The sequence below is a fragment of the Isoptericola hypogeus genome (assembly GCF_039531145.1).
Taxonomy (GTDB): domain Bacteria; phylum Actinomycetota; class Actinomycetes; order Actinomycetales; family Cellulomonadaceae; genus Isoptericola; species Isoptericola hypogeus.
Genome location: NZ_BAAAPM010000002.1, coordinates 30,254 through 87,924 on the forward strand (window position 1 = coordinate 30,254; position 57,671 = coordinate 87,924).

45 protein-coding genes (1 of these 45 cut by a window edge) are annotated in these 57,671 nt (G+C 75.1%); 23 read left to right on the top strand and 22 right to left on the bottom strand.

All coding sequences use genetic code 11. From position 1 onward, the window contains the following. Positions 1-260: 260 nt before the first annotated feature. The 5 genes from ABD254_RS00655 (at position 261) to ABD254_RS00675 (ending at position 4,244) form a co-directional block, all read left to right on the top strand. The gene (locus tag ABD254_RS00655; RefSeq protein WP_344244621.1) at positions 261-668 is read left to right on the top strand and encodes a TOBE domain-containing protein; all 408 of its coding nucleotides are present in this window, start codon (positions 261-263) and stop codon (positions 666-668) included. After that, positions 665-1,450 carry a molybdate ABC transporter substrate-binding protein gene (gene modA, locus ABD254_RS00660; protein ID WP_344244623.1) on the top strand — a complete coding sequence of 262 codons (786 nt, stop codon included), beginning with the start codon at positions 665-667 and terminating at the stop codon, positions 1,448-1,450. The genes ABD254_RS00655 and modA overlap by 4 nt, the downstream gene beginning before the upstream one ends. A gap of 4 nt (positions 1,451-1,454) precedes the next feature. Further along, positions 1,455-2,258, top strand: coding sequence for an ABC transporter permease (locus ABD254_RS00665; protein ID WP_344244625.1), 804 nt, complete (start codon positions 1,455-1,457; stop codon positions 2,256-2,258). Beyond that, positions 2,255-3,322, top strand: coding sequence for a sulfate/molybdate ABC transporter ATP-binding protein (locus tag ABD254_RS00670; RefSeq protein WP_344244627.1), 1,068 nt, complete (start codon positions 2,255-2,257; stop codon positions 3,320-3,322). Before ABD254_RS00665 ends, ABD254_RS00670 begins: the two co-directional genes overlap by 4 nt. Positions 3,323-3,428: 106 nt before the next feature. Beyond that, on the top strand, positions 3,429-4,244 hold the full coding sequence (locus ABD254_RS00675) for a DUF899 family protein (protein WP_344244629.1): 816 nt from the start codon (positions 3,429-3,431) through the stop codon (positions 4,242-4,244). 15 nt (positions 4,245-4,259) lie between these two features. Here the strand turns inward: ABD254_RS00675 and ABD254_RS00680 are convergent, their stop codons facing one another. From ABD254_RS00680 to ABD254_RS00705, 6 genes are all read right to left on the bottom strand, one after another. Next, positions 4,260-5,357 (bottom strand): uroporphyrinogen-III synthase, encoded by a 1,098-nt coding sequence (locus ABD254_RS00680; RefSeq protein ID WP_344245225.1) that lies wholly within the window; start codon positions 5,355-5,357, stop codon positions 4,260-4,262. Positions 5,358-5,385: 28 nt separating this feature from the next. After that, positions 5,386-6,171: a uroporphyrinogen-III C-methyltransferase gene (cobA, locus tag ABD254_RS00685; protein ID WP_344244631.1), complete on the bottom strand. Its 786-nt coding sequence runs from the start codon at positions 6,169-6,171 to the stop codon at positions 5,386-5,388. Beyond that, complete coding sequence (nirD, locus tag ABD254_RS00690) at positions 6,168-6,575, bottom strand: nitrite reductase small subunit NirD (protein WP_344244633.1); 408 nt, start codon at positions 6,573-6,575, stop codon at positions 6,168-6,170. The genes cobA and nirD overlap by 4 nt, the downstream gene beginning before the upstream one ends. Beyond that, positions 6,572-9,205, bottom strand: a complete 2,634-nt coding sequence (gene nirB / locus ABD254_RS00695; protein ID WP_425553617.1) for a nitrite reductase large subunit NirB — start codon at positions 9,203-9,205, stop codon at positions 6,572-6,574. Before nirB ends, nirD begins: the two co-directional genes overlap by 4 nt. 265 nt (positions 9,206-9,470) lie before the next feature. Beyond that, entirely contained in the window at positions 9,471-9,944 is a 474-nt protein-coding gene (locus ABD254_RS00700) for a P-loop nucleotide/nucleoside kinase family protein (protein ID WP_344244637.1), read from the bottom strand. A gap of 189 nt (positions 9,945-10,133) precedes the next feature. Next, complete coding sequence (locus tag ABD254_RS00705; protein ID WP_344244638.1) at positions 10,134-11,813, bottom strand: HNH endonuclease signature motif containing protein; 1,680 nt, start codon at positions 11,811-11,813, stop codon at positions 10,134-10,136. A gap of 166 nt (positions 11,814-11,979) precedes the next feature. Here ABD254_RS00705 and ABD254_RS00710 point away from each other — a divergent pair, with 166 nt between their 5' ends. Further along, positions 11,980-12,684, top strand: coding sequence for a class I SAM-dependent methyltransferase (locus ABD254_RS00710; RefSeq protein WP_344244640.1), 705 nt, complete (start codon positions 11,980-11,982; stop codon positions 12,682-12,684). Here ABD254_RS00710 and ABD254_RS00715 read toward each other — a convergent pair. From ABD254_RS00715 to ABD254_RS00745, 7 genes are all read right to left on the bottom strand, one after another. After that, positions 12,642-14,339, bottom strand: coding sequence for an FAD-dependent oxidoreductase (locus ABD254_RS00715; protein WP_344244642.1), 1,698 nt, complete (start codon positions 14,337-14,339; stop codon positions 12,642-12,644). The genes ABD254_RS00710 and ABD254_RS00715 overlap by 43 nt on opposite strands. Next, entirely contained in the window at positions 14,336-16,720 is a 2,385-nt protein-coding gene (locus tag ABD254_RS00720) for a molybdopterin oxidoreductase family protein (protein ID WP_344244644.1), read from the bottom strand. Before ABD254_RS00720 ends, ABD254_RS00715 begins: the two co-directional genes overlap by 4 nt. After that, positions 16,717-18,090, bottom strand: coding sequence for an MFS transporter (locus tag ABD254_RS00725; protein ID WP_425553594.1), 1,374 nt, complete (start codon positions 18,088-18,090; stop codon positions 16,717-16,719). Before ABD254_RS00725 ends, ABD254_RS00720 begins: the two co-directional genes overlap by 4 nt. A gap of 263 nt (positions 18,091-18,353) precedes the next feature. Then, a complete protein-coding gene (locus ABD254_RS00730; protein ID WP_344244646.1) occupies positions 18,354-19,196 on the bottom strand; it encodes an alpha/beta hydrolase in 843 nt (280 codons plus the stop codon). 15 nt (positions 19,197-19,211) lie between these two features. Continuing rightward, positions 19,212-20,036: an alpha/beta fold hydrolase gene (locus ABD254_RS00735; protein ID WP_344244648.1), complete on the bottom strand. Its 825-nt coding sequence runs from the start codon at positions 20,034-20,036 to the stop codon at positions 19,212-19,214. A gap of 98 nt (positions 20,037-20,134) precedes the next feature. Then, positions 20,135-22,864, bottom strand: coding sequence for a helix-turn-helix transcriptional regulator (locus ABD254_RS00740; RefSeq protein WP_344244650.1), 2,730 nt, complete (start codon positions 22,862-22,864; stop codon positions 20,135-20,137). A gap of 156 nt (positions 22,865-23,020) precedes the next feature. Further along, entirely contained in the window at positions 23,021-23,866 is an 846-nt protein-coding gene (locus ABD254_RS00745; protein ID WP_344244652.1) for an alpha/beta hydrolase, read from the bottom strand. A 258-nt stretch (positions 23,867-24,124) separates the two neighbouring features. On the opposite strand from ABD254_RS00745, the gene ABD254_RS00750 reads away from it, so the two are divergent. The 10 genes from ABD254_RS00750 to ABD254_RS00795 all read left to right on the top strand — a co-directional run bounded on the left by ABD254_RS00750 (position 24,125) and on the right by ABD254_RS00795 (position 36,559). Next, on the top strand, positions 24,125-27,976 hold the full coding sequence (locus ABD254_RS00750) for a nitrate reductase subunit alpha (protein ID WP_344244654.1): 3,852 nt from the start codon (positions 24,125-24,127) through the stop codon (positions 27,974-27,976). After that, entirely contained in the window at positions 27,973-29,742 is a 1,770-nt protein-coding gene (narH, locus tag ABD254_RS00755) for a nitrate reductase subunit beta (RefSeq protein ID WP_344244656.1), read from the top strand. Before ABD254_RS00750 ends, narH begins: the two co-directional genes overlap by 4 nt. Beyond that, entirely contained in the window at positions 29,739-30,449 is a 711-nt protein-coding gene (gene narJ, locus ABD254_RS00760; protein WP_344244658.1) for a nitrate reductase molybdenum cofactor assembly chaperone, read from the top strand. Before narH ends, narJ begins: the two co-directional genes overlap by 4 nt. After that, a complete protein-coding gene (narI, locus tag ABD254_RS00765; protein ID WP_344244660.1) occupies positions 30,440-31,201 on the top strand; it encodes a respiratory nitrate reductase subunit gamma in 762 nt (253 codons plus the stop codon). The genes narJ and narI overlap by 10 nt, the downstream gene beginning before the upstream one ends. 73 nt (positions 31,202-31,274) lie before the next feature. Continuing rightward, positions 31,275-32,501, top strand: a complete 1,227-nt coding sequence (locus tag ABD254_RS00770; RefSeq protein ID WP_344244662.1) for an MFS transporter — start codon at positions 31,275-31,277, stop codon at positions 32,499-32,501. Positions 32,502-32,598: 97 nt separating this feature from the next. Then, a complete protein-coding gene (locus tag ABD254_RS00775; RefSeq protein ID WP_344244664.1) occupies positions 32,599-33,975 on the top strand; it encodes a molybdopterin molybdotransferase MoeA in 1,377 nt (458 codons plus the stop codon). After that, positions 33,972-34,826, top strand: a complete 855-nt coding sequence (mobA, locus tag ABD254_RS00780) for a molybdenum cofactor guanylyltransferase (protein ID WP_344244666.1) — start codon at positions 33,972-33,974, stop codon at positions 34,824-34,826. Before ABD254_RS00775 ends, mobA begins: the two co-directional genes overlap by 4 nt. Then, the gene (locus ABD254_RS00785) at positions 34,823-35,158 is read left to right on the top strand and encodes a DUF6457 domain-containing protein (RefSeq protein WP_344244668.1); all 336 of its coding nucleotides are present in this window, start codon (positions 34,823-34,825) and stop codon (positions 35,156-35,158) included. The genes mobA and ABD254_RS00785 overlap by 4 nt, the downstream gene beginning before the upstream one ends. 4 nt (positions 35,159-35,162) lie before the next feature. Beyond that, on the top strand, positions 35,163-36,278 hold the full coding sequence (gene moaA / locus ABD254_RS00790; RefSeq protein WP_344244670.1) for a GTP 3',8-cyclase MoaA: 1,116 nt from the start codon (positions 35,163-35,165) through the stop codon (positions 36,276-36,278). A gap of 2 nt (positions 36,279-36,280) precedes the next feature. Then, entirely contained in the window at positions 36,281-36,559 is a 279-nt protein-coding gene (locus tag ABD254_RS00795) for a MoaD/ThiS family protein (protein WP_344244672.1), read from the top strand. 58 nt (positions 36,560-36,617) lie between these two features. Here the strand turns inward: ABD254_RS00795 and ABD254_RS00800 are convergent, their stop codons facing one another. Genes ABD254_RS00800 through ABD254_RS00810 form a run of 3 tightly spaced genes read right to left on the bottom strand, consistent with a single transcriptional unit; the run spans position 36,618 to position 39,587 of the window. Then, positions 36,618-37,736, bottom strand: a complete 1,119-nt coding sequence (locus ABD254_RS00800) for a ThiF family adenylyltransferase (RefSeq protein WP_344244674.1) — start codon at positions 37,734-37,736, stop codon at positions 36,618-36,620. Between the two features lies 1 nt (position 37,737). Then, positions 37,738-38,772 carry an electron transfer flavoprotein subunit alpha/FixB family protein gene (locus ABD254_RS00805; protein ID WP_344244676.1) on the bottom strand — a complete coding sequence of 345 codons (1,035 nt, stop codon included), beginning with the start codon at positions 38,770-38,772 and terminating at the stop codon, positions 37,738-37,740. An 11-nt stretch (positions 38,773-38,783) separates the two neighbouring features. Continuing rightward, positions 38,784-39,587, bottom strand: a complete 804-nt coding sequence (locus tag ABD254_RS00810; protein ID WP_344244678.1) for an electron transfer flavoprotein subunit beta/FixA family protein — start codon at positions 39,585-39,587, stop codon at positions 38,784-38,786. A gap of 188 nt (positions 39,588-39,775) precedes the next feature. On the opposite strand from ABD254_RS00810, the gene glgX reads away from it, so the two are divergent. Beyond that, on the top strand, positions 39,776-42,064 hold the full coding sequence (gene glgX / locus ABD254_RS00815) for a glycogen debranching protein GlgX (protein ID WP_344244680.1): 2,289 nt from the start codon (positions 39,776-39,778) through the stop codon (positions 42,062-42,064). A 20-nt stretch (positions 42,065-42,084) separates the two neighbouring features. Here the strand turns inward: glgX and ABD254_RS00820 are convergent, their stop codons facing one another. Both ABD254_RS00820 and ABD254_RS00825 read right to left on the bottom strand, forming a co-directional pair. Then, a complete protein-coding gene (locus tag ABD254_RS00820; RefSeq protein WP_344244682.1) occupies positions 42,085-42,399 on the bottom strand; it encodes a type II toxin-antitoxin system PemK/MazF family toxin in 315 nt (104 codons plus the stop codon). After that, entirely contained in the window at positions 42,399-42,638 is a 240-nt protein-coding gene (locus tag ABD254_RS00825) for a ribbon-helix-helix domain-containing protein (RefSeq protein ID WP_344244684.1), read from the bottom strand. Before ABD254_RS00825 ends, ABD254_RS00820 begins: the two co-directional genes overlap by 1 nt. A gap of 85 nt (positions 42,639-42,723) precedes the next feature. Between ABD254_RS00825 and ABD254_RS00830 the strand changes: the two genes are divergently transcribed. After that, positions 42,724-44,469 carry an FAD-binding dehydrogenase gene (locus tag ABD254_RS00830; RefSeq protein WP_344244686.1) on the top strand — a complete coding sequence of 582 codons (1,746 nt, stop codon included), beginning with the start codon at positions 42,724-42,726 and terminating at the stop codon, positions 44,467-44,469. Positions 44,470-44,543: 74 nt separating this feature from the next. Here ABD254_RS00830 and ABD254_RS00835 read toward each other — a convergent pair whose 3' ends face one another. Next, complete coding sequence (locus tag ABD254_RS00835; protein ID WP_344244688.1) at positions 44,544-45,548, bottom strand: hypothetical protein; 1,005 nt, start codon at positions 45,546-45,548, stop codon at positions 44,544-44,546. A gap of 229 nt (positions 45,549-45,777) precedes the next feature. On the opposite strand from ABD254_RS00835, the gene ABD254_RS00840 reads away from it, so the two are divergent. The 4 genes from ABD254_RS00840 to glgB all read left to right on the top strand — a co-directional run bounded on the left by ABD254_RS00840 (position 45,778) and on the right by glgB (position 53,506). Beyond that, positions 45,778-47,838 (top strand): alpha-1,4-glucan--maltose-1-phosphate maltosyltransferase, encoded by a 2,061-nt coding sequence (locus ABD254_RS00840; protein WP_344244690.1) that lies wholly within the window; start codon positions 45,778-45,780, stop codon positions 47,836-47,838. 96 nt (positions 47,839-47,934) lie between these two features. Next, positions 47,935-49,782, top strand: a complete 1,848-nt coding sequence (treS, locus tag ABD254_RS00845; protein ID WP_344244692.1) for a maltose alpha-D-glucosyltransferase — start codon at positions 47,935-47,937, stop codon at positions 49,780-49,782. A gap of 8 nt (positions 49,783-49,790) precedes the next feature. Further along, positions 49,791-51,188 (top strand): phosphotransferase, encoded by a 1,398-nt coding sequence (locus ABD254_RS00850; RefSeq protein ID WP_344244694.1) that lies wholly within the window; start codon positions 49,791-49,793, stop codon positions 51,186-51,188. Between the two features lie 92 nt (positions 51,189-51,280). Next, on the top strand, positions 51,281-53,506 hold the full coding sequence (gene glgB / locus ABD254_RS00855) for a 1,4-alpha-glucan branching protein GlgB (RefSeq protein WP_344244696.1): 2,226 nt from the start codon (positions 51,281-51,283) through the stop codon (positions 53,504-53,506). Positions 53,507-53,582: 76 nt separating this feature from the next. Here glgB and ABD254_RS00860 read toward each other — a convergent pair whose 3' ends face one another. The 3 genes from ABD254_RS00860 to ABD254_RS00870 are packed head-to-tail and all read right to left on the bottom strand — an operon-like array spanning position 53,583 to position 57,010. Further along, on the bottom strand, positions 53,583-54,533 hold the full coding sequence (locus ABD254_RS00860) for a tetratricopeptide repeat protein (RefSeq protein WP_344244698.1): 951 nt from the start codon (positions 54,531-54,533) through the stop codon (positions 53,583-53,585). 27 nt (positions 54,534-54,560) lie between these two features. Then, positions 54,561-55,577: a DUF8094 domain-containing protein gene (locus ABD254_RS00865; protein WP_344244700.1), complete on the bottom strand. Its 1,017-nt coding sequence runs from the start codon at positions 55,575-55,577 to the stop codon at positions 54,561-54,563. Beyond that, entirely contained in the window at positions 55,574-57,010 is a 1,437-nt protein-coding gene (locus ABD254_RS00870; RefSeq protein ID WP_344244702.1) for a flagellar biosynthesis protein FlhF, read from the bottom strand. The genes ABD254_RS00865 and ABD254_RS00870 overlap by 4 nt, the downstream gene beginning before the upstream one ends. A 261-nt stretch (positions 57,011-57,271) precedes the next feature. Between ABD254_RS00870 and ABD254_RS00875 the strand changes: the two genes are divergently transcribed. Continuing rightward, positions 57,272-57,671, top strand: the 5' portion of a protein-coding gene (locus tag ABD254_RS00875; protein ID WP_344244704.1) for a coiled-coil domain-containing protein. Its footprint extends 1,070 nt past the window's final position; 400 of the gene's 1,470 nt are visible here — the first part of the coding sequence; the start codon lies at positions 57,272-57,274; the stop codon falls past the right edge of the window.

Consider the following 57,671-nt stretch of genomic DNA (forward strand, 5'->3'; position numbering starts at 1 on the left):
CGCCGCGAGCAGGGCGGCGAGCTCGACGGTCTCCGGGTCCCGCCCGCGCGCCGCCGCGAGCGCCGGGGCGACCAGGTCGGCGACGGCGGCCGCGTGGTCGGCCACCGACCGTCGGTGTGGCGTCACGTCGTCATGCACGGCGCCAGCCTATGTTCTCGGCCCGCCGCTGGTTGAGCCTGTCGAAACCCTGACCGTCGGACGTGGTCTCGACAGGCTCGACCGACGAGAAGGTCCGCGGATGCGAAGCTATGCTCCGTCACATGCCGCACATGCGCGTTTCCGAGGCCGCCGTGTACCTCGGCGTCAGCGACGACACCGTGCGCCGCTGGATCGACCGGGGCCTGCTGCAGGCCACCGCGGACGCGTCGGGCCGCAAGGTGGTCGACGGGTACGAGGTGGCGATGGTCGCGCGCGAGCACGCGACGCCGCCCGGGCTGCCCGGCGGGATGAAGAGCTCGGCGCGCAACCGCTTCGTCGGCCTCGTCACCGACCTCACGGTGGACACGGTGATGGCGCAGGTGGAGCTGCAGTGCGGACCGTTCCGCGTGGTGTCGCTGATGAGCAGCGAGGCGGTGCGCGACCTCGGGCTCGAGCGCGGCTCCGTGGCGGTGGCGGTCATCAAGTCGACGACCGTCGTCATCGAGGCCGAGGACCGGGGGGACGCGTGAGGACGCAGGACACGAGGGCACGAGCGGCGGCTCTGCTGGCGGCCGGGCTGGCGACGGCGCTCGCCGGCTGCGGCACGCCGGCGGGGGGCGACGGCGGTGACGGCGAGGGCGCGACGACGCTCACGGTGTTCGCCGCGGCGTCGCTGAAGGGTGCGTTCGAGCGGCTCGCCGAGGACTTCGAGGCCGAGCATGCGGGGGTCGACGTCGAGCTCAGCTTCGCGGGCTCGTCGGACCTCGTGGCCCAGATCCAGCAGGGCGCCCCGGCCGACGTGTTCGCCTCCGCCGACACCGCGAACATGGACAAGCTCGTCGCGGACGACCTGGTGGGCGCCCCGCAGGACTTCGCGACCAACACGCTGGAGATCGCCGTCCCGCCGGGCAACCCGGCCGGCGTCGGGTCGCTCGCGGATCTCGCCGACCCGGACCTCGACCTCGTCGTGTGTGCGCCGGAGGTGCCGTGCGGCGCAGCGGCCGCGAGGGTCGAGGAGGCCGCCGGGCTCGACCTTCGGCCGGCGAGCGAGGAGCAGAGCGTGACGGACGTGCTGGGCAAGGTGATCGCCGGCGAGGCGGACGCCGGGCTCGTCTACGTCACCGACGTCGCCGCGGCGGGCGACCGGGTGGACGGCGTGGAGTTCCCCGAGTCGAGCAGCGCCGTCAACACCTACCCGATCGCCACGACCCGCGACACCGACCAGGCCGAGCTCGCCGGCCAGTTCGTCGACCTCGTGCTCGGGGCCGAGGGCGCCGCGACGCTCGCCGACCTCGGCTTCGCGGCGCCGTAGCCCCGTGCCCAGGCTCGCGTCCGAGAGCGCGCCCCCGGTCGGGCTGCCCCGCTGGGCCTTCGTGCCCGCCGCCCTCGGCGGGCTCCTCGTGCTGCTCCCCCTGGTCGCGCTGGGCACGCGGGTGGACTGGTCGAGCTACTGGGGGCTGGTCACCAGCGAGTCCGCGCGGGCCGCGCTCGTCCTCAGCCTGCAGACCTCCGCCGTCGCCACGGCGGCGTGCCTCGTGCTGGGGATCCCGATGGCGCTCGTCCTGGCACGCTGCCGGTTCCCCGGGCTCGACCTGCTGCGCTCGCTGGTGCTGATACCGCTCGTGCTGCCGCCGGTGGTGGGCGGCATCGCGCTGCTGTACACGTTCGGCCGGCGCGGGCTGCTCGGCGAGACGCTGGAGGTCGCGGGCCTGCAGATCGCGTTCTCGACCGCGGCCGTGGTGCTCGCCCAGACGTTCGTCGCGCTGCCGTTCCTGGTGGTCAGCCTGGAGGGGGCGCTGCGCACGGCGGGCGGGCGGTACGACGTCGTCGCGGCGTCGCTCGGCGCCCGCCCCACGACGGTGCTGTGGCGCGTCACCCTCCCCCTCGTGTGGCCGGGCCTGCTGTCGGGGGCGGTGCTGTCGTTCGCCCGGGCACTGGGCGAGTTCGGCGCGACGATCACCTTCGCCGGCAGCCTGCAGGGCGTCACGCGCACCCTCCCGCTCGAGATCTACCTGCAGCGCGAGACGGACCCGGATGCCGCCGTCGCGCTGTCGTTCCTCCTGGTCCTGGTCGCGGTGCTCGTCATCGGGCTGACCCGCCGGAGCAGGAGCGCGCTGTGATGCTGTCGCTGGCCGCCACGGTGCCCACCCGCGGGTTCGACGTCGAGCTGAACGTCGCCGAGGGCCGCACCCTCGCCCTGCTCGGGCCCAACGGCGCCGGCAAGTCCACGGCGCTCGGGCTCGTCGCGGGCACGCTGCGCCCGCACGACGGGCACGTCACGCTGGACGGCCGCGCCCTCGTCCGGGCCGACGGCGGCCGCCCCCGGGCCTGGGTGCCGCCGCACGCGCGGCAGGTCGCGCTCCTGGCGCAGGAGGCCCTGCTGTTCCCGCACCTGACGGTGCGGCACAACGTGGCCTTCGGGCCGCGCTCCCAGGGCACGGGCCGGCGCGCGGCGGCCGCGGCGGCCGACCGGTGGCTGGACCGCGTCGGGCTGACCGCGCTCGCAGACCGCCGTCCGGCGACCCTCTCCGGCGGTCAGGCGCAGCGGGTGGCCCTCGCCCGCGCACTCGCCGCCGAGCCCCGCGTGCTGCTCCTCGACGAGCCCATGGCCGCGCTCGACGTCGACGTCGCTCCCGCGCTGCGCCAGACGCTGCGGCACCTGCTGGCCGACCGGACCGCCGTCATCACCACCCACGACGTCCTCGACGCCCTGCTCCTGGCCGACGAGATCGCCGTGATCGACGGCGGGCGCGTCGTCGAGCGCGGCACCACCGCGCAGGTGCTCACGCGGCCGCGCAGCACCTTCGCCGCGAGGATCGCCGGCCTCAACCTGCTGGTCGGGTCCTGGACCGGCGACGGCGTCCGCACGCCCGCCGGGGAGGTCGCCCACGGCCACGCGCACGCCGAGGGAACGGACCCCGGCATCGCCGCGGGCACGGCCATGACCGCCGTCTTCCGGCCGTCCGCGGTCTCGATCTACCTCGACGAGCGCCACGGCTCCCCCCGCAACACCTTCCGCGGCACCGTCCGGACGCTCGAGCCCCGCGGCGACCTCGTGCGCGTGCGCACCGACCACCTCGCCGCCGACGTCACGCCCGGGGCCGTGGCCGAGCTCGGCCTGGTCCCCGGGACCGACGTCTGGCTGTCCGTCAAGGCCGCGGAGGTCGACGTCTACCCGGCGTGACGCAGGGGTTGCGATGAGTTCCCGCACCGTCGCACGTCTGCCCCGGTGACCCTCGCGGGCGCCGACGACGCCCGCCGGCACGCCCGCAGGACACCGGGAGGACACCATGACGACCACGCCCGACGACCCGACCGCCGCGCTCCCCGGCCGCCCGCCCGTCGTCGACCTCGCCACCTGGCAGGCCGCCCGGGACGAGCTCCTCGTCCGCGAGAAGGCCCACACCCGCGAGGGCGACGCCATCGCCGCGGCCCGCCGCCGCCTGCCGATGGTGGAGCTCGACCCGACCGCCGAGGTCATCGGGCCTGACGGCCCGGTCCCGTTCCTGGACGTGTTCGCCGGGCGCGACGAGCTGATCGTCTACCACTCCATGTGGTACGACGGGGCGCCGCCGCAGGGCCAGTGCGAGGGGTGCACGTTCAACCTCTGGCACCTGCGGGACGCCGCCTACCTGAACGCCCGGGGCGTCTCCTTCGCGGTCCTCACCTCGGGCCCGTGGCAGGAGGTCGCCCGCTACGTGGAGTTCATGGGGTACACCGAGCCCTGGTACTCGGTGCGGGGCGCCGAGCCGGCGCTGCGCACCGAGGAGGGTCACCTCGTCTGCTTCCTCCGCGACGGCGAGCGAGCGTTCCTCACCTACTCCACGACGGGCCGCGGCAACGAGCCGGCCGACGCTTCCCTCGGGCTGCTCGACATGACGCCGTACGGCCGGCGCGAGGGGTGGCAGGACGACCCCGAGGGCTGGCCCGGGCCCCCGGACGTCGGCGCGCCGGTCGGCGGGCACGGCGCCCCGATCTGCTGGTACTGGCGCACCGACGCGGACGGGAACGCCACCTGGGGCCCGACCAGCCGCCCTGCGGCGCAGTGGACCCGCCCCGGCGCAGGTCCCGTGGAGACCCTCGGGCGGCACGGCCACCACCACTGACGCCCGCCGCCGGGCTCAGCCGTGCGCGAGCTCCAGGCGGTAGCCGCGCTTGACGACGGTCTTGACGAGGTCGCGCCGCCCGGACGCCTCGCGCAGGCGGGCGACCGTCACCTCGACGGCGTGCGGGTCGCGGGACTCTCCGGGCAGCACGTCGAGCACCCGCTCGCGCGGCACGACGTCGCCGCCCGCGGACGCCAGCAGCCGCAGCACCTCGACGCCGGTGGGCGACAGCGGCAGCACCTGGCCGTCCAGGACGGCGACGCGCGCGCGGATGACGAGCGGCCCGGCGACCGTGCTCAGCGCCACGGACTCCAGGTGCTCGTAGTGCCCGACGATGCTGCGCACCAGCGCGCCGAGCCGACCCCGCTCGGGCTGGAGCGTCGGGACGCCGCGCGACTCGAGCGGCCGCGCGGTGACCGGCCCGACGGCGGCGGCCACCATCGACCCGCCCGCGAACCGCGCCACGACCGGCTCGAGCAGGCCATGGTCCTCCACCGCCCGCATCCACGCCTCGGCCCCGGGCGCGGAGGTGAAGGCGACGGCGTCGATCTCGCCGGCGGCGGCGGCGCGCACGGAGGCCTCGACCGCCGCCGGGTCCGGCGGCGGCCCCCACCGGTAGACCACGAGGGCGGACACCTGGGCGCCCGCCTTCTCGAAGACGACGTCGAGCCCGTCGGCCCCGGCGCCGTGGTGCTGGATGGCGACGTGCAGCCCGCTCACGCCCTCGCTCAGCAGCACCTCGGCCACCTCGGCCGACGTCTCGGACTCGGCGACCCAGTCCGCCTGCAGCCCCGCCGCCTGGATGGCGCCGCGCGCCTTGGGCCCGCGCGCGACGAGGCGCGAGCGACCGAGCACGGCCAGCAGGTCGTCGGCGAGGCCGTGCGCGTCGGCGGCCTCGATCCAGGCGCGGAACCCGACGCCGGTCGTGGCGACGACGACGTCGGGCGGGTCGGCGAGGAGGGCCCGCGTCTCGGCGATCAGGGCGTCGTCGTCCACGTGCGGCACCATGCTCAGCGCGGGCGCGTGCCGCACCGCGGCACCGCGGCGCGCGAGGGCGGCGGCGAGCTCGCCCGAGCGCCGGTCGGCGGTGACGAGCACGGTGCAGCCCGCCATGACCTGCCCCAGCGCGGGCCGGGCCCCCTCAGCCACCGGCCGGCCCTGCGGCTCCTCCTGCGTCACCCACGACCTCCAGCAGCCTCTCGTCCGCGACCTGCCCGACCACGACCACGGCGGGCGAGCGCACCCCGACCTCCTCGGCACGCTTGGCCGCCAGGTCGAGGGCGGCGCGCGTGACGCGCTGGTCCGGGAGCGAGCCGCGCTCCACGATCGCCACAGGGGTGCTCGGGTCCGCGCCCGCGTCGAGCAGCCGCTCGACGATCCCGGGCAGGGCGGACACCCCCATGAGGATGACCAGCGTAGCCGCGCGGGAGGTGACGCAGGCCACGGACACCGGATCGAGCTGCTGCTCGCCGTCGCGCGTGTGACCGGTGACCACGTGGAAGGCGGTGGTCGTGCCCCGGTGCGTGAGCGGGATCCCGGCCAGCGCCGGGGCCGCGAGCGCCGACGACACCCCCGGGACGACCTCGACGGGCACGCCGGCCGCCCGGCACGCCGCGACCTCCTCGCCGCCGCGCCCGAAGACGAACGGATCGCCGCCCTTGAGCCGCACCACGTGCTGTCCCGCGAGCGCGAGCGCCACGATCAGGTCGTCGATCTCACGCTGCGGGAGGGTGTGGTGCCCGGGCGTCTTGCCGACGTCGACCACCTCGACGTGCGGGCCCAGGTCCGCCAGCACCTCGCGCGGCACGAGCCGGTCGGTGACGACGACGTCCGCCGTGGTCAGCGCGCGCCACGCGCGGTAGGTGAGCAGGTCCGCGGCCCCCGGGCCGGCGCCGACGAGCGTGACGCGCCCGGCGGGCGTCGTCATCCCACCCCCACGTGGACGACGCCGTCCGCGACCACGACGGGGTAGGAGGCGAGGTCGCCCGCCAGCCCGGCCTTGGGCTCCTTGCCGGCGGCGTCGAGGCAGCGGCCCGTGGTGAGCTCGAAGACCTGCTTGTAGACCGGAGACGCCACCGTGGGGGTGCCGCGGCGGGTGCCGACGATGCCGCGCGACATGACGTTCGCGCCGGCGTACGGGTCGAGCTGCTGCACGGCGTGCACGGAGCCGTCGAGCAGCCGGAACAGGGCGACCTGCACCTCCTCCCCGTCCGACCCGGTGACGAGCGCGGCGGCCCCGCGCTCCGGGGCGAGGACGTCGAGCCGGCACACGGCGCTCCAGCCGGGGCCGTCGGTGCGGCTGTCGGACGTCGGGGGCGTGAGGGTGGTCACGCGCGCACCTCCAGGATGGGACCGGCCACGAGGACGGGGCTGGTGATGGCGGGGACGAGCAGGGGGTCGACCGGGCCGTCGGCGCCGGCCGCGACCTCGGCGGCCGTGGCCGGGCGCTTCTGCCCGCGCTCGGGGACGTAGGCGAGCGCCGGGTCGGGAGTCGTCGGGGCGTTGACGAACGAGCCGAAGCGGGCGAGCTTCTCCGGGTCCTCGAGGACGGCCTTCCACTCGTCCTCGTAGGCCTCGACGTGCGCGGCCATCGCGGCGTCGAGGTCGGCGCCGATGCCGAGGGAGTCGGCGATCACGACGTCGCGGATCGCGTCCAGGCCGCCCTCGTACTCCTCCACCCACGGGGCGGTGCGCTGCAGGCGGTCCGCGGTGCGGATGTACAGCATGAGGAACCGGTCGATGGTGCGGAGCAGCTCGGCGGACGTGAGGTCCTCGGCGAGGAGCTTCGCGTGCCGGGGCGTCTGGCCGCCGTTGCCGCCGACGTAGACGTTCCAGCCCCTGTCGGTGGCGATGACGCCGACGTCCTTGCCGCGCGCCTCGGCGCACTCGCGGGCGCAGCCGGAGACGCCCAGCTTGAGCTTGTGCGGCGAGCGCAGCCCGCGGTAGCGCAGCTCGAGCTCGACCGCCATGCCCACGGAGTCCTGCACGCCGTAGCGGCACCAGGTGGATCCGACGCACGACTTCACCGTGCGCAGCGACTTGCCGTACGCGTGCCCCGACTCGAAGCCGGCGTCGACCAGCCGCCTCCAGATCTCCGGGAGCTGCTCGACGCGCGCGCCGAACATGTCGATCCGCTGACCGCCGGTGATCTTCGTGTAGAGGCCGAAGTCCTTGGCGACCTGGCCGACGACGATGAGCCCCTCCGGCGTGACCTCGCCGCCCGGCATGCGCGGGACGACCGAGTAGGTGCCGTCCTTCTGCATGTTGGCGAGCATGTGGTCGTTCGTGTCCTGCAGGGTCGCCTGCTCGCCCGCGAGGATGTGCCCGTTGCCGAGGCTGGCCAGGATCGACGCGACGACCGGCTTGCAGATGTCGCAGCCGCGGCCGGCGTCCGTCGCGCCGTCGGGCACCCGCCCGAAGCGGGCGATGATCTCGCTGAACGAGTGCAGGTTCGCCACCCGGACGGCGTCGAAGAGCTGGGCGCGGGAGAGGTCGAAGTGCTCGCACAGCGCGTTGCTCACCTCGACGCCGGCCTTGGCGAGCTCGGTCTTGGTGATCTTGGTGACGAGCGGCAGGCACGCGCCGCACGTGGTGCCGGCCCGCGTGCAGGCCTTGACGCCCGCGACGTCGGTGCACTCGTGCTCCGTGACGGCGCCGCGGATCGCGCCGGCGGAGACGTTGTTGCAGGAGCAGACGTTGGCGTCGTCGGGCAGCTCGAGGGTCGGGGCACCGCCCGCGGGATCCGGCAGGAGGAACGCCGACGGGTCGCCCGGCAGCTCGGAGCCGAGCATCGGGCGCAGCGACGCGTACGGCGCGGCGTCGCCGACGAACACGCCGCCCAGCAGCGTGCGCGCGTCGTCGGACATGACGAGCTTCTTGTACACGCCCGCCACCGGGTCGGCCCAGACGATCTCGACCGCGTCCTCGGTACGGCCGTGCGCGTCGCCGAAGCTCGCGACGTCGACGCCGGACAGCTTGAGCTTCGTCGCGGTGTCGGCGCCGGGGAAGACGGCCTGGCCGCCGAGCAGCCGGTCGACGACGATCTCCGCCATCGTGTTGCCGGGCGCCACGAGCCCGAGGCAGCGGCCCTCGATGCACGCGACCTCGCCGATCGCCCACACGTGCGGGTCGGCGGTGCGGCAGGTCAGGTCGACGACGGCGCCCCCGCGCTCGCCGATCTCCAGCCCCGCGGTGCGGGCGAGCTCGTCGCGCGGCCGCACGCCCGTGGCGACCACGACGACGTCTACGTCGAGCCGCCCGCCGTCGCCGAACTCGAGCCTGCCGACGTGCCCGGTGCGGCGGTGGGGCTTCATCTGGCTGGTGGCCGTCTCGGGCCGCACGGAGATGCCCTTGTCGTTGATGAGCCGCTTGAGCGCGTGCCCGCCGCCGAGGTCGACCTGCACGCCCATGAGGTGCGTGCCGAACTCGATGACCGTGGCCTGGGCGCCGAGCGCCTTGAGCGCCCCCGCGGCCTCCAGGCCGAGCAGGCCGCCCCCGATGACCGCGCCGCGCACCGGCTTCTCGACGACGCCCCCGCGCGTGGTGACGCGGCCGGCGTCGCGCTTGGCCTCCACCCAGCCGCGCAGGGCCGCGACGTCGTCGATGGTGCGGTAGACGAAGACGCCGGGCAGGTCGTTGCCGGGGATGGGCGGCATGGCGGCGTTGGAGCCGGTCGCCAGCACCAGCTCGTCGTAGGCGTGGACGCGGCCGAGCCGGTCGGTGACCGTGCGTGCGTCGCGGTCGATCGAGTCGATCCTGCAGTCGCGGTGCAGGTTCACCAGCGGGTCGTCCCAGAGGGTCGGGTCGCCGAGCGTGAGCTCCTCGGCGTCGCGCACCTCGAAGTAGCGGGTGAGGCCCACGCGGTCGTACGGCTTGCGCGGCTCCTCGGCGAATACGCTGACGCGCCAGGCGCCGGCGTCGTCCCGGGCGCGCAGGGCCTCGACGAAACGCTGCGCGACCATGCCGCCGCCGACGACGACGACGTGCCGCCGGCCGTCGGCACCGGGCGCGGCGCCGGCCGGGGTCTGGACCGTGATGGGGGGCTCGCTGGTCATGGCTCGACGCTAGAAAGCCGCCGTGTCGCCCCCGTCAGGCCACGGTTACCTCACGGGAACATCTGCCTCACGCGCGAAACAATCCGGGCGAGAGAACCCGCCACACCCCTTCCAGAACGCGATGCCTGCCGCCATCCGGTCCCTTCCCGGCAGCGATCGCGTTCTCGACAGGTCACTGGCCGGGGTGGACCTCCAGCGGACCCTCGTCGGCGGTAGGGACCTCGAAGCCGTCGTGGTAGGCGGACGCGACCTCGGGGGTCAGCACGACGTCGTGCGCGTGGGCGCCGGCGCGTGCGGCGACACGGGCCAGCGCCACGTCGCGCGGGGTGTCCACGTACACGACGAGCGTGTCGGCGCCGCGGGCCGACCCGAGGGCGCGGTACTCGTCACGCGAGGCCCGGGACCAGAACGACGAGTCCACGACGACGTCGCGCCCCTCGTCGAGCAGCCGCTCCACCCGGGAGCGCAGGTCCGCCGCGACCCGGCGCGCGACGTCGTCGGGGAGGGGGTGCGCGGCGGTGTGCGCCGCCGCCCAGGCGAGCTCGTCCACCGCGGCCACGGCATACCCCGCGGCCGCGTACCTGCGCGCATAGGTCGATTTGCCCGCGCCCGCGGGGCCGCACAACAGGACGAGTCGGGGATGCACGGACGTGACGCTACTCCCGCCGCGCCATCGCAGCCGGCGAATGCCCTGCCCGGGGTCGACGACGCCTGTCTCGTCGCGACCGACCAGCCCTGTCCATCAGGACCGCGAGTCTCCCGGGGCGTCCGCCTCCGTGGCGGGGTGGGCGCGATGCCGCCGAGGCGCCTGCCGGGGGCCCGACGTGGAGCCGACTCAGAAGGGCGGGTCTCCCAGAGCGTCCGCCTGCGTGGTGTCCGGCGGCGTGATGTCGTCGGCGAATGTCGTACGGGTCGTGCCATCGGCCGGGTCTGCGCCATCGGTCGCGACGGTCCCGTGGTCCGCAACCGGATCCGTCGTGGCGCCCGGCGCGGTCTCCCTGACCAGGGACCGGGCCTCGGCGGTCCACTGGTCGAGCGTGGCGAGGGTGTGGTCGGCGCTGCCGGGGGTGGTGAGGTAAGTCCGTCCGCGGGGTGACGTCCAGGCCAGAACGCCCGCATCGAGCTGTTCCACCGCCCACCGCGACTCGTGCTTCAAAGTGTGATGCCGGCGGCACAGATGCGCCAGATTCTCCGCGTCGGTGCCCCCGCCGTCGGCCCAGGCGATCGTGTGGTCGACGTCGCAACGGGCCGCGGGGATGCGGCAGCCGGGGAATCGGCAGGTGACGTCGCGCTGGGTCAGGAAGGCGCGCAGGTCGGCGGGCACGACGTAGCTGCGCCGGTCCACGGTGAGCATCGCACCCGTGACGGGCTCGGTGAGGATGCGCCGCAGCGTGGGCGCAAGGGCGGCGAGCTGCCGTGCTGTCTCCGGGTCGAGGGGTGTCACACCGTCGAGGGTCGCGGGGTCCTCGCCGGTGCCGGTCAGGGTCGAGACCGGGACGGTCACGTGCACGACGGGGCGCACGCTGCGCGCGAGGGTGGCCAGCGGGTCCGGTGGAGCGTTCGGTGGTGACGTCGACGGGGATGTCGGCGGCGGGCTGGATCGTGGGTCGTCCGGTGGCGCCGTGTTGGCTAGCTCCGGCGGCGGCGAGCCCGGTGGCGCCGTGGCCGGCAGTGAATCGAGCGCCGCGCCTGGTGGCGGAGTCTCTGTGGCCGCTGTCGTGCCGGATTCCCCGGCCTCCTGCTCGGGCACGCGGTCGGCGCCCGCCTCCGTGCCGGCGGTGTCGTCGAGCAGCAGCGCGGTCAGGGTCGCGGCGCGCAGCTGCCCTACCCCGCGGGGGTCACCGGCGTTCTTGGCCTTGGTGGCGGTACGGGTGATGCGGTCGTAGGCGGCGTACGCGGCGGCCGTGGGCAGCAGGGCGGTGAGCCAGGACATCCCGTCCTTGCCGTCGTCCACCCACACGTTCGCCTTGAGCTTCGCGGCCTCGTGGCGAACCTCCGCCGGGATCGGGTGCAGCAGGTTCCGGGCGTTGCGGGCCAGAGACCCGAACTTTGCCGCGGTCACCTCCGGCGCCCGGTGCAGCACCGCCGCCTCCACCTCCGCGACGGCGTGCGCGGGCAGGTCCGTCATCGCCTCGACCAGCACGGCCGCGTGCCGGTAGCTGATCCGCCCGGCACACAGCTCGGCCAGGGTGGCGGTGGCGCGCTGAGTCAGGACCTCCGCATCCGACAACAGCGTGCTGGCCGACTCCTCGCCGACACCGAGCGCGCACGCCACCTCCGCCGCCAGCGCCCGGAAGGCCACCGACGACCGCCGCGCCACGGACGCAGACGCGACCCGCGGGACGTCGAGTTCGAGCATCGTCTCCGGCGCGGCCTCGGCCGCGGCGAGCACCCGCCCCAACGCCGTCGTGCGGCGGCCCATCGCCGCGTTCGCCGCCGACTGCTCGGCCGCGGCCTCCTCCAGCCCAGCGTTCAGCACCCGTTGTGCTGCTGCGATGCGGGGCTTCCGTGCCATGTGCCAAGTCAACCAGCCGCCACCGACACGGAGTCGAACGTCTGTTCGGACGCTGGGGGGGCGAGGCTACAAGGGCACGAATAGGCACGAAGCTGGTGCGAAGCCAGGGTCTCGACGGGCTCGACCGGCGGACGCGACCGTCGTGGTCCCGCTACCCTCGGCTGGCATGTTCGATCCCCGCACGACGACGATCCCGCAGGTCCGCTCGATCGGGCGGGGGCTCGGTCGCGTCAACGGCCGGCACCCGTGGAACCACAACGACCACTTCCACGGATGGATCCTGCGCCGGCTGCCGCGGCGGCGGCTGCGGGCCCTGGACGTCGGGTGCGGAACGGGGAACCTGGTGGACAAGCTGCGGCGAGACGTCGTCGAGGTCGTGGGGCTCGACGTCGACGCGCCGATGGTCGAGGTGACGCGTGCCAGGTTCGCGGATGCACCGGCCGTCACCGCCGTGCACGCCAACTTCCTCGACCTGCCGGCCGACGGCTCGTTCGACGTCGTGACGATGGTCGCGTCCTTGCACCACCTGGACCTCGAGCCCGCGCTGCGGCACGCCGCCGGGGTGCTCGCGCCGGGCGGCCGGCTGCTGGTGGTCGGGCTGGCGCGGATCGGCGCGCCGCGCGACCTCGCGGTCGACCTGTGCTCGTCGTTCCTCAACCCCGTGGTCGGGCTCGTCAAGCACCCGCATCCGGTCACGCCGGACGACCGCCCCACCGACGACGGCCCGCTCGTCCCCGTGCGCGACCCGCGCGAGACGTACGGCGAGGTCGAGGACGCCGCCCGCCGCGTGCTGCCGGGCTCGCGCTTCCGGCGACGCCTGTTCTTCCGCTACACGCTGGAGTGGACCCGGCCGTCCACCCCCTCGTCCTGAGCGCCCGCGCCGCGCGCCGCGGTCAGCCAGTCCACCAGCCCGCAGACGGCCTCGCGACAGCTGCCGCAGCCGGTGGTGGCACGGGTCGCGCGCGCCACGTCGTCGGCGGTCTCGGCGCCGCCCGACACGCACGCCGCGATGTCGTGCTTCGTGACGCCGTTGCAGCGGCACACGGTCGCGTCGTCGGGCATGTGCTCGGGCGACGACGCGGCGGCTGCGGCCGGCATCACGGGCGTGAGCAGCAGGAACGCGGGATCTGCGGGCACGGGCGTGCGGCGCGTGTAGGCCGCGGTGAGGTCGGCGGCGACGCGCGCGTCGCCGACGCAGGTGGCGCCCACCAGGACGCCGTCCGCGACGACCGCCTCGACGTACCGGCCTGCGGCGGGGTCGCCCAGCCGCAGGGCCCGCTCCCCCGCCACCGGCGTGCGCCGCGTGCCGCACCGGCCCATCGCCACGACGCTCAGCGGGCCGGCCTTGACCTTGACGACGTCCGTGCCCCGCGTCTCCACGCCTCCTCGACCCATCGGGCCGGTCGGGGCGCGCGAGGACAGCAGCGCGCCCAGCCGCACCGCCATCGACGGCCCGCCGTCCGAGCCGGGCAGGCGCACGTGCACCCTGTGACCGGCGGCGGGCCCGGGCGTGCTTGGCCCGCCGAGCGTGCCGGAGCCGAGCGGGCGGTGCACGGCCCCGCGCTCGACCAGGGCCTCGGCGAGCCGGCGGGCCTGGTCCCAGCCCTCCGCCACCAGCCCGCGCGACCCCTCGGGCGGCTGCGCGCAGTCGCCGACGGCGAAGACCCGGGGGTCGCCGTCGCAGGCCAGGTCGAGCCCGACCACGATGCCGCGGTCCACCGCGAGCCCCGCCGACCGGGCGAGCGTCGTCTCCGGGACCGTGCCGCACGCCAGCACGACGAGCCCCGCGCCGAGCACCTCGCCCGGCTCGCGCACGTCGCCGTCGAGCCGCACTCCCACGACGCGCCCGCCCACGACGAGCACCTCGCTCGGCTGCGCGCCCGCCCGTACGACGACGCCGGCGGCCTCGAGCCCGGCCTGCAGCACCGCGCCCGCCTCCACGTCGAGCTGGCGGTCCATGAGGGCGCCCGCGCCGTGGACGAGCGTGGTCGGCAGGCCGCGCCCGGCGAGCCCGAGCGCGACCTCCACGCCCAGCACCCCGCCGCCGACGACGACCGCGCGCGGCACGTTCACCGTGGCGGCCACGACCTCGCGGGCGTCGTCCAGCGTGCGCAGCGCGTGCACGCCGGCGGGGAGGTCGGGGCCGAGCCCGGGCACGTCGGGCAGGCGCGCCGCGGCCCCGGTGGCGAGCACGAGGTGGTCGTACGGGTGCCGCCCGCCGTCCTCGGCGAGGACGACGCGGGCGTCGCGGTCGACGGCGACCACCCCGGTGCCGCGCAGCACGCGGGCTCGGGAGGCGTCCGGCAGCGGCATGCCGATCGCGGCCACGTCCGTGCGGCCCGCGACGACGTCGGACAGCAGCACCCGGTTGTAGGGCTCGTAGGGCTCGGCGCCGAGCACGGTGACGTCGAGGGCGCCGTCGGCGTCGCGGCGGGACAGCTCGTCGACGAGGCGCGCGCCGACCATGCCGTGGCCGACGACGACCACGCGCTGCGGGACCCGCAGGCCGGGGTCGGGCTGCGTCATGCGAGCACCTCCGTGCGGCTGGCGACGGTCTCGACCGGGGCGGCGGACGACGCGACCGACGACGCGACGGACGACGCGACGGACAACGCGGCCGGCGACGGGGCCGGCGTCACCTCGACGGCGCAGACCTTGAACTCGGGCATGGCGGAGACCGGGTCGACGGCGTCGGTCGTGACGCGGTTGACGCTGCCCGCGCCGCTCCAGTGGAAGGGCATGAAGACGGTGTCCGGCCGGATGGCGTCGGTCCAGCGGGCGGTGGCCTCGACTACGCCGCGGGCCGACGTGAGGCGCGCCCGCGCGCCGTCCGGCACCCCGACCCGCAGCCCGAGCAGCGGGTGCAGCTCGACGTACGGCTCCGGCACCAGCCGCTCCAGCTCCGGCACCCGGTGGGTCTGCGCGCCGGTCTGGTAGTGCTGCAGCACCCGCCCGGTGACGAGGTAGGTCGGGGCGCCGGGGCGCACGTCGTCGCTGGGGCCTCCGTGGTCGACGGGGATCGCCCGCGCCCGGCCGTCGGGCGTCGCGAACGCCTCGAGGAACATCCGAGGCGTCCCGGGGTGCCCGTCTCCCGCCGAGCTGTCGACAGCGGTGGCGGGGCAGGGCCAGTACAGGCCGGGCCCACCCGCGGCCTCGTGCGCGTCGAGCCGGTCGTGGCTGAGGCCCGAGTAGTCGGCGACGCCGCCCGCCGAGGCGCGCGCGAGCTCGTCGAAGACCTCGGCCGGGTCGGTCCGGAGGGCCACGTCGGACCCGAGCCGCCGGGCCAGCTCCGCGAGGATCCACAGCTCGGAACGGGCCTCGCCGGGCGGGTCGACCGCGCGGCGCCGGCGGAGGACGCGCCCCTCGAGGTTCGTCATCGTGCCCTCCTCCTCGGCCCACTGGGTGGTGGGGAGCACGACGTCGGCCAGCCGCGCGGTCTCCGACGGGACGACGTCGCACACCACCAGCAGGTCGAGCGCGGCGAGGCGCTCGCGCACCCGGTCGGCGTCCGGCGCGGACACGACGACGTTCGACCCGTGCACGAGCAGCGCCCGCGGCCCGTCCGCGGTGCCGAGCGAGCGCAGCAGCGCGACGGCGGGCCGACCCGGCCCGGGGATCGTGGCCGGGTCGACGCCCCACACGGCGGCGACGTGCGCGCGGGCCGCCGGGTCGTCGATCTTGCGATAGCCCGGGAGCTGGTCGGCCTTCTGCCCGTGCTCGCGCCCGCCCTGCCCGTTGCCCTGCCCCGTGAGGCAGCCGTACCCGGACCCCACGCGGCCGACGAGCCCGAGCGCGAGGGCGAGGTTGATCGCCGCGGTCACGGTCGCGGTGCCCTGGGTCGACTGCTCGACGCCGCGCCCCGTCAGCAGGTAGGCGCCTCGTCCCCCGCGCGACGGCGACGCCGCCGCGAGCAGGCGCGCCACCCGGCGCAGGTCCTCGGCGGGGACCCCGCAGACCGTCTCGGCGCGCTCGGGCCACCACGCCGCGACCGACCGGGCGACCTCGTCGAACCCCGTCGTGCGCGCGGCCAGGTAGCGCCGGTCCGCGAGCCCCTCGGCGAGGACCACGTGCAGCAGCGCGAGCAGCACCACGAGGTCGGTGCCCGGCACGGGCTGCAGGTGGATGCCCTCGCCCAGGCGGTCCCCGGAGCCTGCCGAGCTGTCGGCGAGGCGGGCCGTCGCCGAGCGGCGCGGGTCGACGACGACGAGGCCGCCCGACTCCCGCGCCCCTGCGAGGTGCTGGACGAACGGCGGCATCGTCTCGGCCACGTTGGACCCCAGGAGCACGATCGCCTGCGCGCCGGCCAGGTCGGTGACCGGGAACGGCAGCCCGCGGTCGACTCCGAACGACCGGTTGCCGGCCGCGGCGGCCGACGACATGCAGAACCGGCCGTTGTAGTCGATGTGCGGCGTGCGGAGCACGGTGCGGGCGAACTTGCCGAGCGTGTACGCCTTCTCGTTGGTCAGCCCGCCGCCGCCGAAGACGGCGACGCCCTGGGGCCCGTGCTCCGCCCGGACCGCCGTCAGGCGCGCAGCGACCAGGCCCAGCGCCTCGTCCCACGACGCGGGGGCGAGCTCACCGTCCGCGCCGCGCACCAGCGGGCTGACGAGCCGGTCCGGGGCGCGCAGCACCGACGCGCTGGTCCAGCCCTTCTGGCACAGCCCGCCGCGGTTGGTCGGGAAGTCGCGCGGGGTGACGGTGACCGGCAGCGCCGGCCGCCCGTCCGCGGCGGGCAGCCCCGCCGACGTCGCGGACGACGTCGACGGCGGTACCCCCTCCGAGGTCGCGGACGACGGCGACGTCGGCGCGAGGTCCATCCCGCACTGCAGCGCGCAGTACGGGCAGTGCGACGGCACCGCGGCCGGGACCCGTGCCCCCGCCGCGGCGCCGGTGGCCGCCGCCGTCATACGCGCGCCGCCCGCATGACCGACCCGCGCCGGGCGTAGACGGCCCAGGTCACGACGGCCATCAGCACGTACGCGACGACGAACACCCACAGCGCCGGTACGAGCGAGCCGGTCGCCGACGTCGACATCGCGAACCCGCGGGGGATGAGGAACCCGCCGAAGGCCCCGACCGCACCCGCGATGCCGATGCAGCCGGCAGCCGCCTTGGCCGTCGCGGCGGCGTCACGACCCGCGCCCGCCACGCGGAACGCCGCCGGGATCATCCGGTAGACCGACCCGTTGCCCACCCCCGTCGCGACGAAGAGGACGAGGAAGGAGGCGAAGAACAGGCCGAAGCTGTGGCTGCCGAGCGCCGAGATCGCGCCCACGGCTCCCGCGATCATCACGGCGTAGCAGACGACCGTCACCACGGCCCCGCCGACCCGGTCGGCGAGGATGCCGCCGAGCGGTCGCGCCACCGACCCGACGAGGGCGCCCAGGAACGCCAGCGAGAGGCTCACCTCGGGGAACTGCCCGGCGAGCAGCGTCGGGAACGCCCCGGAGAAGCCGATGAACGAGCCGAACGTGCCGATGTACAGGAACGAGATGACCCACGTGTGCGGCTCGCGCACGGCGACGACGAACGACCGCGGGTCGGCCTTGGCCACGGACAGGTTGTCCATGAACCGCCACGCCAGGAACACCGCGAGCACGATGAACGGCACGAAGACCAGGCCGGCGCGCTCCAGCGCGATCCCCGCGCCCGTGGCGATGACCAGCGGCACGACGAGCTGCACCGCGGCCGTGCCGAGGTTGCCGCCCGCGGCGTTCCAGCCGAGAGCCGCGCCCTTCTCCCGCTCGGGGAAGAAGAACGAGATGTTGGCCATCGACGACGCGAAGTTGCCGCCGCCGAAGCCCGCGAGCGCCGCGACGCACAGCATCAGCCCGAACGGCGTCTCGGGCCGCTGCACCACCACCGCGAGGGCGGTCGTCGGGACCAGCAGCAGCGCGGCCGACACCATCGTCCAGTTGCGGCCGCCGAACACCGGCACCGCGAGGGTGTACGGGATGCGCAGGGTGGCGCCCACCAGCGACGGGACGGCGATGAGCCAGAACATCTGGTCGGTCGTGAAGGTGAAGCCCGCGGCCGGCAGCTGCGGCACGACGATCGACCACACCGCCCACACGCAGAACCCGAGGAACTCGGCGAAGACCGACAGCACCAGGTTGCGGCGCGCGACCCGGCGGCCGCCGGCCCTCCAGAACTCCGGGTTCTCGGGCTCCCACCAGTCGATCCAGCGCCCGGGGCGGTCGGTGGCACCGGGGATCGCGTCGGGGCGGGTCTGCATGGGCGGGTGGGGCGGCACGTTCGCGGTGGTCGGAGCAGCCATCGCGTGTCCTCCTGTGCGCGGGCCCGACGACGTCGGGCGGTCGGTCGGCCCGGCGACTGCCGGGGCCGAGGTGCGAGCCGACCGGCTCGACGTCGGGCCGGTGCCACGACGGTAGGAAGACGGTGTTTCCACGTGCGGCGCGCAGGAGTGAAATGCGCGTGAGCACGAACGCACAGCCGGCGGCCGCCCGCTGTGAGCCGGCGCCGGTGGGCGGGCCACCGTGCGTGTCGTCGCACGGTGGCCCGCCCACCGGCCCTCCGGCGTCAGGCCGTGGCGGGCTCGGCCCTGCTCGCGTGCTCGAGCGCCCAGGTGAGCGCGCGGTCGGCGACCTGCTCCCATCCCGGGGCGGCGCAGGTCCAGTGGTCGCGTCCCTCGAGCTCGACATACTCGGTGACGGCCGGCGACTTCTCCCAGTGCTTGGCGTTCGACCGGTTCACCGAGGGCGGCATGATGTGGTCGTGCTCGCCGGCGATGAACAGCAGCGGCGCGCGGTCGGTGCTGAAGTCGACCCAGGTCTCCTGGTGACCGGGCTTGAAGTTGGCGATCAGGCCGTAGTCCCAGACCCAGCGGCCGGGGGCCGGGATCGCGTAGCGCTCCCACGCCGCACGGGACTCCTCGGCCGAGAGGGTGTTCGTGAAGGCGTAGTGGAACTCCTCAGGCGTGAACCCGACCGCGCGGTGCCTGTTCGCGGGGTTCTTGAGCGCCGGGAAGAGCGACCTCGCCTGCGACGGCGGGTTCACGCGGACGCCCTCGGTCGGTGCCGAGTCGATGACCACCCCGGCCGCGCCCAGCCCCCGGGCCAGGAGCATCTGGGTGAGGGCGCCCCCGAAGGAGTGGCCCATGATGATCGGCGGCCGGTCGAGGCCGGTGATGACGCCGGCCAGGTGCTCGACGGTCTCCGGGACGGTCAGGTCGGCGATGACCTGCGGGTTCTCCCGCAGCGCCTCGACCTCGACCTCGAACCCGGGGTACGCCGGCGTGACGACGGTGAGCCCCTTCTGCTGGTAGTGCTGGACCCAGCCCTCCCAGCTGCGGGGTGTCATCCACAGGCCGTGGACGAGGACGACGGTGTCGGGCTTGCTGCTTCCGGTGGTGTCAGAGGTCATGATCGTGGGGCCCTCTCAGGAGTCGATGAACGCCAGCAGGTCCGCGTGCAGCCGGTCGCGGTCGGTGTCGGGCAGGGCGTGCCCGCTGCCCGGATACGTCAGGAGGCGGGCGTCGGCGATCAGCTCGACCGACCGCTTGCCTCCGACGTCGTAGGGCACGATCTGGTCGTCGTCGCCGTGGATCACCAGGGCGGGCACGTCGATCGTGGCCAGGTCGGGACGGAAGTCCGTGGCGGAGAACGCCGCGATGCACTCGTACGCGGCGCGGTGCCCGCAGGCCATGCTCTGCAGCCAGAAGGCGTCGCGGAACCCCTGGTCGACGTCGCCGCGGCGGTTGTGGCCGAAGAACGGCCCGTCGGCCAGGTCGCGGTACAGCTGGGACCGGTCGGCCCGCTCTCCCGCGCGGATCTGGTCGAACACCTCCATCGGCAGTCCGTCGGGGTTGTCGTCGGTGCGGACCATGAGCGGCGGGACGGCGGAGACGAGCACGACACGGGCGACGCGGTCGGTGCCGTGCCGGGACACGTACCGCACCACCTCGCCGCCGCCGGTGGAGTGCCCGACCAGGGTGACGTCGTGCAGGTCGAGCGCGTCGAGCAGGCACGCCAGGTCGTCGGCGTAGGTGTCCATCTCGTTGCCGTCCCACGTGCGGCTCGAGCGGCCGTGGCCGCGCCGGTCGTGCGCGACGGCGCGGTGGCCGTGCTCGGCGAGGTAGAGCGCGGCGGCCGCCCAGGCGTCGGAGCTGAGGGGCCACCCGTGGCTGAGCACCACCGGCGTCCCCTCCGCGCCCCAGTCCGTGTAGAAGATCTCGGCGCCGTCGTCGGCGGTGATGTAGGGCACGGTGGGCCTCCTTGTCGATCGGGACGAGGACGCTTCGAGCGTCGCCGAGGCCCGGCCTCGCGCGGACCACGTGGTTCTCGTAGTCCGACGGGCGAGCGCTACGGCGCGACCGGGCCGAGGTGGTCCGCGAGCTGGCGTCGGGACGTGACGCCGAGCTTCTGGAAGACCTTGCGCAGGTGGTAGTCGACGGTGTTGGGGCTCAGGAACATGCGGGCCGCGATCTCGGCGTTCGTCCGCCCGGAGGCCGCCATCCTCGCCACGGCCCGCTCCTGCGTCGTCAGGTCGGGGCCGGACGTGGGCACCGGCGCCCGGGCCGAGCCGCCCGCCGCGACGAGCTCGGCGTGGATCCGGTCCTGGAAGACGGTCGCGCCGCCGCGGGCGGCGTGGTCCGAGGCGAGCCGCAGCTGCGCGGCGGCGTCACGCCGCCGGCGGGCCCGTCGTAGCCATTCGCCGTAGACGAGGTGCGAGCGCGCGAGCTCGACCACGGCGCCGGTCGTCGCGAGGGCGTCGATCGACGCCCGGTAGCGGGACTCGACGTCGTCGGTACCGGCGAGGGCCAGGGCGCGCTCGGCGAGTCCGCGGCACCATGCGGACCCGTTGACCTCGGCCCTCTCGCCCAGCGCGACCGCGGCTCGCGCCGCGTCCTCGCGATGGCCGCTGCGGACGGCCGCCTCGGCGTAGTCGGCAAGGTGGAGCGGCGTGACCTGCAGGAACGGGTCCGCCACCAGCGGGTGCAGACGCTCGAAGGCCGAGCCGTAGCGCCGCTGGGCGAGGTTCCGCACAGCGAGCGCGGCGGTCGTCGACGCCTCGACCCCGCCCCACCCGGCCGCGGCAGCGCCCTGCCCGATGGCGTCGACCGTGGGCTCCGGGTCGCCGTTCCACGCCATGACCGCGGCGTTGACCACGTTCTCACCGTCGTAGCCCATGGCCCGGCGGACCTCGCGCACCGTCCCGTCGTACGCGCGGGCACGGGTCACCGTGCCGCCCATGAGCTCGGAGAGCGCCCCGACCCACAGCAGGGTGTCGAGCGCCTGCAGGGCACCGGTGTCCCGGGCGGCGCGCATCGCCCGCTCCAGCCCGGCGCGACGCCCGGCGTCGTCCCACAGGAACGCCCCGATCGCGGCGATCAGGGTGCCCAGGTGCAGCATCTGCCGGTCGGGAAGGCCGAGGATCGCGTCGAACGCCGCCCGCGCCGGGCCGACGGCGCGGTCGTAGGGCTCGAGGATCAGGGCGGCGATCCCCCGGAGGATCACCGACGCCGGCCCGGGGGCCCCGGCCCCCACCGCGATCCGGCGTCCCAGCGCCTGGACGTCGACGCCGACGAGGAGCCGGTCCGCGCTGCTGCACCGCTCGAACGCCTGGAGCAGTGCCCGCTGCTCCCGCTCGACGTCGTGCCCGTGGAACTCGTCGGCCGCGCGGAGCTGCTCCGCCGTGGACGCCCGGACGCCGTCGGGATCGCCGACGAACAGCGCGGCGGCGCTGCGGACGAGGATCGCCCGGCCGCGCGTCACGCGGTCGACCTCCGCGTCCCGGACGCCGGCGAGCAGGCGCCCCGCGACGTCGGCGGCGCCCGCCTCCAGCGCTCCCTCGGCGGCGCCGACCAGGCGTTCGCCGCGCAGCGGCCCCGCCGGCGTGAGCTCGGCCGCACGGGCGAGGATGCTCGCCCTCGACGACGAGCCGCCGCGCCGGCCCGCGAGCTCGGCGGCGTGCACGAGGCGCTCCGCGACGTCCTCGTCGGTCCCGCTCACGGCGCGCGACGCGTGCCACGCCTCGGACTCGACCAGGCCGAGCTTCGCGGCCGCCTCCGCCAGCGCCCCGTGGACCCGCCGGCGCTCGGCCCGGGACGCCGACCCGTACACCGCGGAGCGGACGAGGGGGTGCCGGAACCCGACGGCAGGGTCCAGGTGCACGAGGCCCGCCGCCTCCGCGTCGTCGCCGCGGGCGGGGTCGAGGGCGAGCGCGGCGCCCGCGGCCTCCAGCAGCCCGTGCTGGCCGGTGGAGTCGGCCGCCGCGAGCAGGAGCCACCGCTGCGACTCGGCGGGCAGGTGCATGACGCGGCGCAGGTAGTGCGCCTCCAGGTGCTGCCCGACGGGAACCGGGTCGGGGCCGAGGCCGAGGTCGGTCATCTCCCGGAGCAACGGGTCGGCCGCCAGGTCGACCAGCGCCAGCGGGTTGCCCTCGGTCGCGCGGACGATCGCCGCGGTGGCGGTCGGCGTGAACGGGCCGGTCACCGACCGGTTCAGCAGCGCCGCCGCCGGCCCGGGGGACAGACCCGCGAGCCGGAGGACCGGCACGCCACGCAGCACCGCGTCCAGGCCGCGCTCCTCGCGCCCGGCGACGAGGAGGGCCACCCGCTCGACGCCGAGCCGGCGCGCGACGAACGCGAACGCCTCCAAGCTCTCGCGGTCGAGGAGGTGCGCGTCGTCGACCGTGCAGAGCAGCCCCCGCCGGGTGCTCGCGGCGGCGAGCAGGCTGAGCACGCCGAGACCGACCAGGAACCGGTCCGGCGGGGAGCCCTCGGCGGCGCCCGACGCCACGCGAAGCGTCAGCCGCTGTCGTTCGGGGATCTGGGCCAGGTGCTCGCGCAGCTGCCCTGTCAACCGCTCGACCGCCGCGTACGGCATGGCCGACTCCGACTCGAACCCGTCCAGTCGCAGCACCTGCATCCCGGCACCCGGGGACGCGTCGTCGACCAGCGCCGTCTTCCCCATCCCGGGTTCCCCCAGGACCAGCAGGGCGCTGCCGTGCCCGTTGCGGGCCGCGCCGATCATCTCGACGACCCGTCGCTGTTCACTCTCGCGGCCGAGCAGGCCGCCGGGGCGGTGCACGGGGAACACGGTAGGGAAGCGCTCCCACCGATGCGCGGCCCGGTGCGAAGTTCACCCGGGACGGGTGTTGCCGCGGGCACGAGCCGCCCCGACGGGCCCTGCCCGGCTGGGTGAGGCGGTGCGGGCAGGGCCGATCGTGAGCGGTGCAGGCATCCGCTACTTCGCGGCCTGCTTGATGACGTGCAGCACCTGGAAGGGGTGGCTGATCATCACCGAGTGCGAGCTGCGGATCTCGACCGTCGTCGCGCCGGCCCGCTGAGCCATGACCCGCTCCGCCTCCGGGGGGATGATGCGGTCGTCCTTCGCCACGACGTACCAGCTCGGGATCGTCTTCCACGCCGGTTCACCCGACTGAGCGACGAGGGAAGCGAGGGCACCCGGTCGCTGTGAGCTCGCCATCGTCTCGGCCAGTCGCCGCGGGAGATCCTGGGCGAACAGCCGCGGGAACCACTCGGGGTCGATGTAGGCGTCGGCGTTGTTCTCCCCGGCTTCGGGGAACGGGCGCAGCACGAGGTGGTCGATCACGTCGGTGTGGCCCCCGCCCAGGGCGTTCGCCTCGGCGACCGACTCTCCCTCGTCGAGCGCGTAGCCGGCCACGTACACGAGCGACCTCACCTGGTCGTTGCCCGTCGCCGCGTTCGTGATGACCGCACCGCCGTACGAGTGCCCCACCAGGACGATCGGACCCTCCACGGTCTCGAGGAACATCCGCAGGTACTCCGAGTCGTGCTCGATGCCGCGCAGCGGGTTCGAGAAGGCCAGGACCGGGTAGCCGTCGTCCTGCAGCCGTTCGGCCACGACGGTCCATCCGCTGGAGTCGGCGAACGCCCCGTGGACCAGGACGACGGTGGGCCTGGGCGCGGTGGGGCGGCCCGCCGCGACGTCGGCGGAGGCGCCCGAGGGCCCCGCCGACGCGGTGAGCGGCCCCAGGCCGAGGACGGCGACGAGCACGGTGATCAGGGCCGCGACGACGCGGCGTGACCGGATCGCGAGCGAGGACATGGCAGCTCCTTCGACAGGTTCTGGGGCTACCCACCCTCGCCGGGGGCCGGCCCGCGCGGACCACGTGCCGTGCGTAGTCCGACGTCCGGCTCGTCGGCCCGGCTCCATCGTTCGCCGCAGCGTCTCGCGGGCCGTGACCAGGACCGTCCGACCGTCGGCCGAGCCCCTGCCACAGCGCACTCGACATGCGCGACCTGCCACCGGGCTCGATGATGCGAAGCAGTGACTCTTCGGTTCCCCCCAGCTCCAGGAGTGCGCATGTCGACCACCCGTCCGACCGCCGACGTCGAGCCCGGGGCGGCACCGCCGACCGGGGCGGCCGAGTCGCTCCTGAGGCTCGGCAAGCACCTGCGCAAGGGCGAGGTCTCCGACGACCTGCGCCAGCTCTTCCTCAAGGGCGGGCGCGAGGGCGACGTCTTCTACCGGGACCGGTGGTCACACGACAAGGTGGTGCGCTCCACGCACGGCGTGAACTGCACGGGCTCGTGCTCGTGGAAGGTGTATGTCAAGGACGGCATCATCACGTGGGAGACGCAGCAGACGGACTACCCCTCGGTCGGCCCGGACTCCCCGGAGTACGAGCCCCGCGGCTGCCCGCGCGGCGCCGCGTTCTCCTGGTACACCTACTCCCCCACCCGGGTGCGCTACCCGTACGTGCGCGGCGTCCTGCTCAACGCGTACCGCGAGGCGAAGGCCGCCGTGGGCGGCGACCCGGTGCTCGCGTGGCGGCGCGTGACGAGCGACCCCGCCACGGCGCGGGCGTACAAGGGCGCGCGCGGCAAGGGCGGGCTGGTGCGCGCCACGTGGGACGAGGCGGCGGAGATCGTCGCGGCGGCGCACGTGCACACCATCTCCGAGTACGGGCCGGACCGGGTCGCGGGCTTCTCCCCCATCCCGGCGATGTCGATGGTGTCCCACGGCGTCGGGGCGCGGTTCGTGCAGATGCTCGGCGGCACGATGCTGTCGTTCTACGACTGGTACGCCGACCTGCCGGTCGCGAGCCCGCAGGTCTTCGGCGACCAGACGGACGTGCCGGAGTCCGCGGACTGGTGGAACTCCTCGTACCTCATCATGTGGGGCTCGAACATCCCGGTGACCCGCACCCCGGACGCGCACTTCATGGCCGAGGCGCGCTACCGCGGCACCAAGGTGGTGTCGGTCTCGCCGGACTACGCGGACAACACGAAGTTCGCCGACCAGTGGCTCGCGCCGCAGCCGGGCACGGACGGCGCGCTCGCCATGGCGATGGGGCACGTGATCCTGCGCGAGTTCCTGGTGGACAGGCGCACGGAGCGCTTCGCCCAGTACCTCAAGACGTACGCCGACGCGCCGTTCCTGGTGCGGCTCGACGAGCGCGACGGGGCGTACACGCCGGGCAAGTTCCTCACGGCGTCGGACCTCGACGACGACGCCCTGCCCGGTGCCTCGTCGCTGGCCAACCCGCACTTCAGGACGCTGCTGCTGGACGCCGACGGCTCCGTCGTCGCGCCGAACGGCACCCTCGCGGACCGGTACGGCGACGCGGGCGAGGGGAAGTGGAACCTCGACCTGGGCGACGTCGACCCGATCCTGTCGGTGGCGGACGCCCCCCCGGTCGAGCCCGCCGAGCCCGGCGTGGCCGTGCTGCTGCCGCGGTTCGACGTCCTGCCAGGCGAGGTCTCGACCCTTCGACAGGCTCAGGACGGCGCACGCTCGACCACCAGCGCCGAGGACGCGCACCTCGGCGGCAAGGGCGTGCTCACGCGCGGGGTGCCGACCCGGCGGGTCGGCGGGCACCTCGTGACGACCGTCTTCGACCTGCTCCTCGCGCAGTACGGCGTGGAGCGTGCCGAGCTCGGCCTGCCGGGCGACTGGCCCACGGGCTACGACGACGCGTCGGCCCCCGGCACGCCGGCCTGGCAGGAGGAGATCACCGGCGTACGGGCGGCGGACGCCGCGCAGATCGGCCGGGAGTTCGCGCAGAACGCCGAGGACTCCGGCGGCCGGTCGATGATCATCATGGGCGCGGGCGCGAACCACTGGTTCCACTCCGACACCATCTACCGCGCGTTCCTCACCCTGACGACCATCACGGGCTGCCAGGGCGTCAACGGCGGCGGCTGGGCGCACTACGTGGGCCAGGAGAAGTGCCGGCCCATCACCGGGTGGGCGCAGTACGCCGGCGGTCTGGACTGGGTGCGCCCGCCGCGGCAGATGATCGGCACCGGCTGGTTCTACCTCGCCACCGACCAGTGGCGCTACGACGGGATGCCGGCCGACGCCCTCGCCTCCCCGCTCGCGCCGGGACGCCTCGCCGGCCGCACGACGGCGGACGCCCTGGTGGAGTCCGCGCAGCGCGGCTGGATGCCCAGCTACCCGACGTTCGACCGGAACCCGCTCGACCTCGTCGACGAGGCGCGCGCGGCGGGCAAGGAGCCCGAGCAGCACGTCGTGGACGAGCTCAGGAGGGGGACGCTCCGGTTCGCTTGCGAGGACCCCGACGACCCGGCGAACTTCCCGCGGGTGCTGACGGTCTGGCGGGCGAACATCCTCGGTTCGTCCGGCAAGGGCAACGAGTACTTCCTCAAGCACCTGCTCGGTACCGACTCCGCCGTGCTCGCCGAGGAGTCCGAGCCCGGCCGCCGCCCGGCGTCGATGACGTGGCGCGACGAGGCGCCGCGCGGCAAGCTCGACCTGCTGGTCACGCTCGACTTCCGGATGACGAGCACCACCCTGTTCTCCGACGTCGTGCTGCCGGCCGCCACCTGGTACGAGAAGCACGACCTGTCCAGCACGGACATGCACCCCTTCGTGCACTCGTTCAACCCGGCGATCAACCCGCCGTGGCAGACCCGCACCGACTTCGACACGTTCCACACCCTCGCCGGGCTCGTGTCGCAGATGTCCGAGACCCACCTGGGCGTGCGCGAGGACCTGGTGGCCACGCCCCTGCTGCACGACTCCCCCGACGAGCTGGCCGTGCCGCACGGCACGCTGACCGACGCGGGCGCCCCGATGACCGAGCGCGAGCTGGTCCCCGGCGTCACGATGCCGCGGCTGCAGGTGGTGCGGCGCGACTACCCGGCGCTCGCCGCGCGGATGGCGGCGCTCGGGCCGCTGACGGACACCAAGGGCATGGCCACCAAGGGCGTCGCGTTCATGCCGGACGAGGAGGTGGACAAGCTCGGCCACGTCAACGGCCTCGTCACCTCCGGGCCGGCCGCGGGGCGCCCGCGGCTGGACCGCGACACGCACGCGTGCGAGGCCATCCTCGCGCTTTCGGGCACGACCAACGGCCGCCTCGCCGTGCAGGGCTTCGAGAACCTGGAGCGCCGCACCGGGCAGCCGATGGCGGACCTCGCCCGCGACGACCAGGCCAAGCGCGTGACCTTCCCCGACGTGCAGTCGCGCCCGACGACGGTCATCACGTCCCCGGAGTGGTCCGGCTCCGAGCACGGCGGGCGCCGGTACACGGCGTTCGCGGTCAACGTGGAGCGGCTCAAGCCGTGGCACACGCTGACGGGGCGCCAGCACTTCTACCTCGACCACGACTGGATGATCGAGCTGGGCGAGCAGCTGCCCGTGTTCCGGCCGCCGCTGGACCTGCACCGCCTGTACGGCGACTCCCCACCCCCCGGGACCACCGACGACGGCAGCGCCACCGGACACGCCGCCGTCGCCGTCCGGTACCTCACCCCGCACTCGAAGTGGTCCATCCACTCCGAGTACCAGGACAACCTGTTCATGCTGTCCCTGTCCCGCGGCGGTCCCAACGTCTGGATGAGCCCGCAGGACGCCGCCAAGATCGGCGTGGCGGACAACGAGTGGATCGAGGCGGTGAACCGCAACGGCGTCGTCGTGGCGCGCGCCGTCGTCTCCCACCGCATGCCCGAGGGCACCGTGTACATGCACCACGCCACCGACCGCACGGTGGACGTGCCGATCGCCGAGACGTCGGGGCTGCGCGGCGGCATCCACAACTCGCTGACCCGGATCCTGCTGAAACCCACCCACCTGGCGGGCGGCTACGGCCAGCTCACGTACGCCTTCAACTACCTCGGGCCCACGGGCAACCAGCGGGACGAGGTCACCGTCATCCGACGCCGCAGCCAGGAGGTGCGTTACTCGTGAAGGTCATGGCGCAGATGTCGATGGTGATGAACCTCGACAAGTGCATCGGCTGCCACACCTGCTCGGTGACGTGCAAGCAGGCGTGGACGAACCGCACCGGCACGGAGTACGTGTGGTTCAACAACGTCGAGACGCGGCCCGGCCTGGGCTACCCGCGCACGTACGAGGACCAGGAGAGGTGGCAGGGCGGCTGGGAGCGCACCAAGCGGGGCAAGCTCAAGCTCCGCGCGGGCGGCCGGGCGAAGAAGCTCGCGTCGATCTTCCACAACCCGAAGCTGCCGTCCATCCACGACTACTACGAGCCGTGGACCTACGAGTACGACATGCTGCTCAGCGCGCCTCAGGGGCAGCACACCCCGGTGGCGAAGCCGAAGTCGCTGCTCACCGGCGACGACCTGTCCATCTCGTGGTCGGCGAACTGGGACGACGACCTCGGCGGTTCGACGGCGACGATGCAGGACGACCCGATCCTCAAGCACATGAGCGAGCACGTCGCCGAGGAGCTCGAGCAGACATTCATGTTCTACCTGCCGCGCATCTGCGAGCACTGCCTCAACCCGTCGTGCGTGGCGTCGTGCCCGTCGGGCGCGATGTACAAGCGGGTCGAGGACGGCATCGTGCTGGTGGACCAGGAGCAGTGCCGCGGCTGGCGCATGTGCGTCACCGGCTGCCCGTACAAGAAGGTCTACTTCAACCACAAGACCGGCAAGGCCGAGAAGTGCACGCTGTGCTACCCGCGCATCGAGGTCGGGCTGCCCACCGTCTGCTCCGAGACGTGCGTGGGCCGCCTGCGCTACCTCGGCCTGGTGCTGTACGACGCGGACAAGGTGGGCGCCGCCGCCGCGACCGAGGACGAGCAGGACCTGTTCGCCGCGCAGCGCTCCGTCTTCCTCGACCCGGACGACCCCGAGGTGGTCGCCGCGGCCCGCCGCGAGGGCATCCCCGACGACTGGATCACCGCCGCGCAGCGCTCCCCGATCTGGAAGCTCATCCACGACTACGAGGTCGCGCTGCCGCTGCACCCGGAGTACCGCACGCTGCCGATGGTCTGGTACATCCCGCCGCTGTCGCCCGTCGTGGACGTCGTGGCGAGCTCCGGCAACGACGGCGAGGACGGGCGCACCCTGTTCGCCGCCATCTCGCAGCTGCGCATCCCGCTCGAGTACCTGGCCGGGCTGTTCACCGCCGGCGACACGGCCCCCGTGGAGCGGGTGCTGCGGCGCCTGGCCGCGATGCGCTCCGGCATGCGGGAGGTGAACCTCGGGCGCGAGTTCCCCGAGGAGACCGCCGCGGCCGTGGGCATGTCGGGCGACCAGGTGCAGGAGATGTACCGGCTGCTCGCCATCGCCAAGTACGAGGAGCGGTACGTCATCCCCACCGCGCACACCGAGGTGGCGCGCGAGCTGGAGGAGATGGCCTGCTCCCTCGACGTCGAGGGCGGGCCCGGCATGGGCGGCCAGGGCATGAGCGGCGCCGGGCCGTTCGGGTCGTCATCGGGCCAGCCCACGCCCGTGGCGGTCGAGAACTTCCACGTGCTCGCCAACCGGCAGACCGCCGACTCCCCCTACGGGCCGTCCACCCCCGGGCGGGTGAACCTGCTCAACTGGGACGGCAACGGGAGTCCCACGGGCCTGTTCCCGCCGTCCGAGGACGGCGGGGGCGGCGCGCCCCCCGGCAGTCCTGGCACCCTGCCGGGTGGCCGGCAGGACGCCACGCACGAGGAGCCCGGCGGCTCCGACAGCTCCGGACCGGGGAGCGCACGATGAGCCTCGCCTTCCTGCCCCGCCCCGGCGTGCGGGCCAGGCGTCTGGACCCGATGGCGCCGGTGGCGCTCGACCGCGCGCAGTGCGCGGTCGCGCACATGGCCGCCGCGGTGCTGCTCGCCTACCCGGACGACGAGACGCGCACGGCCGCGCTCACCGTGCGCGACGCCGTCGGCGGCCTGCCGGCGCCGGTGCGCGACCGCCTCGCCGGCCTCGCCACGACCCTGCTCGACGGCGACCCCGCCGCCCTGCAGGCCGACTACGTCGCGACCTTCGACCTCAAGCGCCGGTGCGCGATGTACCTGTCGTACTACGCCGCCGGCGACACCCGCCGCCGCGGCTCGGCGCTGGTCCGGTTCGTCGAGGCATACCGCGCCGCCGGGTTCGAGACCACCGGCGACGAGCTGCCCGACTACCTGCCCACCGTCCTCGAGCTGTCCGCCCGCGGCGACGAGGACGGGGCGAAGATCGCCGCCGCGCTGCTGGCGGCGCACCGGGACGGCATCGAGGTGCTGCGCTCGGCGCTCGCGGCACAGCGCTCGCCGTGGACGGCCGCGGTCGAGGCCGTGTGCCTCACCCTGCCGCCCGTCGACGCCGCGACGGCCGCGCGCGTGGCGGACCTGGTGACGGCCGGCCCCCCGGCGGAGCTGGTGGGACTGAGCGGGTACGGCGACGGCAGCGGCAACGGGGAGGACCTGCCATGGGCCTGACGGACGCGGGCGCCGACAAGATCGTGCTGTGGGTGGTGGTGCCGTACGTGACCTTCGCGATGCTCGTCGTGGGGTCGGTCTGGCGGTACCGGTACGACAAGTTCGGCTGGACCACCCGGTCCAGCGAGCTGTACGAGAAGCGCCTGCTGCGCTACGGCTCCCCCCTGTTCCACTTCGGCCTGATCTTCGTCGTCCTCGGGCACTTCCTGGGGCTGGTGATCCCGAAGTCGTGGACCGAGGCGGTAGGGGTCTCCGAGGCCCAGTACCACTTCGTCGCGACGTGGATGGGCTCGCTCGCGGCGGTCGTCGCCGTCGCCGGCCTGCTCATCCTCATCTACCGCCGCCGCTCCACCGGGCCGGTGTTCCTGGCGACCACCAAGACGGACAAGCTCATGTACGTGTTCCTCGCCGGGTCGCTCCTGTCCGGCGCGTGGGCGACCGTCCAGACCCAGATCCTCGCCGGGGGGCACGGCTACGACTACCGGGAGACCATCTCCCCCTGGTTCCGGTCGCTGTGGTACCTGCAGCCGGAACCCGGGCTCATGGCGGGCGTGCCCGCGGCGTTCCAGGTGCACATCGTCGTGGCGATGCTGCTGTTCGCGCTGTGGCCGTTCACCCGGCTGGTGCACGCGTTCTCCGCCCCCGTGCAGTACCCGTTCCGCCCGTACGTGGTCTACCGCTCGCGCGAGGCGTCGGTGACCTCGCGGGCGCCGCGCCCCGGGTGGGACCCGACCGGCCGCCCGCCGCGCTGACCCGACCACCGGGACCGTCCGCCGACCCGACCGTCCGCCGACCCGACCAGCCCGCCACGCCCCAGGAGGAACGATGACCTCGGCACCGTCCACCGGCCCGACCGACGCGCCGGCCGCGCCCGCCGTCGACGGCAACACCACGCAGCTGGCGCTCGCGACGATCGGGTTCGCGATCTGCTTCTGGGCCTGGGCCCTGCTCGGACCGCTGGGCAACAGCTATGGCCAGCTGTACGCGCTGTCCGACTTCGAGGTCTCGGTGCTGGTGGCCGTCCCGGTGATCGTCGGCTCGCTCGGCCGCATCCCGATCGGGGCGCTCACCGACCGCTTCGGCGCCAAGGTGATGTTCCCGCTGTGCAGCCTGCTGACGATCGTGCCCGTGCTGTTCATCGGGTTCGTCGCGAACAGCCTGGTCTGGCTGCTGATCGGCGGGTTCTTCCTCGGCCTCGGCGGCACGACGTTCGCCATCGGCGTCCCCTTCGTCAACAACTGGTACCCGCCGGCACGGCGCGGTACCGCGATCGGCATCTTCGGCGCCGGTATGGGCGGCACGGCCATCGCGTCCTTCTCGACCGTGCCGATCCGGGACGCGTGGGGCGACGGCGCCCCGTTCGTCATCGTCGCGGTGGCGCTGGCGGTCTTCGCCCTGGTGTCGCGCACGATGCTGCAGGACTCGCCGGCCTGGTCGCCCGGCGGCGGCGGCATGTGGGCCCGTACCTGGGCGACCCTGAAGATCCCCGCCACGCTGCAGCTCTCGTGGCTGTACGCGATCGGGTTCGGCGGGTTCGTCGCGTTCTCCGTGTACCTGCCGACCTTCCTGCAGAACGCGTACGGGCTCAGTGCCAGCGACGCGTCGTTCCGCACCGCCGGGTTCGTGGTGCTGGCCGTGGTGTGCCGCCCGCTCGGCGGCACCCTGTCGGACAAGATCGGCGGCGTCCCGGTGTCGATCGCGTGCTTCTCGGTGGTGACGGTGTTCGCCGCGGTGATCATCTTCCAGCCCGCCCTGATCCCGGGCGCCACGATCGCGTTCCTCGGGATGGCGGCCGCGCTCGGCGCGTCCTCGGGGGCGACGTTCGCCCTGGTGGCGAAGATGGCGCCGCCCGGGACGGTGGGGGCCGTGACGGGCGTCGTGGGCGCCGCCGGCGGCCTCGGCGGCTTCATCCCGCCGCTCATCATGGGCGCGGTCTACGGCGCCAACGGGGACTACGGCATCGGATTCGGGCTGCTGGCCCTCACCGCCCTCCTCACGCTGCTCTTCACGCTGGGCCCGGTGCGCAAGCGCGTGCGCGCGAACGTGGGATGACCGCGCGGTCGGGCGGGCGGCCGGGCGCACCGCGCCACGGTCGTGGCCGTGAGGACCTCGCCGCACGGGCGACACGGGGACGGCCTACGGTGCACGTATGACGACGGACCCCTCGCCGGACGGCGGGCACGACGGCGGGCACGACGAGCCCGCGCGCGTCCTGCGCTCGGTCGCCGAGCACGTCGCGGCCGTCCTGGGCCGGGTCGCGCCGCTGCCGGTCCAGGACGTCCCGCTGGCGGCGCTGGCCGCGGGGGCGCCGGGCCGCGTGCTCGGCGACGACGTTCGCGCCGTCGCCCCGGTCCCGCCGTTCGACGGCGCGGCGATGGACGGGTACGCGGTGCGGCTGACGGACCTGCCGGCGGACGGGTCGGCCGTGACCCTGCCCGTCGTCGGGGACGCCCGGCCCGGCGCGCCGGCCCCGGCCGGCGGGGGCGGCGGTGGGGCGGTGCGCATCATGACGGGCGCGCCCGTCCCGGAGTGGGCGGACGCCGTCGTGCCCGTCGAGCGCACGTCCACCGGTCGCTTCGTCGCGGGCGGCCCGACGACCGAGCGCGAGGTGACCCTCGCCCGCCAGCCGCGCGCGCACGTGCGTCGTCGCGCCGAGGACGTGCGGCCGGGCGACCTGCTCGCGCGCGCGGGCGACGCGGTGACGCCGGCGCTCGTGGCCGTCGCCGCGTCCGCGGGCCTGGTGGCGCTCGGCGTCCGGCGCCGGCCGGTCGTCGCTGTCCTGTCCACCGGCTCCGAGCTCGTGCCGGCCGATGCCGGGGCCGTCGCCCCGGCCCCCGCCGCCGGCCGCATCCCCGACTCGAACTCGCTGCTGCTCGCCGCGCTGGTGCGCGCCGCGGGCGCCGACGCCGTGCGCGTCGGCGCGGTGCCGGACGACGCCGACGCGCTGCGCGCCGCCCTCGACGACGCCGTGGGCGTGAGGTCCGGAGAGGGGCCGGGGCCGGACGTGGACCTGGTCGTGACGACGGGCGGGGTGTCGGCGGGGGCGTCGGACGTCGTGCGGGCGGTGCTCGCCTCCCCCGACGACCGGCTGCGGGACGTCGACGTCGCGGCCGTGGCGCTGCGACCGGGCCGGCCGCAGGCCCTGGCGCGCTGGCGGGGCGTCCCGTGGGTGGCGCTGCCCGGCAGCCCGGTGAGCGCGTTCGTCTCGTTCGCGCTCTTCGTGCGGCCGGCGGTCGCCGTCCTCGCGGGGCGGGTGCCGCCCGCGACAGTGCGCCGACGCGCGGCGGGCGCGTGGTCGAGCCCGCCCGGCCGGGTGCACGTGGTGCCGGTGCGCACCCTGGCGTCGGGCGAGGTCGAGCGCGCGGAGGCCCCCGACGGCGCGGCGGGCGGGCACGCGACGTCCGCGCTCCTCGGCGCGGACGCGCTCGCCGTCGTTCCCGACGGCACGACCAAGGTCGAGGCCGGCGACGAGCTCGACGTCCTGCCTCTGGACGGCACCGGCTCGCCCGGCCCGGGGTCGCCGTGACCGGCGACGAGGGAGGCGACCGGTTCGACGCCGTCGTCCTGGCCGGCGGCCGCGCGAGCCGGCTCGGCGGCGTCCCGAAGCCGACCCTCGTCGTCGACGGCGCGACCCTGCTGGAGCACGCGCTGGCCGCGACCCGCGACGCCGACCGCACCGTCGTCGTCGGGCCCGAGCCCGCGGACGCCGCGCGACCCAGCGCGCCCGCGGCGCCGGTCCTCGGCGCCCGGGACGTCGTCCACACCCGCGAGGAGCCGGCGTTCGGCGGCCCCGTCGCCGGGCTCGACGCCGGCCTGCGGGCGCTCGCCCGGGGCCGCGGGGCCCGGTCGGGAGGGTCAGCCGGGTCGGGAGGGTCGGCCGGGTCGGGAGGGTCGACCGGGTCGGCTGGGCCGGCGGGGCCGGCGCCCTGGGTGCTCGTGCTCGCCGTCGACGTCCCGCGCGCCGACGCCGCCGTGCCGCGGCTGCGGGCCGCCGTCGCGCGCCCCGACGCGGCCGGCGGCCCGGACGGCGCGTTCCTGGAGCGCGACGGTCGCGAGCAGTGGCTCGTCGGGCTGTACCGGCACGACGCGCTGCGCGCCGCCCTCGACGCGCTCGCCGGTCCCCGCGGCCTGCACGGGGTGCCGGTGCGGCGCCTGGTGGCGGGGCTGTCGTGCGTCCGCGTGCCCGACGACCTCGGCCTGAGCGTGGACGTCGACACCTGGGACGACGTGCGACGCCTTACGGTAGGAGTCCACGACGACGTGGCCGGGAAGGCCCGCGGCGGCGTGGACGAGAACGAGCAGGCCGGGCGCACCGAGGGCCCCGTGCCCGCGCACCCGGCAGCACCACACGACCCGCCCAAGGGAGGAACCCGATGACCGACCAGACCCCCCGCGGCCACGAGCCCGGCTCCGGCGTGCTGGACCGGTGGGTCGACGCCCTCGAAGCAGAGCTCGGCCTGCCCCCGCGGACGGTCGACGTCGGCGCGGTCCTCGACCTCGCCCGCGACGCCGCGCACCAGGTCGCCCGGCCGGCCGCGCCCGTCACGACGTTCGCCGCCGGGTACGCGGCGGGCCTGGCCACCGCGCGGGGCGACGCCGGCGCCGACGTCGTCGAGCGCGCGGGCGCCCTCGCGCTGTCCTGGCGGGACCCCGGGCCGGGTGCGCCGGCCGACGCGTCGTCGGGCACGGCCACGGACACGGGGAGCTGATCGGATGACGACCGTCGCCCTGGGGATGCCGCGGCTGCCCGCCGCGGGCGTGCCGGACGTGCGGCTGCCCGCGGACCGCCCCGCCACGGGCGCGCTGGTGGACTCGTTCGGGCGCGTCGCCACGGACCTGCGCGTCTCGCTGACCGACCGCTGCAACCTGCGCTGCACCTACTGCATGCCCGCCGAGGGACTGCCCACGCTGCCGAAGGACTCGGTGATGACGCGCGAGGAGATCGTGCGCCTGGTGGGCATCGCGACCCGCGACCTCGGCGTGCGGCAGGTGCGGTTCACGGGCGGCGAGCCGCTGCTGCGCCGCGACCTCGTCGAGATCGTCGCCGACTGCGCGGCCCTGCCCGTGCGCCCCGAGCTGAGCCTCACGACCAACGCCGTCGGGCTGGACGCGCGCGCCGCCCGGCTTCGGGACGCCGGCCTCGACCGGGTGAACGTCTCCCTCGACACGCTCGACCCCGACACGTTCGCCACCCTCGCCCGCCGCCCGTTCCTCGAGCGCACGCTGGCGGGGATCGCCGCCGCGGCCGACGTCTTCGACGTCGTGAAGATCAACGCGGTCCTGGTGCGCGGCGTGAACCTCGACCACGCCGCCGACCTGCTGTCCTGGTGCCTCGAGCGAGGCTTCGAGCTGCGGTTCATCGAGCAGATGCCGCTCGACGCCGACCATGCCTGGGACCGCGCCGCGATGGTCACCGCCGCCGAGGTGCGGGGCCTGCTCGGCGAGCGGTTCACGCTCGAGCCGGACGACGAGCCGCGCGACGGCGCACCCGCCGAGCGGTTCGTCGTGCGGTCGCCGGGCGGCCGGGCAGGGGGGCGCCGGGGCGAGCGCCTCGGTCGCGTCGGGATCATCGCGTCCGTCACCGAGCCGTTCTGCGGCGACTGCCGTCGCACCCGCCTCACCGCCGAGGGCGGCGTGCGCGACTGCCTCTTCGCGCACACCGAGACCGACCTGCTCGGCCCGCTGCGCGCGGGGGCCGGTGACCACGTGCTCGCCGACCTCTGGCGCGGCGCGATGTGGGGCAAGGCCGCCGGGCACGGGATGAGCGACACGGGGTTCGACGAGGGGTTCGAGCAGCCCGAGCGCACGATGAGCGCCATCGGAGGATGACGATGACGGACACGACCACGGGCGTCCCGACCGACGCCGTCGTCGAGCTGCGGTACTTCGCCGCGGCCCGGGCCGCGCTGGGCCGCACGGCCGAGACGCTGTCCCTGGACGCCGGGGCCACCGTCGCCGACGTCGTCGCGCGGCTGGCCGACGGCACGCCGTCCGCCGCGCCGGTGCTGGCGCGCTGCTCGGTGCTGCTCGACGGGCGCCGCGCCGCGCCGTCCGAGGTCGTGCCCGCCGGAGCGCGCCTCGACCTGCTGCCGCCCTTCGCGGGCGGCTGACCCGCGCCGACGTGTCGGGCTCGGGACCGGCCATGGCCTCGCGTGGTTCTGACAGGTCTCAGGGGCGGGCGGCGCGGGGGCGGACGTCCCTCCAGCCGTCGGCCTCGAGCAGCCGCGCGGCGCCGCGCGACCGCAGCCCCGTCGGGCAGACCACGACGACGGGTGCGTCGGTGGGGTGCTCCAGCAGCTCGGTCGGGTAGTCGCCCGCCGCCAGGTCCTCGAGCCGCACCCACACGGCCTCCCGCGCGCCACCACCGGTCTCGTCGCCGCCGACGACGCCGCGCACGTCGGTCGCCCCCGGCCGCGGCCCGACGTCCAGCACCAGCACCCCGTCCGGGACCGTCCCCGTCGACGTGAGCCCGGCGGGAAGCGGGGCCGCCGTGACGTCCGGTCGCGCGCCGGCCGCGGAGGCAGCGGGGGCGGCGAGGTCGACGGCGTCCCACGCGGATGTGCGCGCGTCGTAGACGAGCAGCCGGCCGAGGGCGACGTCGCCCGTGCCGGTGAGCAGCTTGACCGCCTCGACCGCCATCGTCGCGCCGACCACGCCGCACGCGGGGCCGAGCACGCCGACGGTCTCGCAGGACTCCCCTTCAGCGTCGGGACGCGGGCCGAAGACGTCGGGGTAGGTGATCGCCCGGCCGTCGGGCGCCGCCGACCACCAGACCGACACCTGGCCGTCCCAACCGAGCACCGTGCCCCACACGACCGGCAGCCCCAGTACTGCCGCAGCGTGGGACACGGTGTAACGGGTCATGAACGTGTCCGACCCGTCGACGACGAGGTCGTACCCCTCGAGCATCCCACGCGCGGAGGCCTCGTCGAGGCGTTCGGAGTGCAGGTTCACCCGGACCCCGGGGTTCAGCGACCGCAGCGCCGACGCGGCCGACGCGGTCTTCGCCCGCCCGACGTCGTCGGCCCCGTGCAGCACCTGGCGCTGCAGGTTCGAGGGCTCCACGACGTCGTCGTCCACGACGCCGAGCGTGCCCACCCCGGCCGCCGCGAGGTACTGCAGCACCGGCGAGCCGAGGCCGCCCGCCCCGACGACGAGCACCCGTGACCCGGCCAGGCGCGCCTGTGCCTCGGGCCCGAACCCGTCGAGCAGGAGCTGGCGGGAGGTGCGCCGCCGCTCGCCCCCGGCCAGGTCGCCGCGGGCGGGCACGAGCGGGCCGAGCGCCACGTCAGGCCTCCTGCGAGCCGTTCTTGTGGGCGCGGATCGCGGCCGCCGCCTGCGGCAGCACGTCCCCGAGGTCGCCGACGACGGCGAAGTCGCAGATCTCGAAGATCGGCGCCTCCGGGTCGGAGTTCACCGCCACGATCACCTGCGACGCCTGCATGCCGCCGCGGTGGTGCGGCGCGCCCGAGATGCCCGCGCCCACGTAGAGGCGCGGCGCGATGGTGACGCCGGTCTGCCCGATGTAGCGGTCGAACCAGCCCTCGAAGACGGCGTCGCGGGAGGCGCCGACGGCCGCGCCGAGGGCGTCGGCGAAGTCCTCGACGGGGCCGAAGTCGCCGCCCGTCCCCCTCCCGCCGGCCACGACGAGCGCGGCCTCCTCGAGCGTGGGCCGCCCGGCCTCGCGGACCTTGGGCGTGCGCTCCACGAGCGTCGGCAGCGGCGCCGCGCCGCCCAGGTCGACGGCGAAGCCCTCGACCTCGGTCGCGACGGCCGCCGGTGCGGGCTCGGGCACGACGGCGTTCGCGCGCACGGTGAGCACGGCGACGTCCGCGGTCACGGCGCACCGGGTGTCCCAGGCCCCCGCGAAGACGCGCTTGCCCGCCACCAGGCGGCCGTCGTCGTCCGTGCCGACCGACGCGGCGTCGATCACGAGGCCCGCGCCGAGCGCGTGCGCGGCGAGGGCGGCGGCCTCCTTCGCGGCGAAGCTCGCGGGGGCCAGCACGACGTCGGCGTCGGTGTGCCGCACGGCCGCGGCGAGCGCGGCGCCGACGACGCCGGGCAGGTGCCGGGCGTCGCCACCGCCGGCCGGCGCGAGCGCGGACGTCGGGAGCTCGGCCTGGTGCACGGTCTCCACGCCGTACGCGCCGAGCTGGGCGAGGACCTCGACGGTGGGCGCCTCGAGGGTCACGGCCTCGACGCGGCCCAGCGTGCGGGCGAGGGTGAACAGCTCCAGCACGCTGGAGCGGACCTCGGTGGCCGGGTCGAGCAGGACGAGGACGGTGCGGTTGGCGTCGGGCTGGGTCTGGGTGGGCTCGGTCATGGTTCTCTCCCTCAGACCAGCTCGTTGCGGATGAGGTACTCGGCCAGGGCCGTTCCGCCGGCGCCCTTGTCGGCCACCAGCTCGACCTCCGGGCGCGGCGGGCGCGCGGCGGCGCTCAGCGCCTCCGTGCGCGCGCCGGTGTCGCCGACGGCGGACGCGTCCAGACCCAGGTCGGCCGCCGACCAGGCCTCCACCTGCTTGGTGCGGGCCGCCATGATGAGCTTGAAGTTCGGCATCCGCGGCGTGTTCGCGGTGTCCGCGACGGACAGCACGGCCGGCAGGAGCGCGGTCAGGGTCTCCGCGGCCTCGTCGGTCTCGCGGGTGATCGACAGGGTGCCGCCGTCGAGGTCGACCTTCTTGGCCAGCGTGAGCGCGGGACGGCCCAGCTCGGCCGCCAGCAGCGCCGGCACCACGGAGCCGAGCCCGTCGAGCGCCGCCATCCCGGTGATGACCAGGTCCACCGGCGCCTCGGCCTCGAGCCGGCGCACGGCCGCCGCGAGCGCCGCCGCGGTGCCGAAGTAGTCCGACCCGGCCAGCGCGTCGTCCGTCACCCGGACGCCGCGGTCCACGCCCATCTGGAACGCCTTGCGCAGCGCCACGTCGCCCTCGGCCGGGGCCATGGTGAGCGCGACGACCTCGCTGCCCTCGCGCTCGTCGTCGGGCAGGCCGTCGAAGATCCGCAGCGCGGCCTCCAGCGCGTTCTCGTCGAGCTCGTTCAGCGTGCCGACCGACGGGTCCCGGTCCACGCGACAGCCGTCGAACCGCCGATCCGCGTTGATGTCCGGCACGTACTTCACGGTGACGACGATGCGCACGGGCGACGACCTCCAGCTCGCGTGTGACCACAGGCCGCGCGATGCCGCGGCCGACGCTGCCGAGCCTACCCGCGCGCACGGCCGCGGACGGTGGCTCGTCCGGCGTCCGGGAACGCCGCTCCGCCCGCGGTACCCGTCGTCCGGAGTGGTGGCGGGCGCCGGCCCACCACCGCGGGCACCATGTCCCCATGGAGTCGCGCCCGAAGGTCACGCCGCTGGTCCGGCCCAGCGCACGCCGCAGCCACGTGCCGCCGCTGGGCGTGCACCCGACGCCGGACGGCGGCGTCGACGTCGCGGTCGCGGCCGCGCACGCGACGGGCGTCGAGCTGTGCCTGATCGACGTCGTCTCCCCCGACCTGCCGCCCCACGACCCGGCGCGCTACGCCGAGCGGCGCGTCCCGCTCGACGGCCCGACGTACGGCGTCTGGCACGCGCACGTCCCCCACGTGCGGCCAGGCCAGCGGTACGGCTTCCGCGCCCACGGCCCGTGGGACCCGGAGGCCGGCCAGCGGCACAACCCGGCCAAGCTGCTCGTCGACCCGTACGCGCGCGGGCTCGTCGGCGACCTCGCCTACGGCCCCGAGACGCTCGGCGCGGTCAGCGCGCCCCGGGACCCGGAGGCCCGCGACGACGACCCGGACGGCCGGTGGTGGATCGCCCACCGATACGGCGCCGCCGACGACCGTGACTCGCTCGCCCACGTGCCGCACTCCGTCGTCGTGCCGTCGCACCCGGGCCCGCCGCCGCTGTCCCGCCCGCGCGTGCCGTGGGCCGACACGGTCGTCTACGAGGCGCACGTGCGCGGGCTGACGATGGGCCACCCCGGCGTGCCGCCCGAGCTGCGCGGCACGTACGCGGGTGCCGCGCACCCGGCCACAGTCGCGCACCTGCGCGACCTCGGCATCACGACGCTCGAGCTGCTGCCGATCCACGCGTTCGCGAGCGAGCCGCGGCTCGTCGCGCACAGCCTGACGAACTACTGGGGCTACCAGACCCTCGGCTTCTTCGCCCCGCACGCCGCCTACGCCACCCGCGCCGCGCAGGACGCCGGCCCCGCCGCCGTCCTCGACGAGGTCCGGGGCATGGTGCACCTGCTGCACTCCGCGGGCATCGAGGTGCTGCTCGACGTCGTCTACAACCACACCTGCGAGGGTGGCGACGACTCGCTGCACGTCTCGTGGCGCGGCCTCGACAACGCCGGCTACTACCTGCACGACGGGGCCTCCCCGGCCGCGCTGGCGGACGTCACGGGCACCGGCAACTCGCTCGACTTCCGCCGCCCGCGCGTGGTGCAGCTCGCGCTCGACTCCCTGCGGTACTGGGCCGAGGTGGTCGGCGTCGACGGGTTCCGCTTCGACCTGGCCACCACGCTCGGTCGTGCCGCGCACGGCTTCACGCCCGACCACCCGTTCCTCGTCGCGCTGCAGACCGACCCGGTGCTGAGCGGCCTCAAGCTCGTCGCCGAGCCGTGGGACGTCGGGCCGGGCGGCTGGCAGACCGGCCAGTTCCCGCCGCCCATGGCGGAGTGGAACGACCGCTTCCGCGACGCCGCGCGCGGCTTCTGGCTCGACGCGCCCCGCGAGGGCTCGCACGGCCGCGAGCTGCACGGGCTGCGCGAGCTCACGACCCGCCTGGCGGGGTCGGCCGACCTGTTCGGGCACTCCGACCCGCCGCTGATGCGCGGCCCGGTGGCGTCGGTCAACTACGTGACCGCCCACGACGGCTTCACCCTCGCCGACCTCGTCGCGTTCGACCACAAGCACAACGAGGCGAACGGCGAGGACAACCGGGACGGGTCGGACCACAACCTGTCGTGGAACCACGGCGTCGAGGGTCACGCGCCCGACGGCAGCGACGCCGCTACCGAGCCGTGGTCCGCCGTCGTGCCGCTGCGCCGGCGCTCGCAGCGCAACCTGCTCGCCACCTTGCTGCTCGCGGCCGGCACGCCGATGCTCACCGCGGGCGACGAGCTCGGGCGCTCCCAGGGCGGCAACAACAACGCGTACGCGCAGGACAACGCCATCTCGTGGGTCGACTGGGACCTCGACGACGCCGCCCGCGACCTGCTCGCGACCACGCGGTACCTGCTCGCCCTGCGCGCCGAGCACGCCGCCCTGCGCGCGGACTCGTTCTTCCTCGGCACACCGCGCCCGGGCGAGGACCAGCCCGACCTGCTGTGGTTCACCGCCGACGGCGCACCCATGGACCGCGACGCGTGGGCCGTGGCCGGACGGCGGGTGGTGCAGATGCTGCGCCCCGGGCCGGACGACGACGACGCGCACGTGCTGCTCGTCGTCAACGGCGGGCTCGACGACGTCGAGGTCACGCTGCCGCCTCCCCCGGGCGGCGAGGCGTGGGAGCGGGTGTGGAGCTCCACCTGGGACCGGCCCGAGCCGCCCGACGACGACCCCGGCGACGACGAGACCGACGGCGGGACGCTCGAGTCGCTGAGCGTGGAGGTCTTCCTCGGCCGGTAGCGCGGGTACTCCGCATCGGACTACAGCGGGCCGAAGTCCGCCAGGTCGAACGCCGTCGAGATCGCTCGGGCCAGGTCCTCCTCCTGGCCGTCGAGCAGGAAGCCGACCTGCCGGCCGACGTCGTCGACGAGCACGGTCTGGATGCTGTCGCAGTCGACGGCACTCCCGTGTTCGATGCCGTTGCGCTCGTCCACGAGCACCTCCGTGGCGAGTCCGAGCGCCTTCGACTTGATCGGCGCCACCGAGACCCACCGACGCCGCGATCGCACTGGTTCACGCGTCAGCACCACCGCCGGCCGTGTCTTGTCGAGCCGAACCAGATGGATCGGCCGCATCAGTCGAGCTCCGGGTACTCGCGGATACGCCTCCACTCGTCCATGCCTGCAAGCTCGTCATCCTCGGGCCTCGTCGCCGCGTAGATCTCCGCGTCGCGCTCGGCGAGCTGCCGCCGCACCTCCCTCCGCAGCGCGCGTTCGACGGCGGAGGCGCGGCTGCGCGTCTTTCCCTCGGCCACCTGCTGGTCCACCCAGGCCACGAGCTCGTCGGGCAGGCGCACCGCGATCTGCGTCGTCATCCCACGACGGTACCGCTGTGGGATGCACGGCGTCGAGGGAATGTCACCCGTGTCCCCGGAACCGGTCCTCTGCCAGACTGCGGGCATGAGCGCCGACGCCGCCCCCACCGCCGTGACCACCGACGTCGTCGTCATCGGGGCGGGCCTCTCCGGCCTGGTCACCGCCACGGAGCTGACCGCCGCCGGCAGACGGGTGGTGCTGCTCGACCAGGAGCCGGAGGCGTCGTTCGGCGGGCAGGCGTGGTGGTCGTTCGGCGGCCTGTTCCTCGTCGGGTCGCCGGAGCAGCGGGCGATGGGCGTGCACGACTCGGCCGACCTCGCCTGGTCCGACTGGCTCGGCTCGGCGCAGTTCGCCCCCGGTGCCGAGCGCGGCGAGGGCCCTGACCGGCACGGGTACGCGTGGGCGCGCCGGTTCGTCGAGTTCGCGTCCGGCGACCTGCGCTCGTGGCTGCACGGCAAGGGGGTGCGCTGGTTCCCGCTGGTGCAGTGGGCCGAGCGCGGCGGGTACGCCGTCGGACGCGGGGACGACACCGCGACCGAGCACGGCAACACCGTGCCGCGCTTCCACGTCACCTGGGGCACCGGCCCGGGGATCCTCGCGCCGTTCGTCGCGGCCGCGCGCGCGGCCCGGGACGCCGGGCTGCTCGACGTGCGGTTCCGGCGCCGCGTCACGGAGCTCGTGACGACGGACGGCCGGGTCACCGGCGTCCGGGCCGAGGTCCTCGCCGACCAGCCCACCGACGGGCTGCCGTTCGGCGGTCGCGGTGCGGCGTCGAACCGCGACGTCGTGGGCACGGAGGAGCTCGCCGCGGGCGCCGTCGTCGTCGCGACCGGCGGCATCGGCGCCAACCACGACCTCGCCCGCTCCCGCTGGGACGCCGCCGTCGGCACCCTGCCGGCGCGCATGCTCTCCGGCGTGCCGGACTCCACCGACGGGCTCATGCTCGGCATCGCCGCCGACGCCGGCGCGGCCCTCGTGCACGAGGACCGGATGTGGCACTACCCCGAGGGGATCGCGAACCACTCCCCCGTCTGGACGAACCACGGCATCCGCATCCTGCCCGGGCCGAGCTCCCTGTGGCTCGACGCCGACGGGCACCGGCTGCCCGCGCCGCTGTTCCCCGGCTTCGACGCCCTCGGCGCGCTGCGGCACGTCACCCGGCGCGGCGACGACCACTCCTGGTTCGTGCTGAACAAGACGATCATGGAGGCCGAGTTCGCGCTGTCCGGGTCGGAGCAGAACCCCGACCTCACCGGCAAGGACGTGAAGCTGCTCGCCCAGCGGGTGCTGCCGAAGGCGGTCGGCCCGGTGGCGCGGTTCGCCGCCGAGTCGCCCGAGTTCCTCTGGGCGGACACCCCCACCGAGCTCGCCGCGAAGATGAACGCGCTGGTCGATGCGACGCCCGGGTCGCACGGGCACGTGGACCCGGACGAGCTCGCGGCGGTGGTCGCGGCGCGCGACGCCCAGGTGGCCAGCGGGCTCGGCAAGGACCCGCAGGTCGTCGCGACCCGCGCCGCGCGCGACTACCGGGTGGACAAGCTGATCCGGGTCGCGAAGCCCCGCCCGCTGACGACGCCGAAGGACGGCCCGCTGCTGGCCGTCCGGCTGTCGGTGCTGACGCGCAAGACTCTCGGCGGGCTGTGGTGCGACCCGTCGGGCCGGGTGCTGCAGGCCGACGGGTCCGTGCTCGACGGGCTGTGGGCCGTGGGCGAGGCAGCCGGGTTCGGCGGCGGCGGCGTGCACGGCCACCGCGCGCTGGAGGGGACGTTCCTCGGCGGCTGCCTGCACACCGGACGCACCACCGGCCGCGCCCTCGCCACCGCCCTCTGACCCCTCCCGATCGCGAGGTAGAGCCTCCCGCCGTCCGTCCGTGCCCGCGGGGCTCGAGCGGAGCGCCGGAGGCTCTACCTCGCCGTCCGACGGCGGAGCGCGGCGGTGAGCGCGGCCCGGATCCGGTCGATCAGGGCGGCGGGATCGGCCAGGTCGTCCCAGGCGACGTGGATGAGGACCCAGCCGGCCTCGGCGAGCGCGTCGTGGCGCCACTTCGCCGCGAGCAGCCGTTCCCGCGGGTCCCCGTACTCCCCGCCGGAGTACTTCACCAGGCCGTCGAACTCCACCCCGACCTTGAGGTCCGGCCAGCCCAGGTCGACCCAGAACGCCCCGCGTCGCGTCAGCACCTCGACGGACGGCTCGGGTGCGAGCCCGGACTCGAGCGCGTACCAGCGCACCAGGGACTCGCCGGTCGACTCCGCCCGCGCGTCGGCGATCTCGACGATCCGCCGCGCCTGGCGGACGCCCTGCTTGCCGGCTGCCTCCTCGAGCACGGCAGCCACGACCTCCAGGTCCGCCCCCGCGCGCAGCGCCGAGTCGGCGACGACCAGCGCACGCGCGCCCGGCAACCAGCGGGCGCAGTCCACCATCGTGCGTTCGATCGTCGTGACGGGACGACCGCCGACCACCGTGCGGTCCCGGCTGGGCACGTCGATCGCGTGGCGACGCAGGCACGGGTCCTCCGCACGGCGCACGGTCGGCTTGGAGGCCTGGCTGACGTGCACCTGCTCGGCGAGCCGGTAGACGCTCAGCCCGTGCACGAGGGCGGCCGTCTCGTGGCTGAACACGAAGTCGGTCTCCAGCCCCTCGGCGACCGCGGCGGCCAGCTCCAGCACCCGACGCTCGCGCCGCACCGCGGGACCGCCGTCGTCCACCACCGCGGGGACGTAGACACCACGGCGCAGGCGACGCAGGTCTCCCCGCCGCAGCTGCCGCTCGATGGCCGACCTGCGCCAGGGGCCGAACCGGATCACCTCCGGCAGCGGGCGCGGGACCGGAACGGCCGTGTCGCCGGGACGGCGGCCGTCCCGGCGACCCTGCGGCCGGGGCGTCGGCGGCCGGCGGGTGTCGTCTGCCATGCCGGCAGCGTGGCAGACCGGACCATGCCGCCGCGCCGGGCCTGTGGACAACCCCGCTCCCACCCCGCGAGGTAGAGCCTCCGGTGCTGCGGTAGGACACCGAGGGCGCTACTGCAGCGCCCCAGGCTCTACCTCGCGGGCGGAGGAAGGGGTGGCGGGGTGATGAGTGGCGGCGGGTGCCGACCGCCCGGCGGCGGTCCGCGCGCGGCTGCGGGTACCCATCGATAGCGTGGAGGCCGTGACGTCTCCGCAGCCCACGCCGCACGCGCCGATCGGCCGGATCCCCGTGCTCGAGCTCTCCCCCGTCGTCGAGGGCGGCCGCTGGCCCGCGAAGGCGTCGGTCGGCGAGGTGGTGCCCGTCGAGGCGACCGTGTTCCGCGAGGGGCACGACGCCGTCTCCGCCACCGCCGTCCTCGTCGCCCCGGACGGCACCGACCACTCGACCGCCCCGATGACCGACGTCGCCCCCGGCCTGGACCGGTTCCGCGGCCTCCTGCAGCCCGACGCCGAGGGCGACTGGTCGTTCCGCGTCGAGGCGTGGTCCGACCCGTACGGCACGTGGGCGCACGACGGCATGATCAAGTTCGAGGCGGGACAGGACGTCGACCTCGTGCTCGCCGAAGGCGTGCGGCTCTTCGAGCGCGTCGTCGCCCCGGGGCTCCAGTCCCGCCGCGCCGCGGGCGACGCCCGCCTGCTGTCGGACGCCGCCCGCGAGCTCGCCGACGCGAGCCGCCCGGCGCAGGCGCGCCTCGCGATGGCGACGACCTCGGCGGTCAAGGACGCCCTGCGCCGCGTCCCCCTGCGCGACCTGGTGACCGCGAGCGCCACCTACCCGCTGCGGGTCAGCCGTCCGCTCGCGCTGGCCGGGAGCTGGTACGAGCTGTTCCCCCGCTCGGAGGGCGCCGTCCAGGGCGCCGACGGCACGTGGCGCTCGGGCACGTTCCGCACGGCGGCCAAGCGGCTGCCCGCCATCGCCGACCTGGGGTTCGACGTCGTCTACCTCACGCCGGTGCATCCCATCGGCACGACGTTCCGCAAGGGCCGCAACAACACCCTCGACCCGCAGCCGGGTGACCCCGGTAGCCCGTACGCCATCGGCTCGCCCGACGGTGGGCACGACGCGATCCACCCGGACCTCGGCACCGAGCAGGACTTCCGTGACTTCGTGGCGGCGGCCCACGACAACGGCCTCGAGGTCGCGCTCGATCTCGCGCTGCAGTGCTCCCCCGACCACCCGTGGGTGACGGAGCATCCGGAGTGGTTCACCGTCCGCGCCGACGGCACCATCGCGTACGCGGAGAACCCGCCGAAGAAGTACCAGGACATCTACCCGCTGAGCTTCGACACCGACCCGCGCGGCCTGGCGGCGGAGATCCTGCGGATCGTGCTGCTGTGGGTCGACCGGGGCGTCACGGCGTTCCGCGTCGACAACCCGCACACCAAGCCGCTCGACTTCTGGGAGTGGCTGCTCGCCCAGGTGCACGCCGCGCACCCCGACGTGCTCTTCCTGTCGGAGGCGTTCACCCGGCCCGCGATGATGCAGACCCTGGCGCGGATCGGCTTCCACCAGTCGTACACGTACTTCACGTGGCGCACCACGAAGGCGGAGATCGAGGAGTATCTCGCCGAGGTGTCGGGCCCGCAGGGCTCGGTGATGCGGCCGAGCTTCTGGCCCACGACCCACGACATCCTGCCGCCGTACCTGCAGCACGGCGGGGTCTCCGGGTTCGCCGTCCGCGCCGTGCTCGCCGCGACGGGCAGCCCCACCTGGGGGATCTACTCCGGCTACGAGCTGGTGGAGAACGTGCCGCGCCCGGGCGTCGAGGAGCAGATCGACAACGAGAAGTACGAGTACAAGCCGCGCGACTGGTCGCAGGCCGACGTCATCGGCATCTCCACGCTGCTGCGCCGGCTCAACGAGCTCCGGCGCGCCCACCCCGCGCTGCAGCAGCTGCGCGACCTCACGGTGCACCCCACGACGAACGACCAGGTCGTCGCGTTCTCCCGGCGGGTCCGTGCGGAGCACCTGGCCGGCACCGGGCACGCCGGCAGCCAGGACGACGTCGTGCTGGTGGTGCTCAACCTCGACCCGTGGGCCACGCAGGAGGCCACCGTCCTGCTCGACCTGGACGCCCTCGGCCTCGCCAGGCCCGAGGGTGTCGAGGACCAGCCGTTCTTCGTCGCGCACGACGAGCTGTCGGGAGCCACGTTCCCGTGGGGCGCGCACCCTTACGTGCGCCTCGACCCGCGCGTCCAGGTCGCGCACGTGCTGCGGGTGGGGCTGGCATGACCGGCGACCGCGCACCGCACGGCGCTCCGAGGATCGGCACGACCGGCGACCGCGCACCGCATAGCGCTCCGAGGAACCTCGCGTGAGGGCCGCGGCATGACGGCGCAGGCGTCGGGCACACCGCCCGGCGGCGCCACCGCCGTGCCGCGGCCCATCACCCGGCAGATCCCGGTGCAGGCGCTGCCGCCCCGCCGGCAGCCGGAGCCCCCGCCGCTGGACAAGCCGGGCCTGAGCGACGACCCCGAGTGGTACCGCAGCGCGGTCTTCTACGAGGTGATCGTGCGCGCGTTCTCCGACTCGTCCGGGGTCGGCACCGGCGATCTGCGGGGCATCACGGAGCGGCTGGACTACCTGCAGTGGCTCGGCGTCGACGCGCTGTGGCTGCCGCCGTTCTATCCGTCGCCGCTGCGCGACGGCGGGTACGACGTCTCCGACTTCACGTCGATCGCCGGGCAGTACGGGTCGATCGCGGACTTCACGGAGCTCATCGAGGCGGCGCACGCCCGCGGCATCCGTGTGGTGGTGGACCTGGTGATGAACCACACCAGCGACCAGCACCCGTGGTTCCAGGCGTCCCGCGCCGACCCCGAGGGGCCGTACGGCGACTTCTACGTCTGGTCCGACGACGCCACCCGGTACGAGGGCGCCCGCATCATCTTCGTCGACACCGAGACGTCGAACTGGACGTTCGACCCGGTGCGCCGCCAGTACTTCTGGCACCGCTTCTTCAGCCACCAGCCCGACCTGAACTTCGAGAACCCGCGCGTCGTGGACGCGATGCTCGACGTCGGCCGGTTCTGGCTCGGTCTCGGGGTGGACGGGTTCCGGCTGGACGCCGTGCCGTACCTGTTCGAGGCGGAGGGCACCAACTGCGAGAACCTCCCGGAGACGCACGCGTTCCTGCGCCGGGTGCGCCGCATGATCGACGACGAGTTCCCAGGGCGGATCATGCTCGCCGAGGCGAACCAGTGGCCGCAGGACGTCGTGGACTACTTCGGCACCCCCGACGAGCCCGAGTGCCACATGTGCTTCCACTTCCCGGTCATGCCGCGGATCTACTACGCGATGCGCGACCAGAGGGCCCGCCAGCTCCTCGACATCCTCGCCGACACCCCCGGCATCCCGACGCCGGGCGGGCAGTGGAGCACGTTCCTGCGCAACCACGACGAGCTGACCCTCGAGATGGTCTCCACCGAGGAGCGCGCGGCGATGTACGGGTGGTACGCGCCCGACCCCCGCATGCGCGCCAACGTCGGCATCCGGCGGCGCCTGGCGCCGCTGCTCGACAGCTCCCGCAAGGAGATCGAGCTGGCGCACGCGCTGCTGCTGTCCCTGCCCGGCTCCCCGTGCCTGTACTACGGCGACGAGATCGGCATGGGCGACAACATCTGGCTGCCCGACCGCGACGCCGTGCGCACCCCCATGCAGTGGACGCCTGACCGCAACGCCGGGTTCTCCACCGCGGACCCGGGCCAGCTCTACCTGCCGCTGGTCCAGTCGCTCGTCTACCACTACGAGCACCACAACGTGGAGGCTCAGCTTGCCCAGCCGTCCAGCCTGCTGCACTGGGTGCACGGCATGCTCGCGGTGCGGCGCCTGCACCCGGCGTTCGGCACGGGCACGTTCGTCGTGCACGACGCCGAGGACGAGGCCGTGCTCGTCTACTCCCGGACCGTGCCCACCGAGACGCTGCTGGTGGCGGCCAACATGTCGGCCACGGCCCGCTCGGCCCGCGTCCACCTGCCGGGATACGAAGGGTGGTCGCTGACGGACCTCTTCGGCGGCGGCCGGTTCCCGCCGGTCGACGCCGACGGGACGGTCACGATGACGTGGGGGTCGCGCGACTTCTTCTGGCTGCTGCTGACCCCGCCGCCCGCCTCGCCGTCGACGGCCCCCGCGCCGCCGACCTCGGCGACCCGGCCGACCTGGGGCGGCGACCTGTAGTGCCCGCGGTGCGGCCCGCCGCCCAGGGACCCGACCCGAGCGTCGGCGACCTGCTCGCGGCGTGGCTGCCCGGCCGCCGGTGGTTCCCCGGCGGGCACGGCGTGCGGGCCGAGCCCTGGCTGGCGGTGACGTTCGACGACCCGGCCGCGGCGGCCGACGTGGTGGTGCTGCTGGTGCGCCTGGTCGGCGGGTCGCTGCCGGGCGGCCGGATGGTGGCGCAGGTGCCGCTCGTCCTCGGGCCGCCGGGCGACCACGGGCCCGGGTTCATCGCCGTCGTGCGCACGGCCGCCGGCGACGTGGCCGTGCACGACGGCGCGGCCCACCCGGCCGGCTGGCTCACGATGCTGCACGCCATGGGCGCGACGGGCGGGCGGCCGGACGACGCCCTCGTCGCAGGCGGGCGGGTCGTCGCCGGTGAGCAGTCGAACACGAGCGTCCTGCTGCCCGGCGTGCCCGCGCCCGGCGGCGCGGGCGCGATCCTCAAGGTCCTGCGCACGGTCGCGCCCGGGCCGCACCCCGACGTCGTCGTGCCGCAGGCGCTGACCCGGGCCGGGTGGGACGGGGTGCCGCGGTTCCTGGGCGCGCTGGAGGTCGAGACGCCGCCGTCGGTCGCCCTTCGACAGGCTCAGGAACCGCCTGTCGAGACCACGACCAGGTTTCGACAAGCTCAACCGGCGGGTGGGAGCACGGCGCTCGCGATCCTCTCCGAGCTGGTCCCGGACGCCGACGACGGCTTCGAGCTGGCCTGCGACCATGCCCGCCGCGGCGAGTCCTTCGCGCACCTGGCGGCCGACCTCGGTCGCGTCGTCGCCGAGCTGCACGCGGTGCTGCGCCAGGCGATGCCGCCCGGGCCGCCGCTGGACCCCGAGGCGTTCGTCGCCGCGCTGCGCCGCCGGGTGGCGACGGCGGTCGCGGAGGCCCCGTCGCTTGCGCCTCGCGCCCCGCAGGTGGCCGACCTCCTCGACGACCTGCACCGCCGCCTGCCCCCGCTGCGGCTGCAGACGATCCACGGCGACCTGCACCTCGGCCAGGCCCTGCACGGACCGAGCGGCTGGCGGCTGCTCGACTTCGAGGGCGAGCCGCAGCGCCCGGTGGCCGAGCGCGGCGCCCCCGACCTGCCGCTGCGCGACGTCGCGGGGATGGTGCGGTCGTTCGACTACGCCGCCGCGGTGGGCGGCGCGCCCGACCGGCCCGGATGGCGCGCCGAGGCCGCGCACGCGTTCCTCGCCGGCTACCGGGCGTCCGCCCCGCCGTCCGGGATGGACCCGCCGACGGCGGACGTCGTCCTGCGCGCCCTGGTGCTGGACAAGGCGCTGTACGAGGTCGTCTACGAGACCCGGCAGCGTCCGGACTGGGCGCACATCCCCCTGGCCGCGGTGGACCGGGTGCTCGACCGGACCCGGTGACCACCGGTGCCGCGCCAGTCACCCCCTGCCGGCGCCCCGCGGGCCGCGCGCGTCGGCACGCGACGCGGGGGCGTCCGTGGAATCGTGAGCGCATGACGCCGTCGCCGCCGCCCGTGGACCCGGAGGTGCTCACCGCCGTCGCGCAGGGCACCACGCACGACCCGCACGCCGTGCTGGGGCCGCACCTGCTCGACGCGGACGCGGGGGCCGCCGCCGGCGGTCCCGGCACGTCCTGGGCGGTGGTCCGCGTGCTGCGGCCGCTGGCCGACGAGGTGGTCGTCACGACGTCGGACGGCGAGTTCCCGGCGACGCACGACGCCGCGGGCGTATGGGCCGCCGTCGTGCCCGCCCCCGCGGACGACGCCGGGCGGCACGCGCCCGACTACCGCGTGCGCACCCGGTACGCCGACGACGTGCAGACCGCCGACGACCCGTACCGGTTCCTGCCCACCCTCGGCGAGGTCGACCTGCACCTGATCGCCGAGGGCCGGCACGAGGAGCTGTGGCACGTGCTCGGCGCCAACCCGCGCCGATACCCGAGCGCGCTCGGCGACGTCGCCGGCACGGCCTTCGCGGTGTGGGCGCCGAACGCCCGCGGCGTGCGGCTCGTCGGCGACCACAACCGGTGGACGCCGGTGCACCCGATGCGCTCTCTCGGCTCGAGCGGGGTCTGGGAGCTGTTCGTCCCCGGCGTCGGGCCGGGCACCCGCTACAAGTTCGAGGTGCTGGGCGCCGACCGGGTGTGGCGGGCCAAGGCGGACCCGCTGGCGCGCGGCACGGAGGTACCGCCCGCCACGGCGTCGGTCGTCGTGGGGTCGGAGCACACCTGGGGCGACGGGGAGTGGATGGCGGCCCGGGCCGCGCGCGACCCGCACGCCGGCCCTCTCAGCGTGTACGAGGTGCACCTCGGCTCCTGGCGCCCGGGGCTGGGCTATCGGGAGCTCGCGGAGGAGCTCACCGCGTACGTCGTCGAGCAGGGCTTCACGCACGTCGAGCTGATGCCGGTCGCCGAGCACCCGTTCGGCGGGTCGTGGGGCTACCAGGTGACGAGCTACTACGCCCCCACCGCCCGGTTCGGCCACCCCGACGACTTCCGGTACCTCGTGGACCGCCTGCACCAGGCGGGCGTCGGCGTCGTCCTGGACTGGGTGCCCGCCCACTTCCCGCGCGACGAGTTCGCCCTCGCCCGCTTCGACGGCACCCCCCTCTACGAGCACCCCGACCCCCGCCGCGGGGAGCAGCCCGACTGGGGGACGTACGTCTTCGACTTCGGCCGCAACGAGGTGCGCAACTTCCTCGTCGCCAACGCCACCTACTGGTTCGAGGAGTTCCACGCGGACGCCCTGCGCGTCGACGCCGTCGCGTCGATGCTCTACCTCGACTACTCCCGCAAGCCCGGCGAGTGGGCGCCCAACGTCCGCGGCGGCCGGGAGAACCTCGAGGCGATCGCGTTCCTGCAGGAGGCCAACGCGACCGCCTACCGGCGCAGCCCCGGCGTCATGCTGATCGCCGAGGAGTCGACGGCGTATCCGGGCGTCACCGCGCCGACCGACGCGGGCGGCCTGGGGTTCGGCCTGAAGTGGAACATGGGCTGGATGAACGACGGCCTGCGGTACGTCGCGCACGACCCGGTGTACCGGCGGTACCACCATCACGAGCTGACGTTCTCGCTGGTGTACGCGTTCTCCGAGCAGTACGTGCTGCCGGTCAGCCACGACGAGGTGGTGCACGGCAAGGGCTCGCTGCTGCGCAAGATGCCGGGCGACCGGTGGCAGCAGCTCGCAGGGGTGCGCGCCTTCCTCGCGTACCAGTGGACGCACCCGGGCAAGCAGCTGCTGTTCATGGGGTGCGAGCTGGCGCAGGACGTGGAGTGGGACGAGTCGGCCGGCCTGGACTGGTGGCTGCTCGACCGCCCGGCGCACGCCGGCGTGCAGCGCCTCGTGCGCGACCTCAACGCCCTCTACCGTGCCACCCCGGCCCTCTGGGAGCTGGACTTCGAGCCCGCGGGCTTCGAGTGGCTCGACGGCGACGACGCGGACCACGACACGCTCTCGTACGTGCGGCGGGACCGCGCCGGGAACCCGGCCGTCGTCGTGGTGAACTTCGCCGGCACCCCGCACGAGGGCTACCGGCTCGCCTTGCCGGACGGCGGCGCCTGGGACGAGACGCTCAACACCGACGCCCGCGACTACGGCGGGTCCGGCGTCGGGAACCTCGGCCGCGTGCAGGCGCAGCAGGTGCCGTGGAAGGGCCGGGCGCACTCGGCTTCGGTGCGGGTGCCGCCGCTCGGCGCGCTGATCCTCACGCCCGCCCGTTGAGCCCGTCGGTCGAGCCTGTCGAGACCCGGGTCTCGACAGGCTCGACCGACGCGGCCGACTCGACCGACGGGCCCGATCAGTAGAGGCTGATCGCGAGGCGCTGGCGCGCCTTGATGACGCGCGGGTCGGTGGGCCCGACCACCTCGAAGTACTCGACGAGCCGCACCCGGAGCTTCTCCTTGGCGTCGGCGTCGGCGCCACCGAGCAGCTCGAGCAGGCGCGCGAAGGCGTCGTCGACCTTGCCGCCGAGCATGTCCATGTCGGCGACGGCGAGCTGCGCGTCGACGTCGCCCGGCGCGTCGGCCGCGGCCGCGCGCACGGCCTGCAGGTCGGCGTCGCGGGTGCGCTGCATGAGCCGCACCTGGGCGAGCCCGGCGACCGCCTGGGCGTCCTTCGGGTCCTGCTTGATCGCGGTGGTGTAGGCGGTCGCGGCGGCGTCGAGGTCGTCGCGCTCGATCGCGTCGTACGCCTCCTGGTGCAGCGGCGGCAGCGGCTCCTCGGCGGGTTCCGGCTCGCCCTCGGGCTCCGCCGGGCCGTCGCCGCCCTGGGCCGGCGCGCGGCCGGTGACGCCGTTCTGCTCGGCCGCGGCCAGCACCTGGTCGAGCACCCCGCGGACCTGGTCCTCCGGCGCCGCGCCCTGGAACAGCGGCAAAGGCTGCCCCTGCAGCACCGCGACGACCGTGGGCACGCCCTGGACCTGGAACGCGGCGGCGACCTGCGGGTAGGCCTGCGCGTCCAGCCGCCCGAGCAGGAAACGGCCCGCGTACTCCTCCGCCAGCCTGCCCAGGAGGGTGCCGAGCTCGGCGTTCGCCTGGTCGGTCGGGATCCACAGGAGCATGACGACGGGGTACGTCGTCGAGTCCTGGACCACCTGCTGGAAGTTGGCGTCCGTCACGTCGAGGACGTAGCCGCCCGCGGACGGCGCCCCGCCGGGGGCCCCCGGAGGCGGGGACTGCGGGCGGTTCAGCGCCGACAGGTCGACGGCGCCGCGCGTGCTGATGCTCGGCTCAGGAGTGGCGTTGGTCATGAGCGACATCCTAAGAGCGCAGAGGCGTCAGTTGGACGCCGCGGTGGCCACGTGCGAGTACCCGAGCGCGCGCATCTTCTCGTCGGAGCCCTTCGCCGGGACGTAGAGGGCGACCATGTCGGTGTAACCCACCTCGAGCTCGTTCGTGGGGTCGACGTCGCCCAGCAGCGCCTCCTGAGTCTCGGTGAACGGCGGCACCTCGCCCCCCTCCTCGACCGTGAGCGACGACTTGCCGTCCAGGACGCCCATGACGAGCGCGCCGCCGTCGGCCGTCCGCACCGCCCGGACCTCGCCCTTGCGGGCGCCGAACTTCACCGAGTACTCGCCGTCGGCGTCCTCGAAACCGGGCGTCTCGCGGACGTTCTTCGCGTCGGTCTGCACGCGCGACACCAGGTCCCCCTCGGGCAGCTCGAAGCCCTTGGCGAACGACGACTTCTCCGAGCCGAGCGTCACCAGGTCCGCGTACTGCGCGAGCGCGTCCGCCGGGGTCGCCACCAGGGAGTCGTCGTCGGCCGCGACCGCCTCGCTGCCGATGCCCGTGTCGGCGAACGCCGGCATCACGACCTTCGGGATCAGCTGCACCCAGGCCCACATCCGGTACTCGCCGCGGGCGGAGTCCTGGTCGAGGGCGACGAGTCGCGGGGTGAGGAAGTCCTCCGTCTGCTCCGTGATCGAGAAGCTGGTGCGCGGCCACGTCTCGGTCGTCGGGATGATCATCTGCTGGGACGCGCTCGGCACGTCGGTGACGAACTCGTCGTTGTCGAGCTCCTCGGCGACGTGGAGCTGGCTCTTGCGCACCTCGAGCGCCGGGCCGGTCACGCGCGGCTTGAGCGCCGACGGCTGGCGCTTCTTGTCCGCCTCGCCCAACGTCGTGGCGACGGCGTTCAGCACCTCGGTGTTCTGCTCCTTCGTCAGGACCGGGCCCTCGAAGGGCTCGCCGGCCTGCGGCTGCGGCAGCTCGTCCGCGCACCCCGCGAGGAGCGCGGCGGACACGACGACGGCGCTCGCGGCCGCGAGGCCGCGGCGGGTGGTTCGGCGGTTCATCGGTTCTCCCCGTCGGTCGTGGTCGCGTCGTGGGTCGTAGCGGTGCCGGCGGCACCCGTCGCGCCCTGGCCGAACCCCCAGGTGGCCCGCCACGCGGCGGCGCGGCCGGCCGGCGTCGACAGGTCGTGGGCCTCGGCGCTCTCGGCCGGGGTCGCGGGGTCGGCCGGCGACTGCGGCCGCACCGCCGGGATCGACCCGGTGATCGCACGCAGCATGCGCGTCATGCCGCCCTGCTCGGCGGCCCGGCGCGCCTCCTCCTGGGCCCGCAGCTCCCGGCGGGACAGGTACGGCGCCGAACCGGTCGCCGGTCGCGGCTCGGGAACCGGCAGCGCCGGCTGCGGGGCCACCGTCCCCGACGGGGTGCCGGGGGTCGCGGCGGACGCCGGCACCCCCGCGGGCGCGGGCTCGGCGGCGGTCGCGTCCGCGGCGTGCGCGTCGGCGGCGTCGGCATGCGCGTCGGCGACCACGGCGTCGGGCGCGTCCGTGCGGCGACGGGAACGGCGCAGCAGGCGGCCCGCGAGCGGGACCTCCGCGGTGCCCGAGGAGTCGGCGCCGTCGGCCCGGTCGCCCGGGCCGGCGGACACGGCCTCGTCGGACACGGCACCGTCGGACACGGCGGGAGGGAGCGTCGTCGTCGCGGCAGCGGCGGGCGCCGCGGCGCGCACGGGGGCGAACGGGTTGGTGCCGTCGCTCGCCGGGGTGGCGCCGTCGTCGGGCGAGCCGGAGGTCGCGCCGTCGGGCTCGTCCGTGCCGGTCGGCCCGGACGCTAGCGACGCGCCACCGCGCGGGCCGTCGTCCTTGCGCGAACGGCCGCGGCGGACGCCGACGACGAAGAGCGCGAGCCCGACCAGCACGAGCACCACGCCCGCGCCCACGGCCGGCCACAGGTACGGCGTGGCGACGGCGCGGGGCCAGGTGAGCTCCAGGGTCGGGGCCTGCGCGTCCTCGCCCACCCCTGCGGCGAGCAGCGTCCAGCGGCCCGGCTGGTCGCTCCAGCGCAGGGTGGCGGTGCCGTCCTCGGAGGTCTCCGCGATCCACATGTCGGAGCCCGCGGGGTTCGCGCCGCTCGGCGCGGCCTCCTCCTCACCGTCGGCGGGCGCGGCCTGGCCGGCCTCCACGGTGAGCGTGTCCCAGTCCTGAAGACCGGTGACGCGCGAGTACGGGTCCTTGCCGACCCAGCCGAGCACGTCGACGTCGCGACCGACGACGACCGTCACCGGCTGCCCCTCGGGCGCCGTGGCGGTGACGGTCACGTCGCCGCTCACCAGACCCAGGACTCCGGGGTCGGTGACGACCATCGTGCCGTCTCCGACCGGTTCGGCCGTGGCGACCACCGTGTCGGAGTCGCGCCAGACCGTGGCGGAGGCGACTCCGAGCGCGACGGCGACCAGTCCGAGGAGGACCAGGACACCGCCCAGAATGCGTTGCAGCACCGAGCTTCCCTTTCGACGAGGACAGTCCAGCATAGGGACGGCGCCGGGCGGTCCGTCCACGGGCGGCAGGGCACGAGGGGCGGTTCACGAACCCTTCACACCTCGCGTACGAGCGCCGCGCCGCACCGGCGACGGGCCGCCACATCCGGCCTTCCTGCCTCGGGCCCGGCCCGCCGCAGGTGGCCCCGACCGTGCACGGTTCGCCCGTAAGGGGAAGAATGTCACGAGTATCGGGCGCCCCGGTCCCGCCACTATCCTGACGTGGCCGGCGCACCCACCACCCACGGAGGTCTGCACGTGTCCGACGAGCGCACGCTCTTCCCGATCACCATGCGCGGTTACGACCGCGTCCAGGTGGAGAGCCATGTCTCCCGCCTCGAGCAGGCGCTCGAGGAGGCGCGTCGCCTCGTGGAGGCCACGGACGGCAGGGCGATGCAGCTGTCGTCCGAGCTGGCCGAGGTCCAGCGTCAGCTGCGCGAGAACGAGAAGCCGTCCTACGCCGGGCTCGGGGCCCGCGTCGAGCGGCTGCTGCGCTCCGCGGAGGAGCAGTCGGCCGAGGTCCTCACCCAGTCCAACCAGCAGGCCGCGGACATCATGGCGCGCGCCAAGCTGTCGGCGGGGCAGGTCCGCGCCCGCGCGGAGTCCGAGGCCTCCGAGCTGC

What these genes read in the sequence shown, in the direction of transcription:
- ABD254_RS00655 (WP_344244621.1), top strand. Translation starts at nt 261, where the DNA reads ATGCCGCACATGCGCGTTTCCGAGGCCGCCGTGTACCTCGGCGTCAGC.
- ABD254_RS00675 (WP_344244629.1), top strand. Translation starts at nt 3,429, where the DNA reads ATGACGACCACGCCCGACGACCCGACCGCCGCGCTCCCCGGCCGCCCG.
- ABD254_RS00680 (WP_344245225.1), bottom strand. Translation starts at nt 5,357, where the DNA reads ATGGCGGGCTGCACCGTGCTCGTCACCGCCGACCGGCGCTCGGGCGAG.
- cobA (WP_344244631.1), bottom strand. Translation starts at nt 6,171, where the DNA reads ATGACGACGCCCGCCGGGCGCGTCACGCTCGTCGGCGCCGGCCCGGGG.
- nirB (WP_425553617.1), bottom strand. Translation starts at nt 9,205, where the DNA reads ATGGTCGCGCAGCGTTTCGTCGAGGCCCTGCGCGCCCGGGACGACGCC.
- ABD254_RS00705 (WP_344244638.1), bottom strand. Translation starts at nt 11,813, where the DNA reads ATGGCACGGAAGCCCCGCATCGCAGCAGCACAACGGGTGCTGAACGCT.
- ABD254_RS00710 (WP_344244640.1), top strand. Translation starts at nt 11,980, where the DNA reads ATGTTCGATCCCCGCACGACGACGATCCCGCAGGTCCGCTCGATCGGG.
- ABD254_RS00715 (WP_344244642.1), bottom strand. Translation starts at nt 14,339, where the DNA reads ATGACGCAGCCCGACCCCGGCCTGCGGGTCCCGCAGCGCGTGGTCGTC.
- ABD254_RS00720 (WP_344244644.1), bottom strand. Translation starts at nt 16,720, where the DNA reads ATGACGGCGGCGGCCACCGGCGCCGCGGCGGGGGCACGGGTCCCGGCC.
- ABD254_RS00725 (WP_425553594.1), bottom strand. Translation starts at nt 18,090, where the DNA reads ATGGCTGCTCCGACCACCGCGAACGTGCCGCCCCACCCGCCCATGCAG.
- ABD254_RS00730 (WP_344244646.1), bottom strand. Translation starts at nt 19,196, where the DNA reads ATGACCTCTGACACCACCGGAAGCAGCAAGCCCGACACCGTCGTCCTC.
- ABD254_RS00745 (WP_344244652.1), bottom strand. Translation starts at nt 23,866, where the DNA reads ATGTCCTCGCTCGCGATCCGGTCACGCCGCGTCGTCGCGGCCCTGATC.
- ABD254_RS00750 (WP_344244654.1), top strand. Translation starts at nt 24,125, where the DNA reads ATGTCGACCACCCGTCCGACCGCCGACGTCGAGCCCGGGGCGGCACCG.
- narJ (WP_344244658.1), top strand. Translation starts at nt 29,739, where the DNA reads ATGAGCCTCGCCTTCCTGCCCCGCCCCGGCGTGCGGGCCAGGCGTCTG.
- narI (WP_344244660.1), top strand. Translation starts at nt 30,440, where the DNA reads ATGGGCCTGACGGACGCGGGCGCCGACAAGATCGTGCTGTGGGTGGTG.
- ABD254_RS00770 (WP_344244662.1), top strand. Translation starts at nt 31,275, where the DNA reads ATGACCTCGGCACCGTCCACCGGCCCGACCGACGCGCCGGCCGCGCCC.
- ABD254_RS00775 (WP_344244664.1), top strand. Translation starts at nt 32,599, where the DNA reads ATGACGACGGACCCCTCGCCGGACGGCGGGCACGACGGCGGGCACGAC.
- ABD254_RS00785 (WP_344244668.1), top strand. Translation starts at nt 34,823, where the DNA reads ATGACCGACCAGACCCCCCGCGGCCACGAGCCCGGCTCCGGCGTGCTG.
- moaA (WP_344244670.1), top strand. Translation starts at nt 35,163, where the DNA reads ATGACGACCGTCGCCCTGGGGATGCCGCGGCTGCCCGCCGCGGGCGTG.
- ABD254_RS00795 (WP_344244672.1), top strand. Translation starts at nt 36,281, where the DNA reads ATGACGGACACGACCACGGGCGTCCCGACCGACGCCGTCGTCGAGCTG.
- ABD254_RS00805 (WP_344244676.1), bottom strand. Translation starts at nt 38,772, where the DNA reads ATGACCGAGCCCACCCAGACCCAGCCCGACGCCAACCGCACCGTCCTC.
- glgX (WP_344244680.1), top strand. Translation starts at nt 39,776, where the DNA reads ATGGAGTCGCGCCCGAAGGTCACGCCGCTGGTCCGGCCCAGCGCACGC.
- ABD254_RS00820 (WP_344244682.1), bottom strand. Translation starts at nt 42,399, where the DNA reads ATGCGGCCGATCCATCTGGTTCGGCTCGACAAGACACGGCCGGCGGTG.
- ABD254_RS00825 (WP_344244684.1), bottom strand. Translation starts at nt 42,638, where the DNA reads ATGACGACGCAGATCGCGGTGCGCCTGCCCGACGAGCTCGTGGCCTGG.
- ABD254_RS00830 (WP_344244686.1), top strand. Translation starts at nt 42,724, where the DNA reads ATGAGCGCCGACGCCGCCCCCACCGCCGTGACCACCGACGTCGTCGTC.
- ABD254_RS00835 (WP_344244688.1), bottom strand. Translation starts at nt 45,548, where the DNA reads ATGGCAGACGACACCCGCCGGCCGCCGACGCCCCGGCCGCAGGGTCGC.
- treS (WP_344244692.1), top strand. Translation starts at nt 47,935, where the DNA reads ATGACGGCGCAGGCGTCGGGCACACCGCCCGGCGGCGCCACCGCCGTG.
- glgB (WP_344244696.1), top strand. Translation starts at nt 51,281, where the DNA reads ATGACGCCGTCGCCGCCGCCCGTGGACCCGGAGGTGCTCACCGCCGTC.
- ABD254_RS00860 (WP_344244698.1), bottom strand. Translation starts at nt 54,533, where the DNA reads ATGACCAACGCCACTCCTGAGCCGAGCATCAGCACGCGCGGCGCCGTC.
- ABD254_RS00865 (WP_344244700.1), bottom strand. Translation starts at nt 55,577, where the DNA reads ATGAACCGCCGAACCACCCGCCGCGGCCTCGCGGCCGCGAGCGCCGTC.